We start from the raw sequence: 57,671 nt of genomic DNA, 5'->3' as shown, positions 1-57,671 counted from the left end.
AGGAATATACGGTAGACTTTTCAAACTATCAGGGTTCTGATACTTTCTTTGCTATTCGTATTAACAACGCAAGTGCTTATACTTATACCTATATCGAGAATGTAAGATGGGAAATGTCTCCAGCTTGTCCGGATGTACAAAATTTGGTTCTGGAGGCTGTTTCTCCAAGTTCGGCTACAATATCATGGGAAGAAAGCGGAACAGAATCTGCTTGGGAAATTGTTTACGGCGATCCTTCTACAATTGATCCTTCTGGTTTATTACCAATTGTATCTTCTGATTCATACATCAAAGAAATTACTGGTTTAGAAGCCTATACTTCCTATGCTGCTTGGGTTCGTTCGGACTGCGGAACAGATAAAGGAGCCTGGATCGGACCAATTTATTTTAAAACAGATTGTAATCCTGTAACATCTTTAAATGAGAATTTTGATGCTGTCGAAACAAATACTCTTCCGTCATGCTGGACCTCTATTGTTAGGGGAACAACGGGAACAGCTTTTGCAAAAGTAAATTCAAGCTATGCACACAGTCCGTTTAAATCGGTTGAGATGTATAATCAGAATCAAACAGATGATAATGACGTAATACTTGTATCGCCAAATCTTAGCAATATTGGAGCAGGAACACATCGTTTGCGTTTCTACAGTTCTTTCCATAATGCTTCTTCTATCGAGGTGGGAACTTTGGATTCGAATACTCCAAATGCTGTTTTCAACGTTAAACAAGAAATCAATCTTACTAATAATTTTGTTGAATATACTGTTGATTTCACACAATATGCCGGATTGACGGACAACTATATTGGAATCCGTTTGAGCCAAAATGGCACAAACAGCTATGCAAATATTGATGATGTTGTTTGGGAAGTGGCACCATTATGTCCAAGTGTAATAAATGTTGCCGTTACAGACATTACATCTGATACCGCATTCTCCACTTGGGAAATGGGTGAAGAATCTGCTGAGAATTGGGAAATTTCGTATGCAACCTCTAATGTTACAGATCCTAATGCTGGAACAGTAACTGAAACAGCTAACGCACAAGAATATTCTTTTGAAGAATTGACTCCTAATACAGAATATAATGTTTGGGTTCGCTCTACATGCGGTGCTACAAATGGAGAATGGGTTGGTCCAAAAGTGTTCAGAACAAAATGTATTGCCGGAACTACATTCAATGAAAATTTCGACTCAACACCAACAATGTCATTGCCTTCTTGTTGGTCGAAAATCATTAGAGGCGATTTCTATGCCCAAAACTTTGCTTCAGTAAACAATATTGAACTTGATGCTTATTCTGGACCAAATAATGTGTCATTGTTTAATAGCAGTTACAATTCTTCGAACGACATTATTTTAGTTTCGCCTCCGGTAAATAATCTAGATGCTGGAACTCATAAGCTAACCTTTTATTTAAGAGGCGGTAACACTACTGATATGCCTAATATTCAAATAGGAACTTTGAATGACAATTCAAGTACAGCTGTATTTACATCGTTTACTGCTGTAACTGCAACTCCAAACTACACACAGTACACCATTGATTTTTCGGAGTATTTTGGAACTGATCAATACATTGGTATCCGTCACTCGAGCAGTGTTGGAAATAGAGCTATTTATGTAGATAATATTGTATGGGAACCTATAGTTGCAGAAATTTGTCCTGCAATAGCAACTGTTGATGAAAACTTTGATACTACAGCAGTAGATATGCTTCCTGAATGTTGGACTGCTATTTTGAGAGGCCCTACTGAAAATGATATCGATTCTATTTTGGTTAAGGCCACTCCAGGAGTTAGTGCTCCAAATGCAGTAAACCTTTTCAAAGGTATGTCAGGTCCGCTTGACGAACAGATATTGGTTTTACCAAAACTATCCAACCTAAGTGCTGGAACTCACAAATTGACGTTCTCTCACGCAGGACCTCCTTGCCAGATAGAGGTTGGAACTTTGAGTGACAATACCAGTACGGCTGTATTTACGCTGAAAGAAAGTGTTACAGTTGGAACCAACTGGACAGAATCTGTTGTTGATTTTGCCAATTATTCTGGAACCGACACCTACATAGGTTTGCGTTTGAATGGCGGAGATGCACCGTTTGTGGGTATGTTTATCGATAATGTAATCTGGTCAACAGATTTGGGTTCTGGAGCATTCGATACTTCAAAATTTGTTTACTATCCAAACCCGGTTAAAAATATCTTGAACCTGGCTTATGAGCAAAACATCACCAATGTTGCGGTTTATAATTTATTAGGTCAGGAAATCATTACCAAGAATTTCAACGCACAACAGACACAAATTGACATGTCTCGATTGACAACGGGCACTTATATTGTGAAAGTGACTGCTGACAAGGTGAACAAAACATTCAAGATGATTAAAGAATAATTTGTTTTTGTTATTTCTAAAAAGGCTGAAGGTTTCATTACTTTCGGCCTTTTTTTATATATTTATAATTCTTTGGTGCTCTGATAATAGTCTAAAAGATATTATTTAATTACTAAAAGACATTAATTATAATCTAAAAGTCTATTATTTGAATCTAAAAGATATTATTTAATCACTAAAAGACATTAATTATAATCTAAAAGCCTATTATTTGAATCTAAAAGCTTTTAATTAATATCTTTTAGTAATTATCAGTAACTGCATTACCAATCCTTATAAATTATTATGCTAAAAGCCATAACCAATCTATTCTTCCCCAAAGCCTGTGTAGGTTGCGATGCTTTCCTGTTGGCCAATGAAGTAGTGATTTGTGTCAAATGCCGACACGAAATACCTCTGACGAACCATCATCTGCATAAAGAAAATGAAGCTACCGACAAATTCTACGGTCGCATGCCAATAGAATATGGTTCTTGCTTTATGTATTTTCATAAAAAAGGCATCGTCCAAGAAATCATCCACGGGTTGAAATACCACGGTCATGAGGAAATTGGAACGTTGATTGGCGATTGGTATGCCGATGATTTAAAAAAGAATGAAATTCTGAAAACCGTAGATTTCATTATCCCAGTGCCACTTCATCCGAGGAAATTAAAAGAAAGAGGTTACAATCAGGTTACCACTTTTGGAAAATCGCTTTCAGAAAACCTTTCGATTCCATTAGACGAAACCTTATTACAACGCAACGTCTATTCGAAAACCCAAACCTTCAAGAACCTCATCGGAAGAACGGAGAACAGCGAGGCAATATTTGGTGTAACGTACAACGAAAACCACCACAATAAGCACTATCTACTGATTGACGACGTACTGACTTCCGGAGCAACTCTCGAAGCCTGTGGCAGGGCAATTCTGCAAATTCCGGGTGCAAAACTCAGCATTGTCACTATGGCCTATTCGCATTCGTGAGGTATTGCTAATAAATCACTAAAACATTTCATTTACACTAAATATAATTGTTATTTTGTGTCCTACAAATTTCACTTTTATATGTTGAAGATTCCGTACAAGTATATTTTAATCCTTTTAGCGATTGCAATGGTGGGTTGTGCCAAAAGAGGCAACATTACCGGTGGTTTGACCGATACCATTCCGCCCGTTTTAAGGCAGAGCATCCCTAAAAACTTCAGTACTGAATTCAAAGGCAACGAAATAAAGCTAACATTTGATGAATATGTAAAACTAAAGGACGTCAACAAGCAATTGATTGTTTCTCCTCCTATGAACACGCCCCCAATCATTACGCCAACAAATGCCAGCAAATACATCACTATAAAGATAAAAGACACTTTACAGCCAAATACTACTTACAGTTTTAACTTCGGACAGAGTATCCAGGACAATAACGAAGGAAATCCATACCCTCAGTTCAAGTATATTTTTTCAACAGGAACCTATATCGATTCGTTATCGGTAAGCGGAAGCATCAGCGATGCATTGGAAAAAAATGTGGACAATTTTGTTACCGTAATGTTGTATGAAGTGAACGAAAAATTCACCGATTCAATTGTTTACAAGGAAAAACCAAGATATGTAACCAACACACTCGACAGTGCAAGAGTTTGGCAGATTGACAACATCAAGGCTGGAAAATACATGCTGGTAGCGATGAAAGACTACAATAACAATTATCTTTTTGATCCAAAAAAAGACAAGATTGGCTATTTAAAAGAACACATCACGGTTCCAAGTGAGTCAACAAATTATAATCTGCAACTGTTTAACGAAGTTCCCCCATTTAAAGGTTTAAAACCTTCTCAAGCATCCGGAAACCGTGCAACTGTTGGATATGAAGGAAAACCTGAAAAAGCGAAGTTCACGCTTAAAAATGGTGCCGAAGTGTTGCCAACCATCGTCACCAAATTACCCGAAAAAGATTCTGTTCAGATATGGTTCCAGCCGATTAAAGCCGATTCGCTTAACTTGGAAATCGTAAATGAAAATTTCAAGAAAGATTTCTATTTTAAAATAAAAGACCAAAAGAAAGACACGCTTAGTTTTACAGCAAAACCACTCGGAACACTTCATTTTAGGGAGCATTTCGAAATAACTTCTACAACGCCTTTAACCAAGTTTGACAGCACAAAGATCACGCTTAGAAATAAGGATTCCATTATTGTTCCTTATACAACGGAGTACGATGAATTCAACCAAAAATTAAAATTCAATTTCAAGAAAGAACCGCTTGAAAAATATACCATGCTTTTGATGCCGGGTGCTTTGACGGATTTTTATGAGAAGTCAAATGATACTTTAAGTTATAAATTCAGTACGAAAGACCCAGCTGATTATGCAAATCTGACACTGAAACTGGAGAATGTCAACAGATTTCCAATCATTGTTCAGTTGACCGATGATAAAGGAAAAATTCTGGATTCGGAATATTCAACCAACAGTTCAACTATTGTTTTTACTGCTTTTCAACCTAAGAAATTTTTCCTTCGCATTATTTATGATGATAACGGAAATGGAAAATGGGATCCGGGAAGCTATCTCGAAAAACGCCAAGGAGAAGAAGTCATTTATTTCCCGAGAGAACTCGAAGGCAGGTCGAATTGGGATGTTGAAGAAGGTTTGATACTCACACCTACTACTCAATAATTTTAAAATCATCCCGATCATTTAAGAAACCTAACTTTTTTCGGGTTTCCAAGAGTTGTTGCTTGTCCAATTCTGCAATTAGAATCACTTCCTTTTCGGATGATTCTATGATAGTACTTCCAAGAAAATCAATTGCTTGCGAATGCCCCGGATACGGATGATCGTTTCCATCTTCGCCAATTCTATTGACACCAATCGTGTAGCACATGTTTTCGATGGCGCGTGCCTTCAATAATGCGTCCCAAGCAGTAATTCTTGCAGTTGGCCAATTGGCAACATAGAGCAAAAGATCATACTCTTCGGTATTTCGGGAGAAAACAGGAAAACGCAAATCGTAGCAAATAAGCGGACAAATTTTCCAACTTTTATATTCGATGATTAGCTTTTTGGCTCCAGCCGAATACAATTCATCTTCACCCGCCAATGAGAACAGATGCCTCTTGTCGTAATGTTGGATTTCGCCTGACGGAAAAACAAAAAGCAATCGATTATAGAAGTTTTCATTCTCTTTGACGACAAGACTTCCCGTGATGGCTGTATTTCTTGATTTTGCGATGTTTTTAAGCCATGAAACCGAATTTCCTTCCATCGTTTCGGCAATTCCTGTTGGATGCATAGAAAAGCCTGTCGTAAACATTTCCGGCAACACAATCAAATCCACGTCCGAAGCAATGGTATTTATTTTTGCTGTAAAGTTTTGGAGATTCCTTACTGCATCTTCCCAAATAATGTCTGATTGAATTAAAGCTATTTTCATATTTTTTAGGCAATAGCCAATAGTAAATTAGTAATTAGTTCTTTGCTTTTGGCGATTCACTTTTGCCGGTTCACTCAACTGTAATTTCATCAATAAAAATAAAAGCATCACCACCAAAACCTTGATGCCCTTCGGGAAGCTTACCAAAATTATAGGCTTTCACTTTTATATATCTTGCGGTGATATTTTTAAAATCTGTTTTATAATCTACAATTTTAGTCTCATCGTATTTACAATCCAAACTGCTTTCAAATGTTTTAAGTAATTGAAAATTGATATTATCGTTTGAAACATAATATTCTACTTTCGAGGGAAGCAAAATCCAAGAACGCGAATCCTGCAAATACCTTGAATGGATTGCTTTTACTTTTTGAGATTTCTGCAAATCTACAACTGCTTCAAAATCCTGTGATTGATAACCTTGCCAATCACCTTTTCGCCAATTTGTTTCGCCTAGAATTCCATCAATTAAACCCTCATTTCCACCAGCCTGGTATTGCGGATTGTATTTTGATTTGATGTCGATGGTGTAATTGTTTGGTTTTTTGAAGAAAGTGGCTGAGATGGTGTTACTCTGAACAGGCTTTCCATCAATAATTTGTGTAAAATAAACTTCGACTGTTGACGTCTGGTTTATAATTATTTTTTCATCTCTAAACTGGAGAAAAGGTCCGTCATTATTTGACTTATTTAATACTCTATACCGAAAACCCCCAACGTTTGAATGCTTGAAATCTATTTCCAAAGAATCTTTGAAGGATTTACTTTTAGCTTCAATAACTGGAACTGGAATTATATCGTCATAAGCTAGAGTTTCATAAACATCAAAATTCTTCTCAAAGCCAAAATCAGAGTATGTTTCTAAAAATGGTTTATCTATTTGCCTTATTTTTTCTTCTTCTAAATGAACAATTACTTTTTTGAAGTAAGGGTTCGTTGTTGACCAATAGCCCGAATTTCCCGGCGTCACCGAATAAATTCCCATCGAACTCAACACATACCAAGCACTCATTTGTCCACAATCTTCATTTCCGATTAATCCGTCTGGAGTGTTTTTATAGAAATTGTTTAAGATATAATGTACTTTTTCTTTTGTCTTTTCTGGTTTTCCAATATAATTATAAAGATACGCCATGTGATGACTTGGTTCGTTTCCGTGAGCATATTGCCCCATTAAACCCGTAACATCTACTTGTTCTCTTCCAGTAGTTTTACTGTCAGCATTGAACATTTCATCGAGTTTTGCTTCAAATTTTTCAGGGCCTCCGTATGCTTCAATCATTCCAGGAATGTCCTGCGGAACGAAAAACGTATAATGCCACGCATTTCCTTCAGTAAAATTATTGTTGACTTCTCTTGGGTCGAAAGTTTTTTCCCAACCGCCATTCTTTTTTGGACGTATAAAACCCGTTTCCCCATCGAAGAGGTTTTTCCAGTTCTGGGAACGCTTCATAAAGTATTCGTAGTCTTCTTTTTTGTTTAGAATCTTTGCCATTTGTGCAATACACCAATCATCATAGGCATATTCAACGGTTTTGGAAACGGATTCGTGTTCATCATCAATACTGATAAAACCATTCTTTTTATACGCATCCAGACCCAAATGGTCTAGCATTGCAGAATATTTCGAGGCTTCAAATACCTTTTCATAATCAAATCCTTGAATGCCTTTTACCATTGCATCGGCCATAACCGAAACTGAGTGATAGCCAATCATACAATCGGTTTCGTTGGAAGCCAATTCCCAAACGGGTAATCGTCCGCCTTGTTCGTATTGCATCAAAAAGGTATTGATAAAATCGGAAGTTCGCTTTTTATCAATCAACGTATAAAGCGGATGGGCACCTCGGAACGTATCCCAAAGCGAAAAAACCGAATAATAATCGAAGCCTTTTGCGGTATGGATTTGATTGTCGCGACCGCGGTATTTTCCGTCCAAATCTTGCGCGATATTCGGTTGCATTATCGTGTGGTACAAAGCCGTATAAAAAATTGCCAATTTGTCTTTATCTGAAGAAGTGACTTCTATTTTGGATAATTCCTTGTTCCAAAGAGCTTCTGCATCTTTCTTTACTTTTTCAAAATCCCAATGTTTAATTTCGGACATGTTTAGTTTTGCACCTTCGTAACTTGTTGGCGAAAGCGAAACTTTTACTAGAATTTTTTCTCCTTTTTTGACTTGTTTTGACAAACTGATTGACAATAAACTTCCTGCAAAAAAGCTATCGGTAGTTTTTGCTGGAGCAAATGCATTGTTATTCACTTTCGTGATTTGCATCGGCTGATTGAACTCTATTCTGGCATAAACAAATTGATTTCTCGCCCAAGCTTCGCTTCTTCTTAAAACATGAATTGTTTTATCGTTGATGATTTTTACATCGCCTTGCAACAAGATATCGCGATGATTGAGATCGAGAATGATATTGGCTTGACCGGAATTATTAAAAGTATATTCATGAAAACCAACTCGTGTTGAAGTTGTCAAACGCACATCGATAATATCCTTATCTAATTTTACGGCATAAAATCCCGCTGATGCTTTTTCATTTGTATGCGAGAATTTCGAAGAATAGTCTTTTTTGTCAAGGCTTGGTTTTCCCATTGTTGGCATTAGCATAATATCTCCAAAATCGGAAACTCCAGTTCCATTTAAATGCGTATGTGAAAACCCATAAATCACATTATCGGAATAATGATAGCCCGAACATCCGTCCCAACTGCCGTCGATTCTGGTATCCGGCGAAAGTTGCACCATTCCGAACGGTACTGTAGCTCCTGGAAATGTGTGTCCGTGACCGCCTGTTCCGATAAATGGATTTACATATTGCTGATAGTTTTGGGAAAATGAAATCGTTGAAACAAGTAATAGCAGGGATAGGTATTTCATTATGGTTGTTTTGTCTTTCAAATATAAGGAAATATTTTCGAGGCAATTGAATCGTGGGCGATATGGACAAGTTCGCTCCTAGCCCCGATTACTTCACATTATATTATTTCAAGAGGAGTTCAGTGAATTTCATTTGTAGTGGAAACCTCGGAAACGAAAAAGCCAGTGTTTTTTGAGATAAAAAAGCGACCGAAGGAAGCTCTTTTTATCTTTTAAAAACACGGCTTTTTTGTTGAGGAGTTGAAACGGAAAGCGGGATTGGCTTCTAAAAAAAACGCACCTGAAATTTACAGATGCGCTTTTAGTTTTGCCTTTTGGCTATTTTCTTTTGGCTTATTTGATGCTTGCCACCAAATATTCTCTGTTCATACGAGCGATGTTTTCAAGCGAAATCCCTTTTGGGCATTCTACTTCGCATGCTCCTGTGTTGGTACAGTTACCGAAACCTTCGTGGTCCATTTGGTTCACCATATTCAATACACGGTCGTGTGCTTCCACTTTTCCTTGTGGCAATAATGCAAACTGCGATACTTTTGCAGAAACGAACAGCATCGCTGATGAGTTTTTACATGTTGCCACACAAGCTCCACATCCGATACACGTAGCGGCGTCGAATGAACGATCGGCATCGTGTTTGTTGATTGGAATTGCATTGGCATCGATCGTATTTCCTGAAGTATTCACGGAAATAAATCCTCCTGCATGCTGGATCCTGTCGAAAGAACTTCTGTCTACAACCAAATCTTTGATTACCGGGAATGCTTTTGCACGGAAAGGTTCGATAAAAATCGTATCGCCGTCCTTGAACATTCTCATGTGCAATTGACAAGTTGTAACGCCTCTATCTGGTCCGTGGGCCTCACCATTGATGAAAAGCGAGCACATTCCGCAGATTCCTTCGCGACAATCGTGGTCAAAAGCAACTGGATCTTCTCCTTTATCGATTAATTGCTCGTTTAGAACATCAAGCATCTCAAGGAAAGACATATCTGGAGAAACATCATCAATTTTATAGTCAACGATTTTCCCTGTTTCTTTAGCGTTTTTCTGACGCCATATTTTTAATGTAAGTTTCATCTTTTTTTAGTGTATTAGCCAAAAGGCAATAGGCAAAAGCTAGCTGTGTTATCTAAATTATTTGCTTAAAGACTTTATGAAGGCGTTTAACATTTTACTTTCTTCAGTAATTAATTCTATTATTTCATTAAATCTTGAATCGCTAATGAAATTCAATTCTTTCGCGATAATTATCTGTGTTTCTAACTCAAATAGTGAACCTCTTGAAATTCTTAAAAACTGAATGTAGCTTTGTGTTGAATCTCTGCCCCATCCTTCAGCTATATTAGAAGGAATTGATACTGAAGCTCTTTTTATTTGATTTTGTAATCCAAAAATTTCGTCTTTTGGAAAACCCTCTAAATTGTTGTAAACTAATTTTACTATTGCAATGCCTTTCTGCCAAATCAGCAAATCTTTATAGGTTTGTACACTCATTCTTTTTGGCTTTTACTTTTCGATTTACTGCTGTTAACTTTTGCCTATTGGCTAATGACTCTTGCCTATTTGTAACTACGTTGTACTAATTTCACGTTATCGAAAACCAATGGTTCTTTGTGCAAAATTGCCTCGCTCGGTTTTCCTTTGTATTCCCAAGCGGCAACGTATGCGAAATTCTCATCGTCACGCAATGCTTCTCCTTCTTCTGTTTGGTATTCTTCACGGAAGTGTCCTCCACAAGATTCATTTCTATGCAAGGCATCTTTTGCGAAAAGCTCTCCCAATTCAAGGAAATCGGCAACACGCATCGCTTTTTCCAACTCTTGGTTGAAACTATCCAATGTTCCAGGAACTTTTACATCTCTGTGAAACTCTTCACGTAAGGCAGCGATTTCAACGATTGCCTCGTTCAAACCTTTGGCATTACGAGCCATACCTACTTTGTCCCACATAATCTTACCTAATTTTTTGTGGAAATGGTCAACAGAGTGTGTTCCGTTATTGTTGATGAATTTGTTCAACTGCTCTCTAACGTTGTTTTCAGCTTCTACGAATTCTGGTAAATCTGTAGAAATTTTTCCAGTTTTGATGTCTGGAGCCAAATAATCTCCAATGGTGTAAGGCAATACGAAATATCCATCGGCCAAACCTTGCATCAAAGCAGAAGCTCCCAATCTGTTTGCTCCGTGGTCAGAGAAATTCGATTCTCCGATTGAGAAACAACCTGGGATTGTAGTTTGCAAATTATAATCAACCCACGTGCCGCCCATTGTGTAGTGAACTGCCGGATAGATCATCATAGGAGCCTCATACGGATTCTCATCTACGATTTTATAATACATTTGAAACAAGTTACCGTATTTATTTTTGATAACTTCTTTTCCTAATTTTTTCACCAAAGCTTCATCATTTCCATCTAAATGCTGGATCAATGCTTGCTCTTTTCCGTAACGTACAATCGCCGCTGCAAAATCCAGATAAACTGCCTCACCCGTTTTGTTTACACCAAAACCAGCATCACATCTTTCTTTTGCCGCACGAGAAGCAACGTCACGAGGAACCAAGTTACCAAAAGATGGGTATCTTCTTTCCAAGTAATAATCTCTTTCTTCTTCCGATAAATCGGTTGGTTTCTTTTTCCCTTCACGGATTGCTTTCGCATCTTCCAATGATTTAGGAACCCAAATTCTACCGTCATTTCTCAATGATTCCGACATCAACGTCAGTTTTGACTGGTGATCTCCCGAAACCGGAATACACGTTGGGTGAATTTGTGTATAACAAGGATTTGCAAAAAATGCTCCTTTTTTATGTATTTTCCAAGCTGCTGTCGCGTTACTTCCCATTGCATTCGTAGAAAGGAAAAATACGTTTCCGTATCCTCCAGAAGCAATTACAACTGCGTGAGCTGAGTGTCTTTCTATTTCTCCTGTAATCAAATTACGAGCGATGATTCCTCTTGCTTTTCCGTTAACGATAACTAAATCTAGCATTTCGTGACGGTTGTGCATTTTGATTTTTCCACGACCGATTTGACGGTTCATTGCAGAATAGGCTCCTAATAATAATTGCTGTCCAGTTTGTCCCGCTGCGTAGAACGTTCTAGAAACCAATGTTCCACCAAAAGAACGGTTGTCCAAAAGTCCGCCATATTCACGAGCCAACGGAACACCTTGTGCAACACATTGGTCGATGATATTTGCAGAAACTTCCGCTAGACGATGAACATTTGCTTCACGAGCACGGTAGTCACCACCTTTTACTGTATCGTAAAATAAACGGAAAGTTGAATCTCCATCTCCTTGATAGTTCTTTGCAGCGTTGATACCACCTTGAGCTGCAATTGAGTGTGCTCTACGAGGTGAATCTTGAAAGCAAAATGCTTTTACGTTATATCCTAATTCAGCTAAAGTTGCGGCGGCAGAACCACCAGCAAGTCCCGTTCCAACTACGATAATATCAATATTTCGCTTATTGGCTGGGTTCACTAAATTAATATGATTTTTATAATCTGTCCATTTGTCCGAAATTGGACCTGCAGGAATTTTTGAATCTAAACTCATGATTTGTATATTCTATTATTTAGCAAAGAAGTGAATGTATATTGGAATAATTGCGAATAAAAGTGGTACTATGATCGCAAAACCTTTTCCGAAGCCTCTGATTAATCCATTGTATTTTGGATTGTTCAACCCTAAAGATTGGAAGGCGCTTGCAAAACCGTGTAGTAAATGGAAAGCTAAAACAGCCATTGCAATTACATAAAGAATTGTAGCAATCAATCCGAATTTTGCATCTTGAAAAAAGGCAAACGTAATTTTATGCAAATCCTTGTAACCTTCTTTGATTTTTACATCGGCACCTGTATCATAAAACTCAGTCCTGTTTTTAATAGTAACTAATTTTTGCTCTACTCGTACTTTTGGCAGATAATCTCCATCCGTAGTCAAATAAAGTTCTTGCTTCATTCCGCCACCTGTGTCAACCATTATCGTCTGTAAAGGCATGTTTTCATCAAAATGCATCTTTGCCCAGAAATTTACCATGTGCGTTACAATGAAAACCAAAATCAAGGTTCCCAAAACCGCCATATTTCTTGATGCCCAAGCCGAATTAGCCGAAGCATTTTCTTTTGCATAACGAATTGGTCTTGCTCTTCTGTTTTGTACAGTTAGCAAAATACCGTCAATTGCGTGGAAAAGAATTGAAATGTAGGTAACGTAGGACAACAATTTAACCGCCGGATTGGTGGTCATAAACAATGCATATTGGTTGAACTGTAATGCATCTCCGAAAATAAGCTGTAAGTTTCCAGCCAAGTGACCTGCTAAAAACGTGCATAAAAATAAACCTGTTAGAGCCATCCAGTACTTTTTCGCTAGCGATGACTTTAAGATTGCAGATTTTGCCATAATGTTATTTGTGTGTTTAAAAAAATCACACAAAAATAAGGCATATTCAAATTAACTACAACCTTTTCGACCTATTTATAATCAGTATAAAGTGATGCTATTTTACAGCAAATCAAGGATAAAATTTCGCTCTAAATAATTTTACACCTTAAATAACCGCAAAAACCTAATTTTAAAGTTAAAATCAAGCTTTAAAATGCTGAAAATGAATTTGAAAATTAATAGGTTTTCGTCACGTCTTCATCCACAACAATTATAAAATCCGCAAGCTTTAGGTTTTCTTTTTCCAATTTCGAGATGTCTTTTTGAGAAACTGTTGCGATTGTCATAATCTTGATGGCTGGTTTTCCTTGTTTCAAATACCAATTAATTCCGTCGAAATTATCACTGTGATAGGTTCCGTTGTAATGCACGAAAACAGAATTTGGTTTTAAGTTTTGTAAGATGAAATGGCCCATTGTTGCATCTTTAATGGCTTGTGCTTTTGGCATAGTTTCACTTGCATGATCACCCATCATTTCAAGCATTTTCACATATCCCGGAAGATTTTTATCATAAGCTATTGGCAACGGAGCGATCCACGTTTTTTCTTCTGCCGATAATTTATCCAACGCTTGAAAATCTTGCTTGTAAACCAAACTTGCGTACCTTCTTGGCACATTCGTAGCAATGAAATTGATTTTTTTCTCTTTCGCAAAATCCACCAAAGGTTTGTAATCGGTTTTATGATTGTTCCAAAGTCGGGCCAATGTATCAAATGCTTTCTGGTTGATTTCGTCTTTTAGATATTGATCCAATTGTTTTTGGTTGTCGGCTTCAATCATTTCGGCACCTAAAACCAATTGCTTTTTTTCGGCTAAATCTTTTGTAAATTCCAATTGTAACCAATGGATGATCGAATTATCATGATGCTCTCCAAACAAAACAACCTCGGCACTTTCAGCCTGTTTGAGCATTTTTGCATAAGACGTTTTCTTTCCATTAACATCAAAAATCTGATAAGGAAGTTTGTCTTGGGCAATTGTATTTAAAGAAAGAACGAATGCGAGTATTGCGAAAATATATTTCATTTCAAATATTTTAAAGTCGTGCTAAATTAACCATAAATAGAAAGGTTGCCAAACTAAAATTGCCGAATTCATAATTTAAAATATCCTTTTTTCTAAATTCAATAAAAATGAAAAACATGCGTTAATTCAACCATAAAACGAACGCTTTTATTAAGAGAGAATCCTAATTTTAGCATTTCAAAAGTTACCCTAAAAATGAGAACAGGAATTGATGCCATTGCATTTGATGTGGCCAAAATACATTTATCCATTCAGACTTTGGCGAAAGCCCGAAACATCGAACCCGAAAAACTTGAAAAAGGTTTGGGATTGATTAATATGACGTTGCCGGATGTGCATCAGGACACTGTAGTTTTAGGTGCAAATGCGCTTACGAAACTCATTCTTCAAAACGATATCGACCTGAGCGAGATTTCTAGAATCTATGTCGGAACCGAAAGTGGCATCGACAATTCCAAACCCATTGCATCGTTCCTGATCGCTTTGATGGAACAAAAATTTGGCGAAAACAGCCTTGCAGAATGCGATGCCGTCGATTTTACATTTGCCTGTATTGGTGGTGTTGATGCCTTGCAAAATTGCCTGGATTTCGTTCGATTGAACACTAATAAAAAAGCGATTGTCGTAACCACCGATATTGCAAAATACGATTTGAATTCTACCGGAGAATATACGCAAGGTGCCGGTGCTTTGGCGATGCTTGTCACTTCAAGTCCTCGTATAATTGCTTTTGACAACAATTGGACGGTGAGCACAAAAGGTGTTTTTGATTTCTTCAAACCCTACCATCACCTTTCGAAAGAAGCAATCACAGGAAATAAAAACAACGATTCTTGGTTCGGAAATTTGGAAAGCGAAATTGAAATCCACAAGGACCAACCTGTTTTTGATGGACAATATTCCAACCAATGTTATACCGATAGGACACGTGATGCTTATTTCGCCTTAAAGGATCTTAAAAATACCGAAGAATCGCTTTACACTACTTGGGAAAAAATCATCATGCATCTTCCGTATGCGTTTCAAGGTAGGAGAATGCTTCCTGAGATTTATGCCTTGGATGCTCCTAAAAAAATACTTTCAGGCGATGAGGATGCTTCAGAATTTCAAAATAAATTAAAAGACCTTAGCAAAACAGAAGCCTACAAATCATTTGTTTCTAAAAAATTACAACCTGCCGAACGCGCTTCTTCGCTGATCGGAAATTTATACACCGGTTCTATTTTTATGGGATTGCTTTCTACTTTGGCAAATGCTTCCGAAAAAAACTTAGAGCTTGAAGGCAAAAAGATTGGCTTCCTTGCTTATGGTTCTGGGTCAAAATCAAAAGTTTTTGAAGGTGTTATGCAGCTTGACTGGAAATCGGCTATTGCCAATGTAAAACTATTCGAAACCTTGGCTGAAAGTTTTGAGATTGATTTTGAAACCTATGAAAAGCTTCATAAAAAAGAGCTTAAAAATGCTGTTCGCACACCAAAACAAGAATGGGTTTTAGACCGAATTGAAAAAGAAATCCCGAATCTGATGGGTGCGAGGTATTATAAATGGGTGGAGTAACAACGCTTCCGTTTGCTTTTTTTAGGTAATTTTGTCGTTATGAAAGCAGTGGCAAAACCTACGAATTTTTTAGACTATCTGACAGAATTTGCCAATCCTGTGGACGATTCGTTTATTGAACTTCTCGAAAAATCAAAAGATTCATTTAGATTATTATCCCTTAAAAAGAATGATTTCTTTGTGAAAGAAGGAGCAATTTGCGAATATTTCTGCTATGTGGAAAGTGGCATTTTGCAACATTCGATTATGGTTGAAGACGAAGAGAAAACAACTTATCTCGCCTTGCGAAATTCCGTTACCAGTTCGCTCAGCAGTTTTCTGTTCAACAAACCTTCGCGAAAGAACATCAAAGCCATTTCCGATTGCAAGCTTTGGATTGTCGATTTGAAAACCTTTAAAAACCTCATCGAAAATAACGAAGCCTTTCATCAATTTTATTATAATCTAATTGAAAAACAACTTTGCCTTATAGACGATTACCGCATTGATTTGCTAACACTTTCTCCAGAAGAACGGTACCATAAATTATTGGCTACTGAACCTAAATTGCTTCAAGAAGTGCCTCTTCATTACCTTTCCTCCTTTCTCGGAATTTCTTCCAGGCACATGAGCCGTATCCGAAAAAACATAAAATAACGCCATTTGGCTAGTTTTTACAATGAATCTTTCCCTAATTTTGATACACATAATTATCAAAGCATTTAGATATGAAATACCATCAAATTGATCGCAATTTATTTATAAAAAACCGCGCAAAATTTACGGCTCAAATGAAGCCAAACAGCGTTGCGATTTTTAATTCCAATGATATCTATCCGGTTTCGGCCGACAGCACCTTGCCGTTTGCACAACACCGCGACATCTTTTATTTAAGCGGAGTGGACCAAGAGGAAAGCATCTTGTTGCTTTTTCCAGATGCTCCATACGAACATTTGAAGCAGATTCTTTTCTTGAAAGAAACCAGCGAGCACATCGCAATTTGGGAAGGTGAAAAGCTGACAAAAGAACGTGCTTTTGAAGTTTCGGGTATCAAAACCGTAATCTGGCTGCAGGATTTCCATAAGACGTTGAAGGAAATTATGGCGTATTCCGATACGATGTATATTAATACCAACGAGCATTATCGTGCTTCGATTGATACGCAAACACGTGAAGACCGCTTTATAAAATGGTGGAAGGAAAATTATCCAGCCCACAAGGTGGAGAAATCAAACCCGATCTTGCAACGTTTACGTTCGGTTAAGGAAACAGAAGAGTTGGATTTGATTCAAAATGCCTGCAACATCACCGAAAAAGGTTTCAGAAGATTATTATCGTTTGTAAAACCAAATGTAACCGAATATGAAATCGAAGCCGAATTGATTCACGAATTTGTTCGCAACCGTTCAAAAGGATTTGCTTATACGCCCATCATCGCTTCGGGAAATAACGCCAACGTTTTGCATTACATCGAAAACAACCAGCAATGTAAAGCGGGGGATTTGATTCTGTTGGATGTTGCCGCAGAATATGCTAATTATTCAAGCGATTTGTCGAGAACAATTCCCGTTTCTGGAAGATATTCTGAAAGACAAAAAGCGGTTTACAATGCGGTTTTAAGAGTGAAAAACGAAGCTACAAAAATACTTACACCGGGAACGCTTTGGAAACAATATCATGTGGAAGTGGGCAAATTAATGACTTCTGAACTGTTAGGTCTAGGTCTTATTGACAAGGCAGATGTGCAGAACGAAAATCCTGATTGGCCGGCCTACAAGAAATATTTCATGCACGGAACTTCCCACCACATGGGACTTGACACTCATGATTATGGATTGTTGCACGAACCAATGCAAGCCAATATGGTCTTTACCGTAGAGCCTGGAATCTATATTCCTGCTGAAGGCTTCGGAATCCGTTTGGAGGATAATGTTGTGGTCCAGGAATCAGGCGAACCATTCAACTTAATGCGCAATATTCCGATTGAAGTGGAGGAAATTGAAGGATTGATGAATAATTAGTAGTCGGTCACAGTTTACAGATATAAAAAAACGGTTTGCAATTGCAAGCCGTTTTTTTATATCTGTTTTGTTTTATGAATCGAAGATTCAACTCAACCAATAACAAGCCATAACAGCCGGAATAAAATAAATTACAATCGTTCTGGCTCCATCATAATCCTTTGCCATTCGTTGTCCAACCAGTAAAAAGATTAAGGTGATACACGAAAAAATAGCACCATAAAGTCCGAAGGTTCTTCCGTTACTGATGAGTAATTCGATACAGCCTGAGATACACAAAATTCCCGAAACCAATTCTAAAACCAAAATCAGAAACAACGAAAAAGGAACCATATTTCGAATAGGAGTTTTTGCGAAATGACCTTTCAACCAATCCAAATTATCTTTCCAATACATCGTTTTGTCGTAGGCCGATTGGATGAACGTTACAGCTAAAAGAACCAATACTAAAATCGTGGCAATGTTGAACATAGTTTTATTTTTTATGAATTAAACGTGTGAGTTTTATAGACAAATCGGTCAGGATGATCTTCGCATTTCCGTTTCGTTCGATGTGGTAGATAGCATCCGAAAGTTCCTTGAAGATATCGTTGATGTTGTTCCCGTTTACAAACGGAGCAAAATTTTCGAGCTTGAATTTCTCCACCTTTGGCTCCATATATACCAAGCTTGTCGTCTGGTAATTCAACAGCAAGGCCTGACGAAACATATCGATACAAAACTGCAAAAACTTTTTCTGTGTTTCCCTTCCCAAGGTTGCAATCTGCTCACTCCATTGAATCAAGTCGTTGATGGCCGCCGCATTCCCCTTAGCCCTAAAAGCCGCACGAACCCACAATACAAACCATTCTTCAAACGGCAATTCCTCACCGTCTTCGTGCAAGAGGTGCATCGCCTTGTTGAAATTTCCCTGAGCCTGATGCGCCACTTTCTTGGCCGTTCTTGGGTCGATGTTTTCTCTCGTAACCAACGCCTGGGCAATCACATTTTCGTTCAAACCATTAAAATGCAACACCTGACAACGCGAACGAATCGTTTGGATGATGTCTTCTTCGTTTTCAGAAATCAAGAGGAATAACGTCTTGTCAGTTGGTTCTTCTAGCAATTTCAAAAGTTTGTTCGAGGAAGCAATGTTCATCTTGTCGGCCATCCAAATAATGATCACTTTATAACCGCCTTCGTAGGACTTCAATGCCAATGATTTAAGGATCGATTCTGCATCTTCCACTCGGATTTCCCCTTGCTTGTTCTGGACTCCCAGCGTCCTATACCAATCAAACAAGCCTCCATACGGATGTTCCTGAATAAAAGCCCTCCATTCTGTGAGGAAGTCGATACTTTTGGGTTTGGTTTTTACGCTGTCGGTCGTTACCGTTGGGTATATAAAATGCAGATCAGGATGTGAAATGCTTTCAAATTTCAAGTTACAGCTCTCGTTGCCACCTTCATTCTCACTGCCTTGATTGTTGCACAAAATATATTGCGCATAGGCAATCGCCATCGGCAAAGTACCGCTCCCTTCCGGGCCAATAAAAAGCTGTGCATGCGGAATCCTTCCCGAAGCCGCACTCTTGGTCAGATGGCTCTTGATGTATTCTTGTCCTAATATTTCTGAAAACTGCATAGGGCAAAGATATTTAATTTTATGGAGATATAGTCGCTTAGTTACTGAGGCACTTAGTTGCTAAGTTACTGCTCGTTGAGCTTCCTAATCACCTTCGCAGGATTGCCCACAGCCAATGAATTCGCCGGAATATCCTTCGTAACCACCGAACCAGCACCAATCACACAGCCATTGCCTATGGTCACACCCGGACAAATAACCGAGTTCCCGCCAATCCAGCAATCATCGCCGATAACGACCGGCTTTGAAAGTTCCAAGACACGACGGGTTTCAATGTCCAACGGATGCGAAGCTGTATAGATATGAGCTCCCGGACCAAACATTACATTCGTACCGATGCTGATTTTCATCGTATCGAGCACCACGCAGTTCACATTGAAATACACGTTTTCGCCACACTCAATGTTGTAGCCATAATCACAATGAAAAGGCGGTTCAAGATGCACCACTCCTTTGCTGTTCGGAATCAATTCGGCAATGAGCTTGCGGGTGTTTTTGTTCATCCAGTATTCCGTCACGTTTATTTTATGGAGCAATTTCTTGGCACGGATTCTTTCTGCAGATAGTTCTTTATCATTAGCGAGGTACAATTCTCCTGCCAGCATTTTTTCTTTTTCGGTTTTCATGAGATGATTTTTAAGGCTTCCTCAAATATAATTGAAATGATTTAGGGTGCGGAAATTATTTTAGTAGATTTGTTTTTCATAGAATATTCTTTTGAATAAAAAGCACAATACAATGTTGGTACAATATAGGAATTTTGATAAGAAGATTATAACTGAACATCAAGCTTTAGGATCACATTATAAAGATTTTATTGACCTAAATGGTTTATTAAAAATAAGAGAGTCAAAATTAGATTCGAAGGTTGAGAGTGTTCTTTACTATAAAGAAAAAGATGAAGACGAAATCGAAATCGTGTCAGTCTATGACAACATAAATTCTATTGATTCGCTTTACATAAGAGAAAGAGAAATTTATGGAGCATATTTAATAGAAAAAGAATGTGCATATTTTAAAAATTTAGAGTTAGGAAAATTAGAACTTCAATCATCCATTATTAAATGGCTTTATAATTCAAATGTCGATAATATTTCTTATGAAATGATTGATCCAACGCTTCCTATCAAGGATCCTCATCATAGAGTTGTTAATAAAACTTACTATTTAAATGGACCCGAATGTAACGACGAACAAAGATCTTACATAACGACTGGATATAGAGGGTATAATGAAACTTTCGATTATATGGCTTATGTAAAAGTTGGGCAAAGTTTTGATGACCAAGATATCGAATATATGGATTTAGAAGCAACAACAAAGTTTATGTCAGCTTTAGGAATTTCGCAAAAAATGCAGAATTGGTTTCTTAATGACGATCTGTTGCCTCCAGAATAGTTTTTCAAATGCCACTGATTCGTACTCTGTATCCACAAAAAAATTTACAAATCACCTATCTTTACTCCATCAATCACCCTTACACAATGAACAAAATCATTTTTCTAGCCCTGTTCGCCACCTTTGCCACTTTCGCACAAACAAAAGCAATACAGCTACACATCGAAATCAAAAACCCAAATTCAGATTCGATCGTCATTCACAACAAGGAATTTAAAACCACGCTCAAAGGCAAAAACGGGAAATTCTCGGGCAACTTCGAGGCACCAAAAGGGTTTTATCAGCTTTTTGATGGTGCAAAATTTGCCCAACTGTATTGTAGCGAAGGCTTCGACCTGAAGATCACGGCTGATGGAAAACAATTCGAATCCACACTTGCCTTTTCGGGAAATGGCGCCGCCGAAAACAACTATCTGTTGCAGAAAAAAGTCAACGACGGCAAAATCAGGCAAAGCTTTGGCAGCCAACTTCCAGACGAGAATACACTGCAAAACATCTTGAACAAACGTCTTTCGGATGCAAAATCCCTTTTGGCTTCCGGCCAATATGAAAAAGATTTTACGCCCCTGATGATTGCCGAATACGAAAAAGAAAACCAACGCATCATGGCCGATTTGATAGCCGTCAAGGCAAAAGAAAACGGTCTCTCGGTATTAAAAAATACCCAGGCACCAGAATTCGATTTTGAAAACCACAAAGGCGGAAAGACAAAATTGAGTGACCTCAAAGGAAAAATACTCTACATCGACATCTGGGCGACTTGGTGCGGACCGTGCAGAACCGAAATTCCGCATCTGAAAAAACTCGAAGAAGAGTTTAAAAACCACAACATCGAGTTCGTGAGCATCTCCATAGACGAATTGAAAAACCACGACAAGTGGGCGAAATTTGTTTCAGAAAAAGAACTCAAAGGCATCCAGCTGCTCGCCGACAGCGATTGGAAATCGGCATGGATCAGGCATTTCAAAATAGAAGGTATTCCACGCTTTATACTCATCGGAAGGAACGGCGAAATTCTAGATGCAGATGCTCCAAGACCGTCTTCGCCTGAAACAGCAAAAATATTAACGGAGCTACTCGCCAAGAAATAACATAGAAAAAAGCCATGAAAATCCATGGCTTTTTTCTATTCAAATTCCATCTTCCATCTTCAACCCTCAACCTTCTACACTCAACCCTCTACATCACAACCCCCATCTCCGATTTCGGCCTCACAGGCATGTTGACATCCCCATACATTTCCTTTACATTTTCCTCAATCGTCAAGCTGATGGAACTCAGTGGCGCGTCGTCCATACGGTTTTCAAACGGGTCTTCGGTTCTTTCGCCCACATAATCCAAGGCCAGGAATACAAAATTAATCACAATCGAAAGCGGGATATTCAGCCAGCCCAGCTCCTGTATAAACGCAAACGGAATCAACGTTCCGTGAATCGTCACGAAAACCCTTGAGAAAAAGCTGTAAGGCCTTGGCAATGGTGTATTCTTGATGCGTTCGCTCATGCCTTGGTGGTTGTTGAATTCCGTCAAGGTTTCGCTCAGTTTTACAAACCTGAAATCCGTCAGCCAGCCGTTTTCAAAGGCTGTTTTCAAATCGTCGCCTTGCAATTTCAGTAAATGGTTCGGCGGGTTTTTCTTGGTCAGCATTTCATAGAACTCGGCATCGTCAAGAAACTTCTTCACCTCGCCATAGCCGTTCTTCGCCTCCACTATCTCCTTGATGTTCGTGTCGTTGTAGTCGTATTTCTGACGCAGAAACACCCGCAAGGCATTCACAAAAGCAATATGACGGTATAATAATCGCGCCTGGAGCGACTCCCTTTCTTCATTCTTTTCGCCATTCGACAAAATCATCGTCAGCACCTCCCTTGCCCATGCCCGGCTGTAATTGACAATCAACCCCCATATCTTACGGGCTTCCCACCAGCGTTCGTAGGCATTGTTGTTTTTAAAACCCAGATAGATCGCCAAGGCCGTGCTCAGCGTAGCCACCGCATTAAACGGAATACTGAGCTCCCGGATGTCAAAAATTTCATGAAGGACAAAAACCGATACCGAAAGCGCCACAAAGTACAGCAGTTTGAATCGGGTATAATAAATAATGTGTCGCCACTTGAGGTTTCTAGAAATAATCATAGCGTGATTTTGTTTTAGAAACTAAATTTAATCAATAAAATCCAGCCTTTACCGTCATTATTATTTTCTTAAGATACTTTTAGGGAGTGTTCAATTTCGGGGAATCATTTTTTTATAATCCCTAATTATTCCCTTCAAAATTGAAGTATCTCCAATGATACGCACTATTCCCGAAGCGTAACCGCAGGACCGAAGCACAGTTCTACTATCCCTTCACCCACTCCTTTATGTTATTCTCTAGATGTTTAGTATCATTCTCTAGAGTACTTACTACATTCTCTAGATGCTTATAGTCATTCTCTATATCTTTAACTACAATCTCTATATGTCTATATTCATTCTCTAGATGTTTATATACAATCTCTAGATGCCGAGCATCATTCTCTAGAGGTTGAGCGTCATTCTCTAGAGTGAAACAGCCACTCGGGTCAACGAAACTCACTTTGGGTTATAAGAAACGTGCAATAGTCCAATAGTTTCAAAAGAAAAGTAATCCGTGAAGCTCTATCAACTTCCATAAAACAAATCAATACATTCCCAACGTTTCTGCCGCTTTCGCGAAAAGCACGCACCCATCCTCAAAACACCCTCAACCCTCAACCGACAACTGACAACCGACAACCGACAACCCAATTATATCGTTTTCGTAAAAACAAAAACACTTTTTTGCACTTTCCGTAATTTATCACTGCCCTAAAAAAGCTATATTTGTTTTTCCTTAATACAATTAACTAAAAAACAATAGAATGAAAACACTTCAGGACTTCAACTTCAAGGATAAAAAAGCAGTAATTCGTGTAGATTTCAACGTGCCTTTGGACGAAAATTTCAAAGTAACCGATGCCACCCGCATCGAAGCCGCAAAACCAACGATTGACAAGATCATTGCCGATGGCGGAAGCGTAATCTTGATGTCGCACCTTGGAAGACCAAAAGGAAAAGAAGACAAATATTCATTGAAACATATTGTAAAGAAAGCCTCAGAAATCCTAGGCGTTGAGGTGAAATTCGCCGAAGATTGCAGAGGAGAAGTGGCCAAAAAAGCTTCGGAAGAATTAAAAGCAGGAGAAGTTTTATTGTTGGAAAACCTTCGTTTCTACAAAGAAGAAGAAGCAGGAGATGTTGATTTTGCAAAAGAATTGGCTTCACTTGGAGACATCTATGTAAACGATGCCTTCGGAACGGCCCACAGAGCTCACGCTTCTACTACTATAATCGCTCAATTTTTCCCGAACGACAAATGCTTCGGAACCCTATTGGCAAAAGAAATCGAAAGCTTGAACAAGGTTTTGAAAGATTCTGAAAAACCGGTAACGGCAGTTTTGGGAGGATCAAAAGTATCGTCTAAAATCACCGTGATCGAGAACATCCTAGATAAGGTGGATCACATGATCATCGGTGGTGGAATGACGTTTACTTTCGTGAAAGCACAAGGCGGTAAAATTGGAGATTCCATCTGCGAAGACGACAAGCAGGATCTTGCCCTTGAAATCCTGAGATTGGCAAAAGAAAAGAATGTACAAATTCATATCCCGGTTGATGTTGTGGCGGCAAACGCTTTCTCTAACGATGCCGAAACACAGGTTGTGGATGTAAATAAAATTCCTGACGGATGGCAAGGTTTGGATGCAGGCCCAAAATCGTTGGAGAACTTTAAAAAGGTAATCTTGGAATCAAAAACCATCCTTTGGAACGGTCCTCTAGGTGTTTTCGAAATGGAAAATTTTGCAAAAGGCACGATTGAATTAGGTAATTACATTGCCGAGTCAACGGAAAAAGGTGCTTTTTCACTTGTTGGCGGTGGAGATTCTGTTGCGGCCGTAAAACAGTTCGGTTTAGAAGACAAAATGAGCTACGTTTCCACTGGTGGCGGGGCAATGCTGGAAATGCTGGAAGGAAAAACATTGCCAGGAATTGCTGCTATTTTGGACTAGTCAAATCACAATTAACAATATTTACGAAATTTTTAAGTTATAACATTAGTAGTTTTTGTTATAAGATTGTTATGTTTGCATTATGATGCAATTGATTGAATGATAGTGAATTGAAAAAACACACCCCCAATCTGCACTCTTTTTAACTTAAAAATAATAACGAATTAGAATTTCCTTTTTGGCACGATTATCGTCCTGAGGAAACAAAAAACGTAAAGTATGATTATAAGAAAAAGACTTTTACCGCTTCTTTTAATGTGTTCTGGAGCAGCTTTTGCACAAGACACGATCAAAACAGAAGCAAGCCTTATTCCTGAAATAAAACTTTCCTATCTGGATTCCATTAAAGCAACCTTCGTTCACGACGAAATTGCGGCTTGTGTTGACAGCCTTTGGATGAAGGAGCTTACCGATCAAGACATTTATGCCGATTTATCGACTTTTATTAAAGGTGTAAACCTGGACGAAAAAGTAGATTATCCTGAATTGTCAACTGAATTGCTGAAAGAGCGTTTGAAAGAAATGGATGCTCGCTCTCCTTTCAACATCGAGTACAATCCTGGATTGGAAAACCTCATCAAATCGTTCCTGAAAAACAGAAAGACGGCTTTTGCTAGACAAATGGCATTGTCAGAATACTACTTTCCAGTTTTTGAAGAGGCTTTGGCTAGAAAAAATGTGCCATTGGAAATCAAATACCTTGCTATCGTTGAATCGGCTTTGAACCCGAAAGCGGTTTCAAGAGTAGGTGCTACCGGACTTTGGCAATTTATGTTGCAAACTGGAAAAGAGTACAATTTGAATGTGGATTCGTATGTGGATGAAAGAAGCGATATCTTGAAATCGAGCGAAGCCGCGGCACAATATATGGTAAACATGCACCGTATTTTTGGTGACTGGGAATTGGTTTTGGCCTCCTACAATTCGGGTGCCGGAAACGTTGCAAAAGCCATCAGAAGATCGGGCGGAAAGCAGAATTTCTGGAACATCAAGAATTATCTTCCAAAGGAAACTCAAGCGTATGTACCGGCTTTCTTGGCCACGATGTATATTTATGAATACCATAAAGAACACGGAATTGTACCGAACAGGGCCATCGTAAAGCATTTTGAAACGGATACGATCATGATTAAAAAACAAATGTCTTTCAAGCAGATTTCTGACTTGGTAGATATCCCTGTTTCGCAATTGCAGCTTTTGAATCCTTCGTATAAAATGAATGTGGTTCCGGTTTATTCAAATAAGCCTCATTTCTTGAGACTTCCGAAGGATAAAGTGGGGATTTTTACTTCAAACGAAGACAAGATTTATGCTTATGTGGACTATCAATCACAAAAAAGAGAACTTCCTGAAGTGAGCAGATGGGCTTCTAGAAAAGACACTACTACTTCCAAAGCTATAGCTTCTAATGGTTACAAGAGCAAGACAAAATTCCATACGGTAAGAAGAGGAGAAAGCCTTGGTGTGATTTCAAACAAATATGGTGTTACTGTTGCGGAACTAAAAAGCTGGAACAATTTGAGAGGAAACAGCATTGGGTATGGAAAGAAACTAAAGATTGTTACTTCTGAAAAGATAAAAACGCTTCCTACAGAAGTGAAACCTTTGGCCGATAAAGAAGAAAATACGGCGATTGCTTCGAATAATGAAAAACCAGAGCCAACCGTTCCTACAGAATACTATACGGTTCAGAAAGGCGATAACCTGAACAGCATTGCCAAAAGATTTGGTGTTACCGTTGCGGAGTTGAAGGAGCTGAACAATATGGAGGACACCAACGTCATGTTGGATACGAAACTTAAAATAATCAAAGGTGAAAATGTTGAAATCGCGGACTTGAAAGAGAAATCACCAGCAAAGGTTTCTAATTATTATATCGTTCAAAAAGGAGACAACCTTGGAAATATTGCCAAGAAGCAAAACGTTACAATTGCTGAAATCCAAGAATGGAATGATTTGAAAGACAATAATGTGCAACTGGGTGCAAAACTTTTGATCCTAAAAGAAAGCAACAAACCATCTAATGAAGAAGTAATTGCATCTGCTAAATCATCTACAAAGAACTCGCTTTACTTGGTTCAAAAAGGTGACTCGTTGTTCAAGATTGCTCAAAAATATCCGGGCATCACGGTTTCTGATATTAAAAAATGGAACGGTATTAGCGGTAACGAATTGAAACCGGGAATGAAATTAAAAATCAGCGGAAAAACCCAAGATTTATAGTAGGCTTATTTTAAAATAAGTACTTTTATCAACACAATTGAATTCCTTATATGGTTCTTGGATCATATAAGGAATTTAAGTTTTATTCCGTCCTACTTTAAAGATGATACAAAAAATCAAAGCACGTTTGGCCTTTCTCAACCTAAGAAAATTAGGTGCTCTGACATTGTTTTTTATGTGCATCAATCTTTTTTCCTGCAAGGATGACAAACCTAAAACTGCCACGCCTTCTACTGGAAAAATCAATTCCTTGTCTATCGTAATCAGCGATCAGTTATGGAATGGAGAAGTGGGCGACAGCCTCCGAAAAAAGTTTGCGGCACCTGTTGACGGACTTACTCAGGAGGAACCTTTGTTTACGATTACACAGCTTCCGGTGAAAATTCTGGACGGTTATAAAACCATAAGCCGAAACGTAATCATCATCAAAAAAGAGGAGAGGAATTTTTTTAAGTTTGAGAAAGATCAGTTTGCAAAACCTCAAAATGTAGTGCATATTTCAGGAAACAATGTAGCCGAAATTATTGCACATATCGAGAAACATGGTGACTCTATTGCAGATAAATTCAAGGAAACGGAGATCCTGAAAAATCAGGAAATCATCAATCAATCTTTGCTGGATGATAAAAAAATCCGCGACAAATTTAAAGTTTCTTTGAAAATCCCTTCTACTTACAAATATGTGATGTCAAGGCGGAACTTTGTCTGGGTGAAAAGGGAAATCCTCAGTGGAAACACGAGTTTGGTGATTTATAAAGTGCCTTTTAAGACGATTTTGAAAGATGATGATGTTGTAACGAACATCATTGAAATGCGTGATTCTTTTGGCGGAAAACACATCAAAGGAAAAAACCCAAATACCCGAATGATCACGGAGGAATCGTATTCACCTTATTTCTTCAGTACAATCCTTGACGGAAAAAGGACTTATGAAACCAAAGGAACGTGGGAAATGAAAGGCGATTATATGTCGGGATCCTTTATCAATTATGCAATTTTAAACAGAAACAAAAGAGAGTTCATCATCATTGAAGGTTTCTGTTATGCTCCATCAACCGACAAACGCGATTTGATGCACGAACTCGAATCAATTATCAAATCAGTAAAGTTTTTAAAATAACAAATGGGAATACAATTTAAAACACGCACGTTTAAAGAACTTTCTGTAGAAGAGCTATACCAAATATTGCAATTAAGGAGTGAAGTGTTTGTAGTGGAGCAAAACTGCGTTTATCAGGACATTGATGGCAAGGATCAAAAAGCAATTCATATAATTGGAGAATACGACAATAAGGTTGTTGCTTATACACGAATCTTCAAACCTGGAGACTATTTCGAAAATGCTTCCATAGGAAGAGTCGTGATTGACGCCAATTACCGCGACAGAAAATGGGGACACGATTTGATCCGGGAATCAGTTACCGCCATTGCGCGTCATTTTGGCGAAAGCCCAATCACTATTTCGGCGCAATTGTATTTGCAGAAGTTCTACGAAAGCCACGGTTTTGTTGTAGTTGGCGAAACCTATCTGGAAGATGGGATTCCGCATATTGAGATGTTGCGAAATTAAATCTTTGTAATCAAGAGCTCAACCCTTCTATCATATTCTGGACCTTTTCCTAGCGGAACGGTATTTCCGTAGCCTTTAAAAGTCATTCTTTTTTCAGGTATCTTTTTTACTTTCAGGTATTTAAAAACAGCTTCCGCTCTATTGTGGGATAATTTTCTTTTTCTGGTATGGCGGTCAATCGCTTCTCTTTGAAAATTTGGCGTACAGCAAACATGTCCTTGAATCTCAAACTCAACGTTCTTGTGTTTCAATAAAAGTCTGGCCATTTTGTCTAGTTCTTTCTTCGATTTCAATGTAAGCACACTGCTTCCTCTTTCAAAAAGCAAATTATCCAGATAAATACGATCGCCAACGACAGGATTTTTGCCGATTGTATTATGAAAATAGCCGGGAATCTGAATTTTTGGCAATTCCTTTAAATTCAATACAACATCCACTCTTCGGTTTTTAGAACGCACTTCTGGAAGATTCTCTACGATGTCATCATCAATCAAAATACGACCTTTCCCTTCTATTGTAACGATAACTTTATTCTTGATGCCATTCTTGATAAATTCCTGCTGAATGGTATTGGCCCTGTTTTGAGACAGCTTGAAGTTATAGGCATCCTTGCCACGATCATCGCAATAGCCAAATATCTCTATTGATTCAATTCTGGCGGAATCGGCAGTTTTTATAAAGGCTACAACATCTGACAATTGTTTTGGTTTTAAATTGAATTTATCAAATTCAAAATAAACCGAATGCACCACTTCTTCCTGTGCACTCATAAACCCAAAAATAAGCAAGGGTAGGAATTTTAAAATCTTCAACATTATTTTGCTAGTATTTTATTGTATTGCGCAGGATTGTTCAGAATCCCGACTGCTTTTTTAATTTCGGAATTGTTCTTGAGGTAATAATTATACAATCCTTCCTTGTATTGGTAGCGAAGTATAATTTCGTCCACAATCAAGTTCTTGATTTCTTTTTGATATTTATTCAATTGCGATTCCTCGCTTTTTTGAAGCGCCGTCAATAATTGCTGATATTCGGCTGTAATGGCTTCGTCTAATTTTTCTTTTTTGGCTATTTCCAAAGTCTTTTTCAAGGCTACTTCCGTTTCGGTATCAAACGAGAATTTCTCTGCTTTTAAGAATTGTTTGAAAGCCGAATAATCAGCATCTGTAAGCGTTGGAATCTTGTCGCCCAGATTTGGATTCTTGTAATAATAGCTCGTTACAAAATTAAAAATACCGTCGTTTTTTTGAAGTGATTCGGAGATGGCACTTAATTTTGTTTCCTCCAACTCTACGTCTGGCAGAATTCCGCCGCCGTCATAAACAGTTCTTCCTTTTCGGGTTTTGAAAGCGGTATAGTTTTTCTGATCGGTTCTTGTAGCTTTTCCGTTTGCATCTTTTTTAGAATAATCCAAAGCCTGGATGCATCTGCCGGAAGGTGTGTAATATCTTGAAATAGTTACTTTCACTTGGGTTCCGTATGTCAAATCAATCGGTCGTTGTACTAAGCCTTTTCCGAAACTTCTGCTTCCAACTACTACCGCACGGTCCAAATCTTGCAAGGCACCCGCCACAATTTCTGATGCTGACGCACTTTTCCCATCGACCAAAACTATCAATGGAATCTCCAAATCAATTGGTTCTCTTGTAGTCTTATAGGTATTGTTGTGCTTGTCGATTTTTGATTTTGTGGTTACGATAACTTCGTTTTTCGGAACAAAGAGATTACAGATGTTGACGGCTTCGTTCAAAAGTCCGCCCGGATTTCCTCTTAAATCAAGTATGATTCTTTGCGCACCGTCTTTTTTCAATTTCTCCAAAGCGTCTTTGGTTTCCGTTGAAGCTTTTTGATTGAATTGCGAAAGCACAATGTAGCCTGTAGTTTCATCTACTTTCCCAAAAAATGGAACGGCTTTTACATCTACTTCTTCCAAGATAAGTTGTGTTGCATTTACCTTTCCTTGTCGCATGTATTTGATATCGATCTTTGCATTCTTGGCACCTTTCAAAAGCTGTGAAGCATCTTCTTTAAAATCGCTAAGATTCACATCGCCAATCTGGATAATTTCGTCACCGGCTTTTAGTCCAGCTTTGTCCGCAGGATAATTTTTATAAGGTTCCTTAATGATTAGTTTCCCTTCCTTTCGGGTGATGATGGCGCCAATTCCGGTATATTCTCCTGTGCTGTTGATCTTAAATTTCACAACATCCTGCTCGTTGAAATAGGTTGTGTAAGGATCCAAATCGGTCAGCATGCTCTTAATGGCCTTGTCCATCATTTCGCCGGGATTGGTCTGGTCCACATAGTTCATATTGACAGTCTTGAACAATTCCGTAAAGATTTCAATCTGTTTGGCAATCTCGAAAAAGTCGTCCTTGAAACTGGTTCCCACAAATAGAAAGCCAGTTGCAACAACGGGAAGTATATATTTCTTTTTAAAATGAATAAGCATAAGTAAGGGTTGTATTCTTTAAACGTCTGTATAAAAGCGCAAAATCAATCGTTAAGGATAAATTGCTCCAGTTTTGTCATTTCTCCTTCGTCGAAATGACATAATCTGAATCAAGTTTATAGAGCTTCTTTATGTGATTCCTCCTTCGTCGGAATGACAACTAAACAGCTTAACGTAATGACATTGTAAAAGCGCACTAAAATAACTATAAATAATCAATACTCATTCAAACGAGTTCATAAACTTGATTATTGTTTAGATTCCTGTTCTTGATTCTTTATTTGAAGCAAGAATTTCTCAAATAATTGAATGGTTTTGGTATTAATTTCGTCGTAGGGCAAACGATCTTTTGTTTGGTAAAAAAACATAAAAACATAAGGCTCCGGCAGGTTATCCATCAGCAAATGTTTGTTAAGGCGGTAGGTTTCGCGCAAAACTCTTTTAAAATAATTCCGGTCAACGGCTTTCTTGAAATACTTCTTGGAAACCGAAACACCCATTTTGCTGTTGACATGATAATTCAAATCCGCCTTTCTATACACCAACCGCAACGGATATTTGGATACCGATTTCCCTTCGGAAAAAAGTAGATTTATCGTAGTACGGCTTTTTAGCTTTTCAGCTTTTGGATAGTTAAAATTCATGGCTCAATGAAGCTTCGGGCAAAGTTACAAAGGTTGGGGTTCAGATTAAAACTAAAAGCACAATAACTTTTTCAGGGCGAGTGAAAGTTATGCAACAATTTCTTAACTTTAACAATCAATTTTCAAAACACCTATGGTTCGAAAATTACTTTTATGTTGTTTTTTGGTTAGCTCCTGTTTGATTTTCTCTCAAGAAAAAAAACAAAATATTGCATTGGGTTTTGGTTATGGAATTGGAAATGAAATCAAAAACTCGGATTACACCTATACCAATCGATATGTAAAAGGTCAGTTCTTTTATACATTCAAGACCACTCAAAACTTTCGGTTTGAATTATTGCTTCAGCCGGAAATCAATTTTGCTACGCACCAGCTTTTGAATCTTTATTTTGTGACTCCAGACGAACCTGATTTCGAAGCGAAAAGAGCAGCTTATACAAAACTGAAAAACATCCGAGAATATGTGTTGAATGTTGGCTTGGTGGTTAGAAAACCTATTACCGATAATTTCAGCATCTATGCTTTACTAAGCGTTGGGCCAATGTTTACCGATACTGAAACGGAGAGGCTTTCGAAAGGTTTTGCTTTTTCGGATGTATTTGGTATTGGATTTTCCTTGAAGACAAAAAATATTATCTTGGATCTTAGGCCCAATGTTCGGCATACTTCAAATGCGGGTTTACAAAACTCAAATGCAGGTTTTAATACTTTGAATATCGAAGCATCCGTTATTTTTCAGCTTTAATTATCATAAACGTTATAGACAATCTTAACGTCTTGATAATTGATATAGAATTGCTTGCGGTTATCCTGGTTTTTACGGGTAACGATCAAGATGGTGCAAAGATTTCCGTTTAGGTCGGCGCATTTTAGGGGAACTGTTTCATCGTCTTGGGTGATTACTTTTTCGCCGTAGGCCAATATCTTGTAATACTGCACTTCTTGTGAATTTATAGTAATCTTGTCGTTTTTTCCGTCAAGGGTAATGATGACTGCTGTTTCTTGAAACTTGCTCCATTCGCCCCAATTTCCATTGTCTTTCTTTTCTACAACACCGTAGCTTTCGGCTTTAAAACGATAGATCTGGGCGGAGGCTTCTGTTATGGAAAAACTTAAAAAACAGAATACGATAAGGGTTTTGAAGAGTTTCATAGGTTTTGATTTATGAAGGCAAAACTACAAATTCTATTCCATAAATTCGAAATAGAATTTTAGGCGTGCTTGATGAGTTTTTTCGCGATATCGTTCAATTCGTTTCGGTGTTGATCTACATAAGCTAAACCGGCCTGAATGAGTTCGTAGATGTTTTTTGATGAAACATCGTCCATTTCTGGGGAAGCATTTTTTAGCGAAGGCATCAAACGGTGATAATTCTTGGCATTTCTTGAACCTAAAGTTTCGTACATTTTTCTGATGTGATAATCCGTTGTTTCGACATTTGCTGAAAGCAGAATATCTATCAATGGTTGAATCCATTTTACTTTTCCGGCCTTTTCGAATTGTCGGAAAGTATAGGGTTTTAGTACTTCGCCTGTTCCTATGGAGATGATGACCATATCAGAAATTTTTGGAAAATCTCTTTTCAATGGATCGTTGAGTACTTTTGAAAACTCAATTTTTCGCGCTTCTGCGTAAGCACATAAAGTAGGGTTATTAGCATAGACACCGCCATCGATAAGAGTAAATTCCTGGCCGTAGAGTGATTTTATCTTGGCTGGTTCAAAATACGTGGGAGCCGCAGAAGTAGCTCTGCAAACATCCTTTACATAAAAATCTTCAAGGCTTGAATGGGCCTCGTGGCTGGTAAAGAATTTTGCCTTCCGGTGAAAGATATCATAGGAGGTGATGAGGCTTGGCTTTATAAAATTCTTGAGCTGCAGGTTGCCGAATACTTCGTTTAGTTGCTTCTCCAGGCCGTGCTGTGAAATCTTTTCGCTGAAAAGTCCGAACGGATTGATGATGTGCTGCCAAAAGGAAACATTAAAGATGGTCTCGCCATGCTTGGCATAGAGGTCGAGGGCGGTTTCTACGGAGTATTTCGCTTTTTTGTCGTTATCGGGGAACAATAATACAGAGGTTAGGATACCCCCTGTACTGGTTCCGGCAACGAGATCAAAGTAGTCGCCAATCTTTGCGTTAGGATGATCCAGTTTCTGGAGCTGTTCTTCGATGTATTTAAGGATGACGCAGGTGATGATGCCTCGGATACCTCCGCCATCAAGGCTGAGGATTCTGATTTTTTTGGTCATGGCTTTGGGAATTTTAGGCTTTGGGGTCATTTTAATTGTATTAGGATAAGATTACATATCCGTTTTTGTCTTTTTTAAGTTTTGATAATTTTTTCCAACTGTTATGGATTCTTTTCTCGAAGTGGGGCATGTCCTTGAAGGTTTTCCAGTTTCCTCCCCATTCCCATCCGTGGAGTGCGAAAATTTTCACACACTCGTACCAGTCGGCTATTTGATCATTGTCCCAATCTTTTGCAGTGTCCCACGAGGCTTTTCCCTCGATAATAAGGCAAATATCTACAGCGAAACCATAATTGTGGATGGATTGTCCGCCTTTGGCATTGGTGATTTTTTTGCCAGGAGTTGTTCTGCCTTGAGCGTACAAGTTGTCTTGTTCGGCATTGGTTCTTAGGCCATGGGTGATTCTAACTTTTGCTTTTCCGGTTAGGGCTTTATCGCATTGGGCTATTATTTTAGTTACTTCTTCCCGTATGGTGGGGTGGAGTTTTGCTATTCGTTGTTTTGTAGGTTTGTCCATGAGATAGTGGGTATTAAATTGTTATACAAATATAAGTGAAAATAATCTATTAATAAAATAATTAGAAGAAAATATTACCACACTAATTGTAGCGTCGTTAGATTGGGGTTTACAGTTGTTTTCTTGAATTATGCAGTAGTGGGTTTGAATTTTCAAGTTGGGAGTTTGAGGGTTATGGTTGTGATTTTTGATTTTGAAGTTTGACTTTTGAACATTCAAGTTTGAATTTTGAAATCTATAGTTTTGATTTTTGACTTTTGGAGTTAGGGGTTTGAAAATTATAGTTTGATTTTTGGATCTTCAAGTTAGGGATTTGAGATTTCAAGTTGGTGGTTTGAAGGCTATAGTTGTCGTTTTGGATTCTTAGGTTTGAAATTTAGAGGGTCGGGTTTTTGGTTTGAAAGCTGTAGTTGCTGGATTGTAAAAAACCCGACAGTGTTTTGGCTGTCGGGTTTATTGTTTTGGACTGCTTCTAGGGAATTATGGTTGTGAACTTGAGTTTTACGGCGGCTTTGTAATAGTCTTTTGCGTCTTCGACGGATTTGAGGTAGTTTTTTACTGTATCTGCTAGGTCTATGACGTTTACAGGATCGTTGTAGAGGAGCTTGTTTCTTTGGATCCTGATGGTGATGAGTTTGACGGTCATTTGTGAAGCCAGCTTGTTGGTTGCTTTTAGGGCTTCGAGGTATTGTCTTAGTGAGGCGATGGTTAGCTCGGTTTCGTTTGGGGTGTATTGTGGCTGTGTTGCCAGGAATGCAATGATGTCCTCGAAATGTGAGATCTGGCTGTCGTAGCTGAGTTGGGCTACGGAGATGTGTTTGTTTTTTTCTGTTTCGGTTTTGTCTTCCTTGATTGGTTTTATCCTTTCGCCTTTTAATTTTTTGACAAGATTGATGAGGATCTGCTCGATGTTATCGGAGGGCTGGAATGCTTTGAAGGAGTTTAGGACTTTGGTGTTTAGCTTGAACAATGGTTTGAACAGGTCTTCGCGTGCGGCTATGGCATTTTGGTAGGGTTTGATTTGGGCGGAGAATTGGGCGGCGTTTTCTGTTACCTTCTGTGTGAAGGTATTGAGTGCGGCGGGCTGGATGTTGGTATTGGCCGGCTGGTAGAGCGGGCCCATCTCTACGGTTATTTCTTGCAGTTTTACTAAGTTGGCCGCATTTTTGGCGTGCCCTACTTCGGAATTTGATTTCCCCATAATTATTCTATTTTAGTTAATAATACTTTACTATTTCTAATACAGAAGGGGGTATTCCAGAACAGGAACAACTGTTTGATAAATGTAGGGAAAATATTTTTTGGTTGGTTGGGATTTTGATTTTTTTTTAATAACAAAAGCCATGGGGTTCATGGCTTTTTGTTTTTGACTTTTTTTGTAGGCATGGGACTTTCTATAAAAAGTCCTCCGCTTTTTTAATTGGCCTATCCTCGGTTAAAAGTTCATATTCCTCACTTTCCATAAACTGCTTAAAATTCATAAGATATTTAAATATTTCTTTATTCGAGAATTTTAATTTATGCGTAACAGGTGCTTCTTTCATTATTCCTTTGAAGTCAAAACTTGGATTTTCTTTTGCCCACAATAGAGCCTGCCCTATATTTTGTCTTTCGTTTAGGGTGTAAAAATTCTTTAAATATTCTGCATCATCTAATTTGAGCTCTATATTTTTTATTGATTCAAAATTGTATAGAGCAAACATTGGTATCATTAAATTATTTATATCCATTTTTTTGTTTTTTTAAATTTAAAAGCCATCACTGATGATAATATTTTTTACATCAATTTTCTCTTTTTCTAGCATTCTAATAAATTGATGATTAATCTTTTCTGTCGGTCGATAATGGCCACTTTTACGCGTTATTTCAATTATTACACCCGATAGCGCGTATTTGCAATCCGTGCCCGTAAAGTTTTTTAAACAAAGCTAGCAAAACAATATTCAATTCATTTTCTAAACCTTCTTTAAAATATAAAAAGCCATGGATGTTCATGGCTTTTGTTTTTTTGATATTGTTGTGGGCACGAGCAAGATGCTCGCGCTAGCGGGGGGAGCGGGCTTGACATTATATATTTTTATAGACTTTTATAAAGTTATCATAATCAAAAATTTCTTCAATATCTTTCTTTTTTAAAGTTTTTAAATGGTCTTTCATAATTTTAATAACCTCTCTTTTCTTTATAGATTGAATCTCTTCGCCCGAATCCATCCATAGCAAAGAAACCATACTACTAAGAGAATGGATGTGAAACTTGTTATAATTTTGTTTAGCATAATCCAATGCCGTGTCTTCGTCGTAAAAATATAAAGTGCTTAATGCTGATGAAACAAAATATTCATCAAATCCTAAATCTCTATTCAATGCTTCCAAACAAAGCTCTTTTGTTTTTGGATGATTTCTTTTCCCTAATTCTGATAGTACAAAAAACATTTCTTCATCCAAATCCAAACCTTCATTCATAATTTTGATTAAATTCTCATCTGTATAATTACTATAATCTTCTTTCATTTTTTAAAATATTTTAATTGTTTTTAGGTATAATTTTCCATTATCTAACTTCTGCCATTGGGTCATTATTGTTGCTTTTCCTTTTGGACCTTTGATTGTTGTAACAAACCATTCTCCTTGTTTAATTTTCGAAACATTTTTATTGGCTACAGCCAAAACATAATCGAAAACATTTTTATTTCCATGAATGTCGTCAATAAAACCTGCTTTTTCGAGACCTTTTTTATTATTTAATGATTTTAAGATATTTTCAATTCTTTTATCTAACAACTTTATTTTGTCAGCATTTAGAGGGGTTTTGTCAAAGACTTTTCTGGCTGTTTGACGAAGGTTTTTTAAATCTGCTAATTCTTTCTGTAAAGTTACTAAATTGTCGGCATCAATTACTTTTCCTCTTGCGTACATCAATATTTTATCGACGGGGACTAAGGCTTTATTAAAGCTAAAACAGAGGATTTCTGTACCATTGGTAGCTTTAATTATTTTTTCTGTTTTGAAAAATTTTGCTAAAGACTTCCAGCCTTCTAATACAGCTCTGTTGTAAACTGATATTAATAATTCTTTATTTTTCTTAAACCACTCCACAATAGCTTTCTTTATTCTTTGAAAAAAAGCCATTATTTCATCCGTTCCTTTGGCTAAAACCTCACTCATTTCTCTGAACAAGGCCAGCATGGACTTTATTCCGTTAATGGTTTTTCCTTTTACTTGGGAAAGACTGGTTAGGAATTCCTCCGGAATGAGCTTGCTGATCTTGGTGATGCCTGAAATTTTAACGAGCTGTGTGAAGGGGATGAATGCAGTGGCTACAAAGGCCAAGCCAAATCCGATGAAATAGGCAATCTTATCAAAATTGTATTCTTCACTTCGATTTTTTGAGGTGAAAAACTTGTTGATTTCGGCTAATATTTGAAAATAGGTAACGACAGCAGGAATAAGAACATCCGTAAATTTAATTTTTTTTAGGTTATCATACAACTCATCTACTTCTTCAATGATGTCGTTCAGGTTTGTAGTTATATCGAATTGCAAAGAAAGCGCCATTGCCAAAAACTTGAAAGTCCCTGCAACAAAGTCGACAACACCATTCCAAAGACCGCATAAAAAGGCTATTACTTCGGTTATGGGACGGGAATATAAGTGGCTGTATTTCTTGTTGCCGTCTTTATTGTAAATTGAATCGAGAATTTCATTTATTTCGTTATTGTAGCGATTGACAAAATCCTGTAAGGTATTTATGGGTTTTTCTAAAAAATCCGTTGCCTTTACGGGTGATAGAAAATAATTGAACCAACTGTATTCTTCTTGGCTTTTCATTGAATTTGCAAGTGCATCAATTAATGAAGTATCTATTTGCAAACCTTTCAATACATTTTCTTTGCTCAAGAAATAGTCTTCTCCTTTTGAATCCCAAATGCTTTCTGGGATGCTCAAATATTTGCTTATTGCATCGCCTACTTCGTTGCATAACCAACCGATGGCTTTACCTGGAATACCTATTAGAGAAGCCATATACATTAGTCCCTTTGCTACAGCGCTTATAAAAGTGTTTTTTGCTTTTACTTGACCCGTTTGAATAAGTTCTTTTAGCATTTCAGCATTAAAATCGGGCACCAATTTTAGCAGATTATCCTGTTGTTCTGCAGAGAGTAAATGTTCTTTCTTTACTGCTTTTCCAAATCGCGCATAGAGGTATTGCTCACTTAAATCTTCAATGTTGTCTTCTAGAAACAACAATATTTCATTGTCTGCAACTCTATCTTCTGATTTCAGATATAAATCTTTTAGCTTTGTTTGGCTTTTTGAAATGTAGGCTAGCACTTTGTATAGCAAAACATCTCCTTCTTGCTGGAATCCTTTCGTTGTGTCGTTGTCTCGATAAATATTTATTTCCTTAAGAATTACATCTGTCTTTGTTTCAGGTTCTTGATAGACTGTTATGTTGCTTTTTTGGACAGGCTTAATATTGTTGAAATAATTTTCAGCAATTTCTTTGGAAGTAAGACTCTTGAACTCGAATTGTTTGGCAAATGGACTCAAATAGTCGAGACTTAAACTGTTATTTGGCGATTTGAAAAAATCTTGTTGACGGTTGCCTATAACCCTATCAAAGCTCAAGGGTTTTATGCCGTGGAGCAACGCCTGACTTTCCTGATCGGATTGGTCATAATTGTTCATATTTTTTTATTTATAGGGAATAGCGGTCCGGGCCAGGGTTTTCAGGCTCTGGCCGGGAGGTTGCTATTCGGGGTTTGTAAAATTGTTTAGTATAGGCCTGTCCAGTGGGCTCCATCGCAATAGAGACCGTACGTTGCTCCTGGTATTAAGGGCATTGCGTTGAGCGGGGCGCCATCAAAAAGCTCTAGGTTTCCTTCATGTGTATTGATGTAAATGTTTTCTGACCCTTTGTTTACGATGATGACGTGTTTTCCAGTATTGCCACTAACGGGTGGCAGTGTCCAGATTGTTGCTCCGCCGGTGTTGGCGAAGTAATTGACGGTTTTGTCGGCGGTTAGAACTAGGGTTGCTTCTGAGGACAGGACGGTATGGAAACTATTAGTCTCTGAAACTGCATTTGCAATCTGATTGTTGAGATAGCCAACATCTGGGATGCTTCTGTCATTGTAATGTTCTGAGTAATCATTATCATAGGTCATTCCGACAAAATTTGGGTTGCTTGATGAACCGATTGAAAATTGTCCGATTACATCAACATTTACAACAGCAGTATCTATAGCTAAAACAGGGGTTTTGATCTTGACGGTACTATCAGCTACTAAATCTAGATTGGTACCTTTTAATTTTGTACTAGCTTCAGCATAAGAATCCTTATATCCTATTTTTAAGTAGTTGTAATGCGTGTTATTATTGTTTCCGTCACCTATAATAAGATATTGAGCAGTATTCCCTGGAATATTAGACGCTTTGGTTGCCATTGTATGTCCATAACCTCCAATATCAAAAAAGCCATACAGTTTTATAGGTTCACTTTGGCCATTGATGGTTATTCCCTCTCCACTATTATTGTTCAATATAATCCTGTCGGTTATTTGTATTTCCCCTACATTTCCAACTCCTTCTTGATCTGAAATTTTTCGTAATAAAAGATCGGTTGAAAAATTGGCTTCACTTCCTTTGTTAAGTGTTTGCTGTAAATCACCTCCCGCTAACGCATCAACATAAGCTTTGTCAACCAAACTTCTATCTGTAAAATTAGCAGCATAGTCATTTGCATAATGAATGCCTGTTTCGTTTGAGGATTGAAAAGTAAGATTGCCATCGGTAAGATTAATAGACCCTACGGGCTGATGCGAATCTTCTTCATAATTGTATTGCTGGAAAAAAACTGAAGTATTGTAATACGGGGGAGCATTGAAGCTAGAAGGAGAATTTAATTCTATTTTTGACCCGCCTAATTTTACACCGTCGCTATCACCATTAATTATTACTCCTTTTCCTTGACCCCCAATTACAACGCCCTGTTCATCATTAATCTGGATACTCCCGTTTCCTTGGCTTCGTTGGATAAAAATGTCCGTTTCTGAAGTTGCGAAGCTGTTATTGTTTAAAACTTCCTGCAAACCATGAGCCGAGATGTCCTCCAGAACAGCCAATGTTCCTGATTTTTTGGGCATTTCTATTGCTGTGTTCAAAAGTTCGCCATCTCCCGTAGTGGTCCATTTCAGGGTTAGGTTATCAAAATTATCACCGTAATTGGCAAATTCCAATCCGTCTGCAGAAATGGCCAAATCATTGGTTTCGGATGGCTTTTCGAGAATCATGTTTTTTACTGACGTATTTCCCGAATGCAGTACGGTATCGAGTGTGGTTGCGGATACAGCACTGGTCATTTCGGCTCTCATTTGTTCCAGGTTTATGACTGCTGAAGGCGTTTCTGTATGTGCAACGCGTGGATTGGTGGTGAATGTTTTCTTTCCGTCAATCGTCTGGTCGCCCGTTTTCTGGACAGCATAGTCCTCTATCTGTCCTTTTTTTATTTTTATGTTTGATTTCATTGTGTTTTTATTTTTGAGCATTATCCCTTAAAAGCAGGATTTATGCGATTACTAATTAATTAGTGTTTAAAGGAATTTAACTAAAGGGTTGAGACGTAGTTTCCGTTGTCATCGTAGAATTCTACTATTGCGTTTCTGTTGTTTTTTGCATATGTCAAATTGGCGTCTGGACTTCCAGCATTAGAAGTGGCTAAAAAAATATGCACTTTTAAAATTGTTCCCAATCTTAAGGCATTTAAAAACACGCTTGTACCTAAGACCTTACATGCTCGAATATCTACTAAATTTAAATCCGTATTATTCCTAAAAGCACTATTGCCAATTGATACAACTTTTGGGCCTATAAACTCTTTCAACCAATTGTATTGACCTTCCGTATTGCTATTCTTATATAAAACACTTTCTCCGATTTGAATACAATTATTGACAACTATTTTTTGGAAACGGCTATTTTGACGCATCGAATAGTCGGATAAAATTTCTACAAATTCATTTTCAAAATCAATAATACCAACATTGGTGAGTGTATCGGAACCATAAAATTTCGATTTCATAACTACCGTTTCCAAACTTGTACACTTGTTAAAACAATTGACAAAATTATTACTGGTGAAATTCCCCAAATTGGCTGTTTTCAATTTAGAACAATTTTGGAACCATCCATGAGGTTCCCCTAAAGTAGTCGCTGGTAATGTGTAAAGATTGGCATGGACTACTCCGGTATTAAAAAACGCTCTATTATCTAATCTATTCAATCCTAAGAATTTAAAATCTGAGAAATTAATGCAATTTGCAAAGCAGTAAGTTCCAATTGCTTTTACTAAATTGTCATTGTCAAAATAATGAGTTATGTTTAGATTGGCTGCAATTGGGTCTGCAAAATTTCCAAAAAGCAAGTTGGCTAGATTATAATTCCCTTGAATACAAGCCTGTACCTCATCATTGACAATCCTAAAACTTTTTATCCTGGTTGGAGCAATTCCAAGCTTGGCCGCCAGCAGGTTTTTTGTGGACAAAGTACTGCCTACCCCCCCAATGAATGTATTAGGCGGGACGGGACGTTTTCCGTAGATGTGTTTCTTTGCTATCATCGTTATGAAAATTCTCCGGTTACTAAAAAGCTCTTGCTGCCCATTATCTGCTCGATCATGCCACGCTTGCGATGCTCCAGTATTGCACCGTCTGGAGCAACTATCGTGGTGAGTCCTGAACCAATGACATTTACGACGGCCGTATTCTGATTGAAAACGAAACAGACAAAATCTGGACGGAGATTGTCCGGAACTGTAATGTTGATTGTTGAGGTGGATGAGTTGCAAAAGATCGTCACTTTGTGATGCGAATCACTAAGGGTAAAATTGGCCGTTTTTGCAATTTGTTTATTTAAATCAATCTCAATTTTAAAGGCCTCCATAGTTTGATTTAAGGGAAGGAACTTTAGCGAGATTTCCTCTCTAGTCTGTTCTAAATTAACCGCAGAACCCAGATCAGCCGCATGAGGGACACGGGGGCTTGTGGTGAAGTTTTTTTGACCATCAATTGTCTGATCTCCTGTTTTTTGGACCGCATAGTCTTCTATCTGTCCTTTCTTTATTTTTATGTTTGATTTCATTGTAGTTTTTTAAAGTTTTAAAATAACTGCAACAGGAGTGATCGCCGATCATTGTTCCTGCTGCAGTATCAGTATTCCTAATCTGTTTCTTGCCTAGCTGTAATAGTAGATGATATTGATTACATCTCCAGCGGTTAAGCTATCTACTATTTCTAGTTGGTTATCGGTTGTGATACGGTATTGAACATCTGCACTAATCTTATTTAATTTTTGACCGTTTACAGTAACCAGTAAAACATCTTTAGCCGTTTTTGCCAAATCAAATTTTTGATTTGCTGTGAAAACAAATGTTTCTTCTGTTGTCTTATTTGTCTGATTTAGCAAGACAAAAGAGGCTTCTTGAGCTTGCCTATCGAACATACCGTAAGAACCACCTTGTCCAATAAACAAGTATGTTTTTGGTTCGTCATTATCTTTTACTTTGACAATCACATATCCATCTTCCTGATCCAGTAATGCAATAGACTCTTGCAGGTTGTTAATGAAGGAAGAAATTGTAGTTCCTGTAATGTCCCAACCTAAATCAACCAATTGTGTACTAGGATTATCTAAGAAATCGTTTACAGCGGCTTCATTGGAATAAATGAGTTCCAAATTGTCGGCCGTTAATTGGATGCCTTCAAAGCCATAATGTTCTCCTGTTTTATTTTTTCCAAGATTGACCAATTTATATTTAAAAATTGGTGCCACATAGCCTTCTACTGACGGAGAAAATTGAGGATTTGCTGTGATAATGTAATCCTCATCTTCTAAAACAGTAAACCTTACTGGATAGGGAACTCCGATGTTTATAGCATTTAACACCTTTCCGAGAATAGGTCCCTCCTGGGTTGAATCATACGCTACTCTCACTACCCTAGTGATGTTGTTCTGTGCTTTGGCAGAAGGCGCTCCGGCTAGCGTTTGTCCTACTTCGGGCTTAATTTCACTTGAGCACAATGCATCTTCTGGATTTTCATAGGTTTCTTCATTGATAATGTCATCACAGTTGCAAGGAAGTGCTTTTCCTACTTTTAGTCCGATGCTGTCTGCTTGTAGGATTGTAAGTGCAGTTGGCAGACGTGTAATCCATGCCTTTCCTTCCTGCTTTCCTTCCTGATCGTCTAATTCTTCAACAATTGACATATACAATTCATCATGAATCAACGGCACTTCACCTCCGTTCCAGATTTTTCCCGTTTGAAGGAAATAGCGAACAGCATCTTCAAAACCAGGACGAACAGTTGCAATGACTCTTGCCATACCGCTTTGCATGAAGTTACGGAACAATGGATCATTCGATTCGTCGTATTGGTATAGTGAAGCCCAATCGGTTTTACCACCCCAGTAGAAAGGATATAGATTATAGGACATCAAATCCCATTCAAAAGCTTGCTCCATGAATTTTACAAAGGCTGCATAATTGTCCAAATCTTGATTTAGATTTACTTCATAATCCATAAAAGATTTACGATTGCTCATCTCCAATCCATAGGTTTTTTTGGCACCTTCTCTTCTGTCGATCATGTAGGAAATACAGTTTTTACGTAAGATGGTGTTTTCAATCTGACGGTAAAAACCCGGATTGGTTCCTTTGATGGTAATCGCTTTTTGCTTTTCAGCTTCTAGCTTTTCTTTATAAATTGCCAAGGCATCTTCATAGCCATCAATTATGGCTTTGAATGTTTCTTGTTGCCATTTTTGTTCGGCTTCAAGGGTTAACAAGCACTTTATCTCTACGTTAATACTTCCTGAATGATGTCCTAGTGCAGAATATGATACAGGGATTGATCCGATATATCCTTTTGCTTCTTCAGAAGTAGGCCCGGTAACTATTCCACTAGGATTTACCCAATATTTATTTTTACCAACAATAACCGATGATCCATTATTACCTTCTATGCTATGATGCCATGAAGCAGTAGCACTTTCCGTTACATATCCTTCGGGAATTTTAACTTCTTCACTTCCAGAAGCAGTTTCCTCCCATTCTTCAGTCATCGTTTCAGGAGCGGTATAAGAAAATGCTTTTCCAATAATAATTTCCTTTTTTGGACATGGAGAAATTTCAACATTATACTTTGAAGCCCAATATTTCAAAGTAGTATTGTTAACCCTAGAATAATCCTTTAAATTTAAACTACCTGCAAATAGATTTGAATTTTTTAAATTCAGACCTGTTGCAATTGAAGTCAAATCTTTTTGAAATGTCCTAGGATCTTGTGGCACTTCAAATTCTGTAGATTCATTTTCAATACCTTCCTTCATTCCTAGCACATGAAGCTTTCCTGGTTGCGGAATCATAAACTCAAACATCAATCGTTTTCCGTAGTTGACAACTTTATTCTTATAAATTTTGTCTACCCAACGGTACACACCAACCACATGCTTGTCGCCCTGGGTATTGTCAAAACCATGCTTGTTGTTCTCTTCATATTCTTCAACGATTTTCTCGATACGCTCTTCTTTGACCTTGTTCACGATTCTGTCCAAGGCTTTTTCTGTTATTTCTTTAGCCTGGGTAACCGATTGTCGCGAACTTTCTTCTTTTGAATTATGTGTTGCAAAATTAGCAAAACCTCCAAAATCATATCCTGTACCCTTTACTGAAAACTGAGTGCCAGCAGAAAGATCACTAGACTGTTGAATAACCTTTGCTACTTCACTTTGCATGTCATAACGTTCTGTAGAAGTCGTATCTGTCAATTTTTCTCTTTCAGACTCTGATGATGAGGTTGTGGTATTTTCGCTTTTGCGAAGTCTTCGGGTAGATTTTTCCTTGTATTCACGGGCCATAATATTCTCAATGTGGGCCACTTCGCCTTCGACATAGCAATGAACAGATTGTTCTACTCTCTTATAATCAGCAATTCCTAATTGCTTCATCCCAAATCCGGCAGGAACAAATCCGTCATTCCCATCTTCTACATCAATTTCAACATCATTTGTCAGCTGGCCAATTAACACATTGTTTAAGGTTAGATTTTCAATTACAAGATCTTTTTTTATACCGTTCGAAAATCGAATTTGTGCATTAAATGCTCCTGTAATTTCTTCACCTACTTTTACACTTCCAAGCGGAAGGGAACTTAAAACAATATGATTTCCTACTCTTCTTGATTGGGAAATCAAGTTTGAATACGTATTTGAACCTTTATCAAACGTATAAGAAAAACTTTCTATATCCCATGAACTGTCTGGTACTTCAAACGACAACATCGCTTTTTGTTCACCATCTATAAGTGTATTCGTAGATAATTCATATTCAAAAGGGTTGATAACGACATTATGATTAGACATTGGAATCAGAACACCTCCAAGACTTGTTTTCTTATTGCCTCCAATTTCAGTATTCTCTACAATAAGATTATTGTTGTTTGCAATAAGATTGTCGATACCCGCAATTGTCTTACTAACCGTATCCGTATCCTCCAAGAAGCTTTTTCTGTTTAATCGTGGATTCGAAATACCGATTCCTCTTGCTTGAAAAGTTTCTTCATCTGTAAGAATGTTGAACAACTCCAGATTCTTTTGAGACAGATTGCTTTTTAGGTACTCTATATCACTACCTTGCTCAAATTGAAAAACAGGTAAAGTAGGAGCTGGAATAACTGGAGGGCTATTACATGGATCTTTTGGATCATATACATCCTGTGGCCCTCTAATAGAACACCATGTTTGCAAAGATTGTTTTACTGCCAGTGCATGAGCATCTAAAACAGGTTTTATTTCATCCTCATAATGTGCCTTTTCAGCCAATTTAAAAAGGTTATTGTATTCTTTTTGAACTTTTTGAACTTCCCATTTCAAATTTTCGAGCTGCTGGTTTTCATCTTCTGCATAGGCAATTGCTTGCTGTTTTTGCATAATACGGTTGGGTAACAATGCAACTCTTGGCTCGGTTGAAAGCCTTGAAGATGTTGTATTTGTTCCTTCAGGAACTTCATCCACAAAAAATGCTTTAGGCAAAACCACACGAGCTTTCATTAACAAAGCATTTTTTGAGGGCTTGCCTTCCTCATAGTTTTGAATAACATGAAGGGCATGCAACAATTGCATTGCAAGTTCTTTAGCATAGAAATCCTTATGCAGAACAACTTGATAGAAAATATTGTCCCATAAGATTGTTTTTGCGTCTAAAACAACTTCGTTAGTCAACGGAGTTGATTTCGCTTCTACAATTTTCGTGACCAATTCTGCTTTCTTATAACCTATTTTATTCTTTGCCAGCCAGATTGAAAAATTATAAACGTTCTGATTTAAAATCGTTTTAAGATTCTCACTTGTTTTTGGCTCAAATCGATCATTTTCTGGCAATGTTGGATCAAGAGCTAAGTTAATCGCTTCCTTTAAAGCCTTCATTTTTTCAGAAGCACTTTCAACATCTTTAAACTTACTTTGCAAAGTGTTTTCTCTAAAAATAAAGCGTAAACTTTGGTCAATATCATTAGACAATTCTGGTGCCCTCATGGAAACAAATCGGAAGAGCGTATTTTTAATTTCTGTACTCATTTTTATTTTTTTACTATTAGATTAATTTCTTGTAATTAGCGTAAAAACTATTTCTTAAAAGTTCACTTTCCGGATTAGTTCGCTTAAATTCGATTTTTTCAACCTTAATTACAGGGCAAAACTATTAGAAATAAATCTAATATAAAAATAAATTAAAGTATTTTTTTCAAATAAGTTATAACGTGTTGAAAGTCTTTGTTTTGAATATTTTTATTGATTAATATGCTTATTAATACAACATAAGACATTACTAAATAAGTAATTACCCCTGTAATATATTAGAATATAAACTAATAACATTCCATAATTGGTTCTAAAATAATCACATATATTGTATATTCAGATTTTATTCCTATTTTTGCATGTATTTTATTTTATTAAATTATGGTTTCAGAAAGAGTAGGACAGTATATTGAACGAAAAAGCATAAGTTATTACGCTTTCGAAAATAGTCTTGGAGCTAGCAGGGGAAGCATCTCAAAAGCAGTCAAGGAAGGAAAAAGCATCGGCTCCAATGTTCTGGAAAACATCATGAAAGTTTATGCAGACATCAATCCAAACTGGTTACTGACTGGACAGGGAGAAATGTTGTTAAATTCAGAAGATCTACCACACAGCAGAAACATCGAGACTTTTAGGCTAAAAACCGATAATGCAATTGAGAGCCAACACATTCCTTTGTATGACATTGAAGCCGTAGCCGGATTAGTACCTTTGTTTCAGGATTCGAAAGCGCAGCAACCTATAGACCATATTTCCATTCCGCATCTGCCAAAATGTGATGGTGCCGTCTATGTAACCGGTGACAGCATGTATCCTTTGCTTAAAAGTGGCGACATTGTACTCTACAAAGAAATCAACGACATAAGAAACGAGATTTTCTGGGGCGAAATGTACCTCTTAAGCATAGACATGAGCGGAGAAGAATACATCACCGTAAAGTACATCCAGAAAGCAGAAAAGGAAGGCTTCGTAAGGCTGGTAAGCCAAAACAAGCACCATCAGGATAAGGATGTCGAGCTCTCTAAAATAAAAGCCTTGGCGCTGGTAAAAGCCAGCATCAGGATCAATGCAATGCACTAAGAAGTGTCTTGAATAAAAAAAGACCTTTAGAAAAATATTCTAAAGGTCTTTTAAGTTTTGTGAGTTTGGAAAGAAACTATTCCTTCTCCTCTTTTTCAACAGCATCCTTATAATCCGGATACAGGAACTTGTTATATGGAAATCGGGTGATGTGTATTTCCCTCACGGCTTCATAAACACGCTCCCTGAATTCTTCAAAATTTTCTTTTTGTACTGCCGAAATAAACAAGGCATTTTCCTGCCCTACGTTGTTCATCCAGGTATCCTTCCATTCCTCAAGCGTATAATGCTTGGTAGTTTTCTCGGTAATCAGATCATCCTCTTCTATGGTCAGGTGCTTGAAGGCATCAATCTTGTTGAAGACCATGATGGTGGGTTTATCATCGCTCTTGATGTCTTTCAAAGTCTGGTTTACAGATTCGATATGGTCCTCAAAATCGGGGTGGGAAATATCCACCACGTGAAGCAACAAATCGGCCTCGCGTACTTCATCCAAGGTACTCTTGAAGGAATCGACCAATTGGGTTGGTAGTTTTCTGATGAAACCAACCGTGTCGGACAACAAAAAGGGTAGGTTTTTGATGACTACTTTTCGGACAGTTGTATCAAGCGTTGCAAACAATTTGTTTTCTACAAATACTTCACTCTTGCTGATGACGTTCATAAGGGTTGATTTTCCGACATTGGTATAACCTACCAAAGCAACTCGAACCATCGCACCACGGTTGCTTCGCTGAACAGACATTTGCTTGTCAATTACCTTTATTTTATCTTTCAACAAAGCAATTCGATCACGAACAATACGTCTATCAGTTTCAATCTCGGTTTCTCCGGGACCGCGCATCCCGATACCTCCTTTTTGGCGTTCAAGGTGGGTCCACATTCCGGAAAGTCTCGGCAAAAGGTATTGACATTGCGCCAGTTCTACCTGGGTTCTTGCGTATGAAGTTTCAGCTCTTTGCGCAAAAATATCCAAGATAAGATTGGTTCTATCCAAAACTTTACAGTTTAGGATTCTTGTAATGTTCTTTTGTTGAGATGGCGAGAGTTCATCATCAAAAATAACAGTGGAAACATCGTTTTCCCTGATGTATAGATGAATCTCATCCATCTTTCCTGTTCCTAGAAAAGTTTTAGGATTAGGACGTTCCATCTTTTGTGAAAAACGTTTTATGACTTCTCCTCCTGCAGTGAAGGTAAGGAACTCAAGTTCATCAAGATACTCATTTAACTTCTCTTCATGCTGCTTCTGAGTAATTATTCCTACGATTACGGTTTTCTCAAAATTTATATTTTCTTTTTCTAGCATAGTATTGATTGTACTGCAAAATTAATGATTTAGAGTGGATTAAAGTTGGTCTAAAATTCAAATCTTTTAAAAAAGTTAAAAGTAAATTTAGTTAAAAATTAAATTTTCGTTAGACTATTCTTAAATTTTGTTAAATTTGGTTTCCGAAAATACTCGGAAACTATATAAACAACCTAAAATTTTCATTTTATGAAAAAAATTACTTTATTATTATTAACGGTCTTTTATTCGCTGGCCGGTTTCGGCCAAGAGAATTTTGAGAATGTTACGGTTCCGAACCTACCGGCTGGTTGGCTGGCTACGGACAACGGAGTCGGAAACCTGCAAAATTGGCGAACATTTAGTGCCGTTCAGACACCTCCACTTGTGAGAGACACTAAAGCAGTGTTCATACAACAAGAGGATATTGGCGTTGGAAATACTTCCCGCGAATTTTTAATTACCAATGTGATTACTGTTCCAGTCAATGGACAGTTACGCTTCTGGGCAAGACAGGGTCTAACCGGAAACCAGGGAAGCATCTATGAGGTTAGATATTCTACGAACATCGCCAACCAAGGTGATATTTCGCAGTATCAGCTGGTTGAAGACTGGACTGAAACCGAAATGAATGCTGTGTTTAGCATTTATGAGGAGAAAGTTTTGGATCTTCCTGCTTCTACTGTGGGCCAACAGATTTACATTGCTTTTGTAAAAGTTTTTACACAAACTGCTATTGGAAATACTGGTGACAGATGGTATCTAGATGATATAAACATTGTTTCTAAGTGTACCAATCCTAACAACTTAGAAGCTGCTCCAGTAGCTTCAACAACGGCTACTTTAACTTGGCAGAATCCAAATGCTGCCAATACCATTAATTACGAATATGAACTTATTCCTGCTACTGCCACTCAAACTGAGGTAGCTAACGGCGAAACAGGAAACGGAAATCTTTTTGCAAATATTACTACAGAATCTGGTTTATTGCAACCGGATGCTGGTTACAAATATTTTCTAAGAGCTGAATGTCAGCCAGGTGTATTTAGTGATTGGGTTGGTCCATTCTACTTCAATACCATTCCTTTGGGAACTTCCTGTACAGATCCGATTGTTATTACAACAATACCTCATGAAGTGGATGGAAATACAGGTGATTATGGAAATCTTATAACGGCTACTCAAGGAACATTTCCTTCCTGTGGTGCGGTACCTGCGGGAACCAACTATTTTGGAGGAAATGATGTTGTTTATAGAGTAGTGGCTCCTCAAACAGGATTCATAAGCATTACGCTAACTCCTGGGGCTGCACGTAGCTCTGTTTTTGTTTACGCTGATTGTGCTTCTATCGGAACGGCTTGTTTGGCGGGTGTAGCGAAAGCGGATGCAACCACAAGAGTAATCAATAATTTTCAGGTGCAACAATATGAAGACTACTACATAGTACTTTCATCTGCTGCAGCAACTCCAACTTATGCTTACAATCTTATTATTCAGTATGAATTTTGTGATAAGCCAACTGCTTTGGCGGCGGCAAATCCAACTACAACTGGAGCAGATTTAAGTTGGGCAGATACTAATATTCTTCCAGATACTTCTTGGAATATTGCGGTTCAACCTGCAGGAGCTTCAATTCCTTCAGGAGCGGGACAATATACTACTCTTGCAAATGGAGTTCCTTCATTTCAAGTAAACAACTTAATTGACCCAAACGTTTCTCAATATCAATATTGGGTTAGACGTTTGTGTCCGGATGGAGAATTCAGTGCTTGGGCAGGACCGTTCTTGTTCAATACACTAATATGTGCTCCTGCAGACCAGTGTACTTTTATTTTCCGTATCAATGATTCTGCCAACAATGGATGGAATGGTGCCAAAATGCAAGTTAAGCAAAATGGAATTGTTCTTCCGGTAACGCTTGGAGGTGTATCAATTGCAAATGGATTGATTGGTAATAATAATCAAGTAACGACCCCTCAAGATTATGAGGTTAAGCTTTGTCCTGGAATTCCTTTTGAACTCGTTTGGGAAAACCAAGGTTCTTTGCCTCAGCAATGTATCGTTAGAATCATCAATTCTTTCGGTCAGACTATCTACACCCACTCAATGCCTAGTACGCCAACTCCTCCTGCAGGAAGTTTAACGGGTACAACAGCATATCTTTCTGAACCTGTTAACTGTACGACGCCTCAATGTAATATAGCACCAACAAATGTTAGTGTAGTTGCAGGATCGTTGAGCACTACAACTGTTGCTATTGATTGGGAAGCACCGGCTACTGAAACTTATGGATGGGATGTTTATATCGTTCCTTCTGTGGGTGCTGCTACTCCAACTGCAGCTACAGTACCAACATATTCAGACATAATGCCTGATAACAAACCATTGACAATACCTAATGGGCTATCTGATTTTGTACTTATTCCAGATACTGCATACAATGTATATGTTAGAGTGGTTTGTGCTACAGGAGATTCTGCTTGGTCTAGTGTAATGACATTTACTACTTTGCCAACATGCCCTAAGCCTTTAAATTTAGATGTTCCTACAGCAACCATAACTCAAACTGGTGCTTTATTGACATGGAATAACGGATCGGCTACTGATAATTCTTGGGAAATCCTTTTAGTTCCTGGAACTTCAATGACACCTCCAACAGGAACACCACCATTGGTTCCAACTCCAGCGGATGGATTGTTTTATGCTGTTTCAGGTTCAGTAAATCAAACTTCACATCCAGTAGACAACTTAACAGCTGCAACAATCTACTACTATTATATCAGAACTGTATGTCCTGGTGATGATAAGAGTACATGGGCAGGTCCTTTCGTTTTTCATACGGTAACTTGTGATGAAGCAACTAAATGTGAATACAAGTTTTATCCAACAAATACTACTGGTAACAACTGGAGCACAGGAAAAATGCAAGTGAGACAAAATGGTATTATTGTAGCGGAAATCGGTGCAAACAATACGATCAACAATACAAATCCTGTAATCGTTAAATTATGTCCTGATGTGCCTTTTGACTTGTTTTGGAACATTGCCGGAAATGCACCAGAAAACATCGGTATTACAATTCAAAATCCTTTCTTGGATGTAATTTATACTAAACTTCCTGGACAAGGAACTGCTGGTACTGTATTATATGCTGACGTAACAAATTGTACGGATGCACCATGTGCCAAGCCAACAGATATTACAGTTTCAAATATTGGAGCAACATCAGCTCAGATTACTTGGACAGATAATTCTATTCCAAACTCTCAGTCTTTTGATTTATATGTTGTGGAAACAGGAGGAGCTGCTCCAGTGAACAACCCTGCCACTACTCCAACTCATACAGGAGTTCAAAGTGGATATATCTTATCGACCTTAAATAATGCACCATTAAACCCATCGACTTCTTACACTTTCTATGTTAGAGCTGCTTGTGGTGAAGGTGCAACAAGTACTTGGACCATTCAAACTCCTGTTACTTTCATCACTACTCCAGTGAATGACTTGTGTATCAATGCAACTCCGGTTACAATCAATGCAGGACAGGTTTGTTTAGCTGAAAATACTGCAACAGGTAATACTTATGGTTCTACTTTTTCAGATATCAATAGCGACCCAATAACTGGTAATGGTTGTAATCCTACTAACCAAGATGTATGGTATAGCTTCGTAGCAACTCATACTTCTCATACCATAATGATTTCTAATGTTGTTACTACTCCTACAACGGCAAATGTGATCTTGAATCATGCTGTTTTCTCTGGCAGTTGTACTGACATGGATTTGATGTATTGCAGTACTACATTAATCAGTGGCGCACCAAACTTAGTTATAGGCAACACTTATTATGTTAGAGTATATAAATCAACAAACGTTGCATCTCAGTCTGCTACGTTTGATTTATGCATCGTTTCGCCTCCGGCTAATGACGAATGTGCTACTCCAATAACAGTAACAACAAACCCTGGACAGGAAAGCCTTCCTGCAAATATGGTTTCTTCTGGAACATTGGCTTCAACAAATTCAGCTATTGGATTAGTACCAGGATCAGATCCTTTGACTCCTCCGGCTTTGTGTGCACCAGGTAATGACGATGTTTGGTTTAATTTTACAGCAACATCGCCTAATCATACAATTATAGTTTCGAATGTTGTTCCTACACCAGCTAATGCAAATGTGAAGTTGAATTACGCATTGTTCTCAGGAACTTGTGGTAATCTTGACCTAATATTCTGTAGTAATACATATATTACTCCTACTGCTGGATTGGTTCCGGGGCAAGTATATTATTTAAGAGTTTATAAAGCGACTGCAATTGCTACACAATCTGCAACATTTGATTTGTCGATTATTTCACCTCCTGTTAATGATGAGTGTATTAATGCCACTCCTGTTACTGTTAACGCAGAGCAGTTTTGCATCGATGCAAACACTATCAGCGGAAACACTCTTGGAGCAACAGCTTCAAATCCAGTTTTAGATCCTGTTCTTTCAGGTGCTGGTTGTGGTGTTGCAAATAGAGATATGTGGTACAGTTTTGTTGCTACCGCTACATCAAACATGATTAACTTTAGCAATGTGGTTACTTCTCCAAGCACTGTAACAAGTTTAAGACTTAACCACTCCGTTTTTTCTGGAACTTGTGATGGTTTGGTAAAATTATATTGTAGTACTGCAGAAGTAAGCCAGGCAACTGGATTGATTCCTGGAAACACATACTACATTAGAGTTTATACATCAACAGTTACTAATGATCACTCATTAACTTTTGACTTGTGTATTACTTCTCCACCAGCAAACGATGAGTGTGTGAACTCGAAAGCAGTTGTGCCAAATACAGGACAGATTTGTGCACCAGAAAACGTAGTTGAAGGTAGTACTTTAGGAGCAAGTCCATCTTTGCCTCTATTGACGCCGCCTTTAACTGGAGCAGGTTGTTTGCCTAACAATAATGATATTTGGTATCATTTTGTAGCAACTCAAACATCTCATGCTATTCTATTATCAAATATTTTCACTAATCCTTCTGATGCAAATATTACCTTGAATCATGGTGTATTTTCAGGACCATGTGATAATTTGACTAAAATGTATTGCAGTACATCTAACTATTCTAACGCTACAGGTTTAATACCTGGTGAGACGTATTATATTAGAATTTATACTACCAATACAAATGTGCAGCAATCCATAACATTTGACTTATGTATTACTTCACCACCTGTTAATGACGAATGTGCTAATGCAACTGTTGCGCCAGTAAACCTAGATTTTTCATGTAATGATAGAATCTTTGGTAGCACAATTGGAGCAACCCAATCATTACCAACTATTACTGGAGCTGGTTGTACGGGTACTAATGATGATGTTTGGTATAAGTTTACAGCAACTGGACCTATCCATTTCATAAACATCAACTCTTTAGCAGCCAATAACAATAATGTTGTAATCAGCCATGCTGTATTTGCAGGTAATTGTGATGCTTTAGGTACTCCTTTGTATTGTACTAGTAATTCTAACAGTACTGCACTGAATTTAACTCCTGGTCAAGTTTACTACATTCGTATTTATACGGCTGGAGTTCTTGCTGGAGACTGGGTTAACTTTAATCTATGTATCAAATCGCCACCACCTCCAGCAGAAAACGAGGACTGTGCCACAGCAATGCCTATAGAGGCAAACGTTGGAGGCCAGTGCATCACTTTTGGATCAGGAAATCTAATTGAAGCCGGTCCATCAGGAGTAGCAAACAGTTGTACTGGTGATGCTAATGATGATGTATGGTTTTCTTTTGTAGCCACTTCAACGCAGCATTTTGTAAACATCTTTAATGTTGAAGGAACAACTGAAAATCTGACTCATGCCGTTTATAATACTGACTGTACAACTGCGAATTTACTTTACTGTGGAGCAGCAAACTCATTGGCAAGTACTAATAACGGTTTTGTTGTTGGAAACACTTACTTTGTGAGAGTATGGTCAACTGCATCAACTCCTCAGATAGTAGCTTTTGATATTTGTATCAAATCTAAATCTACTTGTGAAACTGCTGAGCCATTCTGTGTTACAGAAACCACTCCGCTTATTTTCCCTAACTCTCTACAAGTTCCATCTGCAGGACATGTGGCTTGTTTGAATACTACTCCAAATCCAACCTACTACTATCTGCAAGTGCAGAATTCAGGTAATTTGGTGTTTAACATCAGACAAAGTACGGATCAAAACAATTTCCCTGCTCAAGGTGCTCCTGGAATCGACGTAGATTTCGTTGCTTGGGGTCCATTTGACTCTCCAGAAGCTTGTGACGAAATTGTTTTAGGCCCTTGTACTCCAGCCTGTCCAAACAATACAGGAAATCCAGATTTCTATTTTAATAATTTGGATAACAGTAACGTTGTAGATTGTAGTTATGATGCCGCAGTTACGGAAAACTTTACCATTCAAAATGCGGTTGCAGGACAATACTATATTTTATTGTTAACCAACTTTAATGGACAACCAGGTTATATCCGTTTATCTCAAACTAATTCAGGACAGCCAAACTCTGGAACTTCTACAAACTTATGTTGTGAAGTAGATTTAGGAGATGATATCGTTACATGTCAACCATCTGTAACTTTAGATGCTGTGGGCGAACCAACGGCAGCTCCTCAAGAAAACTCTTATGTTTGGTACTTTAATAATGGTATCATACCAAATGCTACTTCATCAACTTATGTAGCAACACAAACAGGTGTCTACAGAGCAGAAGGTAGCTGTGGATTGAACAGTGCTTCAGATGAAATTTTTGTGGAATTCTTACCAGGAATAGTTTCTACAACACCTGCTGATTACCAAGTGTGTGATGATGCAACTAATGACGGTGAAGCATCATTTGATTTGCAAACGATTACTCAAGCATCTGTTGGAGTAGATCCTCTGCTATATTCAATTACAATCCATGCAACACAAGAAGATGCTCTTGAGCCAATTGCTCCTATTGATGTGACTGTTCCTTATGTAACTGTTTCAACAATATTACATATCAGAATCCAATCTAACTCAATAACAGATTGTTATACTGTTCAACCGATAAACTTAGTGGTTAACACTTTGGAGAGTGGTGAATTTGAGTATGAATTCACTCAATACTGTCAATCAGCTGTTAATCCTATACCAACGTTCTTGAATGGTGGAATTGCAGGAGCTTTTACAGCTACACCTGCTGGATTGTCAATTGATCCTGCAACAGGAGAAATTAATTTGGGTGCTAGTGCTGCTGGAACATATACTGTTACAAATACATTACCAAGTAATGGGGCTTGTAACCCTGTACCTTCAACATTTGTCATAACAGTTGAAGCTCAAAAAACTGCTTCATTCTCTTATGGTTCAAATGAATATTGTAATGACGGTACGGCTACACCTTCCTTTAATGGTGCTAGTGAAGCGGGTATATTTACTGTAGAACCTCCTACTGGACTTGATATCAATCCTTCAACAGGTGTAATCAACCTTTCTAACAGTACTTTAGGAAATTATGTTATTACTAACACAATTGCCGCAACTGGCGGATGTATTGAGGATATAGCAACATTTAATATTACTGTTACAGAATCAACATCAGCTACAATAGCTTACAATGATCCGTTCTGTCTTTCATCAAATGAAATTCAAAATGTCATTTTAACAGGAAATGCAACTGGAACATTTAGTGCTACACCAGCTGGTTTAGAACTAAACACAACAACAGGAGCTGTAAATCCTAGCTTGAGTGAACCAGGAACTTACAATGTGAAATACTTTGTTCCTGCTCAAGGTTCTTGTGATGAGATTAATGCAACTGCTGAAGTAATCATTCTTGGAGGTATAGCCTATGAGTTTGTTCACGGATGTGAAGGAAGTATATATAAATTAACTGTTCAACCTATAAATAATTCTTTCGATATTGCAACTTCAACATTTGTATGGACTCCAGGAAACTGGTCTCCAGTACCAAATGAGCCAAATGCAATCTATGTTAGAAATGCAGGAGATTACAGTGTTTCTATCACTACTGTTGATGGATGTAGTACCCTTACGGAAGCAATCAATCTATCGTCAATAGGTTGTAAAATCCAAAAAGGTATCTCTCCAGACGGCAACGACAAGAACGACAGTTTTGACCTGACAGGATACAATGTAAGGGAGATCAGCATCTTCAACCGCTA

At 37.9% G+C, this 57,671-nt stretch carries 41 protein-coding genes (1 of these 41 running past the window's edge); 15 read left to right on the top strand and 26 right to left on the bottom strand.

Translation table 11 applies throughout. The features are described 5' to 3' along the window. The 3 genes from ACI6PS_RS10900 to ACI6PS_RS10890 form a co-directional block, all read left to right on the top strand. Positions 1-2,393 carry the 3' portion of a choice-of-anchor J domain-containing protein gene (locus ACI6PS_RS10900; protein WP_421012600.1) on the top strand. It extends 1,993 nt beyond the left edge of the window, so only the last 2,393 of its 4,386 coding nucleotides appear in the window; its start codon lies beyond the left edge, outside the window; it ends in the stop codon at positions 2,391-2,393. Between the two features lie 285 nt (positions 2,394-2,678). Continuing rightward, positions 2,679-3,362 carry a ComF family protein gene (locus tag ACI6PS_RS10895; protein WP_421012599.1) on the top strand — a complete coding sequence of 228 codons (684 nt, stop codon included), beginning with the start codon at positions 2,679-2,681 and terminating at the stop codon, positions 3,360-3,362. 81 nt (positions 3,363-3,443) lie between these two features. Further along, entirely contained in the window at positions 3,444-5,054 is a 1,611-nt protein-coding gene (locus ACI6PS_RS10890) for an Ig-like domain-containing protein (RefSeq protein WP_421012598.1), read from the top strand. On the opposite strand, the gene ACI6PS_RS10885 is transcribed toward ACI6PS_RS10890, so the two are convergent. From ACI6PS_RS10885 to ACI6PS_RS10855, 7 genes are all read right to left on the bottom strand, one after another. Beyond that, positions 5,044-5,811 carry an amidohydrolase gene (locus ACI6PS_RS10885; protein ID WP_421012597.1) on the bottom strand — a complete coding sequence of 256 codons (768 nt, stop codon included), beginning with the start codon at positions 5,809-5,811 and terminating at the stop codon, positions 5,044-5,046. The genes ACI6PS_RS10890 and ACI6PS_RS10885 overlap by 11 nt on opposite strands. A gap of 70 nt (positions 5,812-5,881) precedes the next feature. Next, entirely contained in the window at positions 5,882-8,698 is a 2,817-nt protein-coding gene (locus ACI6PS_RS10880; protein ID WP_421012596.1) for a GH92 family glycosyl hydrolase, read from the bottom strand. Positions 8,699-9,031: 333 nt separating this feature from the next. Continuing rightward, positions 9,032-9,775 carry a succinate dehydrogenase/fumarate reductase iron-sulfur subunit gene (locus ACI6PS_RS10875; RefSeq protein ID WP_421012595.1) on the bottom strand — a complete coding sequence of 248 codons (744 nt, stop codon included), beginning with the start codon at positions 9,773-9,775 and terminating at the stop codon, positions 9,032-9,034. 57 nt (positions 9,776-9,832) lie between these two features. Then, positions 9,833-10,192, bottom strand: a complete 360-nt coding sequence (locus tag ACI6PS_RS10870) for a four helix bundle protein (RefSeq protein WP_421012594.1) — start codon at positions 10,190-10,192, stop codon at positions 9,833-9,835. A 65-nt stretch (positions 10,193-10,257) separates the two neighbouring features. After that, complete coding sequence (locus ACI6PS_RS10865) at positions 10,258-12,258, bottom strand: fumarate reductase/succinate dehydrogenase flavoprotein subunit (protein WP_421012593.1); 2,001 nt, start codon at positions 12,256-12,258, stop codon at positions 10,258-10,260. Positions 12,259-12,273: 15 nt separating this feature from the next. Continuing rightward, on the bottom strand, positions 12,274-13,107 hold the full coding sequence (locus ACI6PS_RS10860; protein ID WP_421012592.1) for a succinate dehydrogenase cytochrome b subunit: 834 nt from the start codon (positions 13,105-13,107) through the stop codon (positions 12,274-12,276). A 218-nt stretch (positions 13,108-13,325) separates the two neighbouring features. Continuing rightward, on the bottom strand, positions 13,326-14,177 hold the full coding sequence (locus tag ACI6PS_RS10855) for a ChaN family lipoprotein (protein WP_421012591.1): 852 nt from the start codon (positions 14,175-14,177) through the stop codon (positions 13,326-13,328). A gap of 195 nt (positions 14,178-14,372) precedes the next feature. On the opposite strand from ACI6PS_RS10855, the gene ACI6PS_RS10850 reads away from it, so the two are divergent. The 3 genes from ACI6PS_RS10850 (at position 14,373) to ACI6PS_RS10840 (ending at position 17,734) form a co-directional block, all read left to right on the top strand. Further along, positions 14,373-15,734, top strand: a complete 1,362-nt coding sequence (locus tag ACI6PS_RS10850) for a hydroxymethylglutaryl-CoA synthase family protein (protein WP_421012590.1) — start codon at positions 14,373-14,375, stop codon at positions 15,732-15,734. A gap of 39 nt (positions 15,735-15,773) precedes the next feature. After that, a complete protein-coding gene (locus ACI6PS_RS10845) occupies positions 15,774-16,370 on the top strand; it encodes a Crp/Fnr family transcriptional regulator (protein WP_421012589.1) in 597 nt (198 codons plus the stop codon). A gap of 71 nt (positions 16,371-16,441) precedes the next feature. Beyond that, positions 16,442-17,734 (top strand): aminopeptidase P family protein, encoded by a 1,293-nt coding sequence (locus tag ACI6PS_RS10840; RefSeq protein WP_421012588.1) that lies wholly within the window; start codon positions 16,442-16,444, stop codon positions 17,732-17,734. Positions 17,735-17,821: 87 nt separating this feature from the next. On the opposite strand, the gene ACI6PS_RS10835 is transcribed toward ACI6PS_RS10840, so the two are convergent. The 3 genes from ACI6PS_RS10835 to ACI6PS_RS10825 all read right to left on the bottom strand — a co-directional run bounded on the left by ACI6PS_RS10835 (position 17,822) and on the right by ACI6PS_RS10825 (position 19,984). After that, a complete protein-coding gene (locus ACI6PS_RS10835) occupies positions 17,822-18,205 on the bottom strand; it encodes a DoxX family protein (RefSeq protein ID WP_421012587.1) in 384 nt (127 codons plus the stop codon). Positions 18,206-18,209: 4 nt separating this feature from the next. Continuing rightward, positions 18,210-19,358, bottom strand: a complete 1,149-nt coding sequence (locus ACI6PS_RS10830) for an ATP-binding protein (protein WP_421012586.1) — start codon at positions 19,356-19,358, stop codon at positions 18,210-18,212. 65 nt (positions 19,359-19,423) lie between these two features. Further along, positions 19,424-19,984, bottom strand: coding sequence for a sugar O-acetyltransferase (locus ACI6PS_RS10825; RefSeq protein WP_421012585.1), 561 nt, complete (start codon positions 19,982-19,984; stop codon positions 19,424-19,426). Positions 19,985-20,096: 112 nt separating this feature from the next. On the opposite strand from ACI6PS_RS10825, the gene ACI6PS_RS10820 reads away from it, so the two are divergent. Continuing rightward, positions 20,097-20,756, top strand: a complete 660-nt coding sequence (locus ACI6PS_RS10820; RefSeq protein ID WP_421012584.1) for a hypothetical protein — start codon at positions 20,097-20,099, stop codon at positions 20,754-20,756. An 86-nt stretch (positions 20,757-20,842) separates the two neighbouring features. After that, positions 20,843-21,847, top strand: coding sequence for a TlpA family protein disulfide reductase (locus tag ACI6PS_RS10815; RefSeq protein WP_421012583.1), 1,005 nt, complete (start codon positions 20,843-20,845; stop codon positions 21,845-21,847). Positions 21,848-21,935: 88 nt separating this feature from the next. Here the strand turns inward: ACI6PS_RS10815 and ACI6PS_RS10810 are convergent, their stop codons facing one another. Further along, a complete protein-coding gene (locus ACI6PS_RS10810; RefSeq protein WP_421012582.1) occupies positions 21,936-22,892 on the bottom strand; it encodes a bestrophin family protein in 957 nt (318 codons plus the stop codon). A 746-nt stretch (positions 22,893-23,638) separates the two neighbouring features. Here ACI6PS_RS10810 and ACI6PS_RS10805 point away from each other — a divergent pair. The 4 genes from ACI6PS_RS10805 to ACI6PS_RS10790 all read left to right on the top strand — a co-directional run bounded on the left by ACI6PS_RS10805 (position 23,639) and on the right by ACI6PS_RS10790 (position 28,619). Beyond that, on the top strand, positions 23,639-24,826 hold the full coding sequence (locus ACI6PS_RS10805; protein ID WP_421012581.1) for a phosphoglycerate kinase: 1,188 nt from the start codon (positions 23,639-23,641) through the stop codon (positions 24,824-24,826). A gap of 219 nt (positions 24,827-25,045) precedes the next feature. Further along, the gene (locus tag ACI6PS_RS10800; RefSeq protein ID WP_421012580.1) at positions 25,046-27,049 is read left to right on the top strand and encodes a LysM peptidoglycan-binding domain-containing protein; all 2,004 of its coding nucleotides are present in this window, start codon (positions 25,046-25,048) and stop codon (positions 27,047-27,049) included. Positions 27,050-27,152: 103 nt separating this feature from the next. Next, positions 27,153-28,169: a DUF4837 family protein gene (locus tag ACI6PS_RS10795; protein ID WP_421012579.1), complete on the top strand. Its 1,017-nt coding sequence runs from the start codon at positions 27,153-27,155 to the stop codon at positions 28,167-28,169. Between the two features lie 3 nt (positions 28,170-28,172). Further along, positions 28,173-28,619 (top strand): GNAT family N-acetyltransferase, encoded by a 447-nt coding sequence (locus ACI6PS_RS10790; protein WP_421012578.1) that lies wholly within the window; start codon positions 28,173-28,175, stop codon positions 28,617-28,619. Here the strand turns inward: ACI6PS_RS10790 and ACI6PS_RS10785 are convergent. The 3 genes from ACI6PS_RS10785 to rnpA all read right to left on the bottom strand — a co-directional run bounded on the left by ACI6PS_RS10785 (position 28,616) and on the right by rnpA (position 31,715). Beyond that, entirely contained in the window at positions 28,616-29,434 is an 819-nt protein-coding gene (locus ACI6PS_RS10785) for an OmpA family protein (RefSeq protein WP_421012577.1), read from the bottom strand. The two genes, ACI6PS_RS10790 and ACI6PS_RS10785, sit on opposite strands and share 4 nt — an antisense overlap. Further along, on the bottom strand, positions 29,434-31,071 hold the full coding sequence (locus tag ACI6PS_RS10780) for a S41 family peptidase (RefSeq protein WP_421012576.1): 1,638 nt from the start codon (positions 31,069-31,071) through the stop codon (positions 29,434-29,436). Before ACI6PS_RS10780 ends, ACI6PS_RS10785 begins: the two co-directional genes overlap by 1 nt. Before the next feature lie 248 nt (positions 31,072-31,319). After that, positions 31,320-31,715, bottom strand: a complete 396-nt coding sequence (gene rnpA, locus ACI6PS_RS10775) for a ribonuclease P protein component (RefSeq protein ID WP_421012575.1) — start codon at positions 31,713-31,715, stop codon at positions 31,320-31,322. Positions 31,716-31,848: 133 nt separating this feature from the next. On the opposite strand from rnpA, the gene ACI6PS_RS10770 reads away from it, so the two are divergent. After that, positions 31,849-32,460, top strand: a complete 612-nt coding sequence (locus tag ACI6PS_RS10770) for an acyloxyacyl hydrolase (RefSeq protein ID WP_421012574.1) — start codon at positions 31,849-31,851, stop codon at positions 32,458-32,460. On the opposite strand, the gene ACI6PS_RS10765 is transcribed toward ACI6PS_RS10770, so the two are convergent. The 11 genes from ACI6PS_RS10765 to ACI6PS_RS10715 form a co-directional block, all read right to left on the bottom strand. After that, on the bottom strand, positions 32,457-32,867 hold the full coding sequence (locus ACI6PS_RS10765; RefSeq protein WP_421012573.1) for a hypothetical protein: 411 nt from the start codon (positions 32,865-32,867) through the stop codon (positions 32,457-32,459). The two genes, ACI6PS_RS10770 and ACI6PS_RS10765, sit on opposite strands and share 4 nt — an antisense overlap. A gap of 59 nt (positions 32,868-32,926) precedes the next feature. After that, the gene (locus ACI6PS_RS10760) at positions 32,927-33,964 is read right to left on the bottom strand and encodes a patatin-like phospholipase family protein (RefSeq protein ID WP_421012572.1); all 1,038 of its coding nucleotides are present in this window, start codon (positions 33,962-33,964) and stop codon (positions 32,927-32,929) included. Between the two features lie 40 nt (positions 33,965-34,004). Beyond that, positions 34,005-34,481, bottom strand: coding sequence for a M15 family metallopeptidase (locus ACI6PS_RS10755; RefSeq protein WP_421012571.1), 477 nt, complete (start codon positions 34,479-34,481; stop codon positions 34,005-34,007). A 472-nt stretch (positions 34,482-34,953) separates the two neighbouring features. Continuing rightward, positions 34,954-35,682 (bottom strand): hypothetical protein, encoded by a 729-nt coding sequence (locus ACI6PS_RS10750; RefSeq protein ID WP_421012570.1) that lies wholly within the window; start codon positions 35,680-35,682, stop codon positions 34,954-34,956. 193 nt (positions 35,683-35,875) lie between these two features. After that, positions 35,876-36,211, bottom strand: coding sequence for a hypothetical protein (locus ACI6PS_RS10745; RefSeq protein WP_421012569.1), 336 nt, complete (start codon positions 36,209-36,211; stop codon positions 35,876-35,878). Positions 36,212-36,548: 337 nt separating this feature from the next. Next, entirely contained in the window at positions 36,549-36,992 is a 444-nt protein-coding gene (locus tag ACI6PS_RS10740) for a hypothetical protein (protein WP_421012568.1), read from the bottom strand. A gap of 3 nt (positions 36,993-36,995) precedes the next feature. Then, positions 36,996-39,170, bottom strand: coding sequence for a hypothetical protein (locus ACI6PS_RS10735; protein WP_421012567.1), 2,175 nt, complete (start codon positions 39,168-39,170; stop codon positions 36,996-36,998). Between the two features lie 86 nt (positions 39,171-39,256). Beyond that, entirely contained in the window at positions 39,257-41,008 is a 1,752-nt protein-coding gene (locus tag ACI6PS_RS10730; protein WP_421012566.1) for a hypothetical protein, read from the bottom strand. Between the two features lie 80 nt (positions 41,009-41,088). After that, entirely contained in the window at positions 41,089-42,099 is a 1,011-nt protein-coding gene (locus tag ACI6PS_RS10725; RefSeq protein ID WP_421012565.1) for a leucine-rich repeat protein, read from the bottom strand. A gap of 2 nt (positions 42,100-42,101) precedes the next feature. Then, entirely contained in the window at positions 42,102-42,620 is a 519-nt protein-coding gene (locus ACI6PS_RS10720) for a hypothetical protein (protein ID WP_421012564.1), read from the bottom strand. Positions 42,621-42,713: 93 nt separating this feature from the next. After that, on the bottom strand, positions 42,714-47,111 hold the full coding sequence (locus ACI6PS_RS10715; RefSeq protein WP_421012563.1) for a hypothetical protein: 4,398 nt from the start codon (positions 47,109-47,111) through the stop codon (positions 42,714-42,716). Between the two features lie 384 nt (positions 47,112-47,495). On the opposite strand from ACI6PS_RS10715, the gene ACI6PS_RS10710 reads away from it, so the two are divergent. Next, on the top strand, positions 47,496-48,194 hold the full coding sequence (locus tag ACI6PS_RS10710) for a S24 family peptidase (RefSeq protein ID WP_421012562.1): 699 nt from the start codon (positions 47,496-47,498) through the stop codon (positions 48,192-48,194). 76 nt (positions 48,195-48,270) lie between these two features. Here the strand turns inward: ACI6PS_RS10710 and hflX are convergent, their stop codons facing one another. Then, a complete protein-coding gene (gene hflX / locus ACI6PS_RS10705; protein ID WP_421012561.1) occupies positions 48,271-49,503 on the bottom strand; it encodes a GTPase HflX in 1,233 nt (410 codons plus the stop codon). A 189-nt stretch (positions 49,504-49,692) separates the two neighbouring features. Between hflX and ACI6PS_RS10700 the strand changes: the two genes are divergently transcribed. Next, a partial coding sequence (locus ACI6PS_RS10700) for a fibronectin type III domain-containing protein (RefSeq protein WP_421012560.1) occupies positions 49,693-57,671 on the top strand: 7,979 nt, incomplete at its 3' end.

The organism is Flavobacterium sp. PLA-1-15 (genome assembly GCF_049060005.1).
Taxonomy (GTDB): domain Bacteria; phylum Bacteroidota; class Bacteroidia; order Flavobacteriales; family Flavobacteriaceae; genus Flavobacterium.
This window is presented reverse-complemented; position numbering and strand designations above follow the sequence as displayed.

Excerpts from the sequence above, each read along its gene's own strand:
- ACI6PS_RS10750 (WP_421012570.1), bottom strand. The coding sequence starts at position 35,682 with ATGGGGAAATCAAATTCCGAAGTAGGGCACGCCAAAAATGCGGCCAAC.
- ACI6PS_RS10850 (WP_421012590.1), top strand. The coding sequence starts at position 14,373 with ATGAGAACAGGAATTGATGCCATTGCATTTGATGTGGCCAAAATACAT.
- ACI6PS_RS10890 (WP_421012598.1), top strand. The coding sequence starts at position 3,444 with ATGTTGAAGATTCCGTACAAGTATATTTTAATCCTTTTAGCGATTGCA.
- ACI6PS_RS10835 (WP_421012587.1), bottom strand. The coding sequence starts at position 18,205 with ATGTTCAACATTGCCACGATTTTAGTATTGGTTCTTTTAGCTGTAACG.
- ACI6PS_RS10820 (WP_421012584.1), top strand. The coding sequence starts at position 20,097 with ATGTTGGTACAATATAGGAATTTTGATAAGAAGATTATAACTGAACAT.
- ACI6PS_RS10895 (WP_421012599.1), top strand. The coding sequence starts at position 2,679 with ATGCTAAAAGCCATAACCAATCTATTCTTCCCCAAAGCCTGTGTAGGT.
- ACI6PS_RS10885 (WP_421012597.1), bottom strand. The coding sequence starts at position 5,811 with ATGAAAATAGCTTTAATTCAATCAGACATTATTTGGGAAGATGCAGTA.
- ACI6PS_RS10800 (WP_421012580.1), top strand. The coding sequence starts at position 25,046 with ATGATTATAAGAAAAAGACTTTTACCGCTTCTTTTAATGTGTTCTGGA.
- hflX (WP_421012561.1), bottom strand. The coding sequence starts at position 49,503 with ATGCTAGAAAAAGAAAATATAAATTTTGAGAAAACCGTAATCGTAGGA.
- ACI6PS_RS10815 (WP_421012583.1), top strand. The coding sequence starts at position 20,843 with ATGAACAAAATCATTTTTCTAGCCCTGTTCGCCACCTTTGCCACTTTC.
- ACI6PS_RS10740 (WP_421012568.1), bottom strand. The coding sequence starts at position 36,992 with ATGAAAGAAGATTATAGTAATTATACAGATGAGAATTTAATCAAAATT.
- ACI6PS_RS10725 (WP_421012565.1), bottom strand. The coding sequence starts at position 42,099 with ATGATAGCAAAGAAACACATCTACGGAAAACGTCCCGTCCCGCCTAAT.
- ACI6PS_RS10855 (WP_421012591.1), bottom strand. The coding sequence starts at position 14,177 with ATGAAATATATTTTCGCAATACTCGCATTCGTTCTTTCTTTAAATACA.
- ACI6PS_RS10715 (WP_421012563.1), bottom strand. The coding sequence starts at position 47,111 with ATGAGTACAGAAATTAAAAATACGCTCTTCCGATTTGTTTCCATGAGG.
- ACI6PS_RS10805 (WP_421012581.1), top strand. The coding sequence starts at position 23,639 with ATGAAAACACTTCAGGACTTCAACTTCAAGGATAAAAAAGCAGTAATT.
- rnpA (WP_421012575.1), bottom strand. The coding sequence starts at position 31,715 with ATGAATTTTAACTATCCAAAAGCTGAAAAGCTAAAAAGCCGTACTACG.
- ACI6PS_RS10880 (WP_421012596.1), bottom strand. The coding sequence starts at position 8,698 with ATGAAATACCTATCCCTGCTATTACTTGTTTCAACGATTTCATTTTCC.
- ACI6PS_RS10790 (WP_421012578.1), top strand. The coding sequence starts at position 28,173 with ATGGGAATACAATTTAAAACACGCACGTTTAAAGAACTTTCTGTAGAA.
- ACI6PS_RS10720 (WP_421012564.1), bottom strand. The coding sequence starts at position 42,620 with ATGAAATCAAACATAAAAATAAAGAAAGGACAGATAGAAGACTATGCG.
- ACI6PS_RS10745 (WP_421012569.1), bottom strand. The coding sequence starts at position 36,211 with ATGGATATAAATAATTTAATGATACCAATGTTTGCTCTATACAATTTT.
- ACI6PS_RS10795 (WP_421012579.1), top strand. The coding sequence starts at position 27,153 with ATGATACAAAAAATCAAAGCACGTTTGGCCTTTCTCAACCTAAGAAAA.
- ACI6PS_RS10870 (WP_421012594.1), bottom strand. The coding sequence starts at position 10,192 with ATGAGTGTACAAACCTATAAAGATTTGCTGATTTGGCAGAAAGGCATT.
- ACI6PS_RS10865 (WP_421012593.1), bottom strand. The coding sequence starts at position 12,258 with ATGAGTTTAGATTCAAAAATTCCTGCAGGTCCAATTTCGGACAAATGG.
- ACI6PS_RS10730 (WP_421012566.1), bottom strand. The coding sequence starts at position 41,008 with ATGAAATCAAACATAAAAATAAAAAAAGGACAGATAGAGGACTATGCT.
- ACI6PS_RS10860 (WP_421012592.1), bottom strand. The coding sequence starts at position 13,107 with ATGGCAAAATCTGCAATCTTAAAGTCATCGCTAGCGAAAAAGTACTGG.
- ACI6PS_RS10735 (WP_421012567.1), bottom strand. The coding sequence starts at position 39,170 with ATGAACAATTATGACCAATCCGATCAGGAAAGTCAGGCGTTGCTCCAC.
- ACI6PS_RS10785 (WP_421012577.1), bottom strand. The coding sequence starts at position 29,434 with ATGTTGAAGATTTTAAAATTCCTACCCTTGCTTATTTTTGGGTTTATG.
- ACI6PS_RS10825 (WP_421012585.1), bottom strand. The coding sequence starts at position 19,984 with ATGAAAACCGAAAAAGAAAAAATGCTGGCAGGAGAATTGTACCTCGCT.
- ACI6PS_RS10780 (WP_421012576.1), bottom strand. The coding sequence starts at position 31,071 with ATGCTTATTCATTTTAAAAAGAAATATATACTTCCCGTTGTTGCAACT.
- ACI6PS_RS10770 (WP_421012574.1), top strand. The coding sequence starts at position 31,849 with ATGGTTCGAAAATTACTTTTATGTTGTTTTTTGGTTAGCTCCTGTTTG.
- ACI6PS_RS10765 (WP_421012573.1), bottom strand. The coding sequence starts at position 32,867 with ATGAAACTCTTCAAAACCCTTATCGTATTCTGTTTTTTAAGTTTTTCC.
- ACI6PS_RS10755 (WP_421012571.1), bottom strand. The coding sequence starts at position 34,481 with ATGGACAAACCTACAAAACAACGAATAGCAAAACTCCACCCCACCATA.
- ACI6PS_RS10840 (WP_421012588.1), top strand. The coding sequence starts at position 16,442 with ATGAAATACCATCAAATTGATCGCAATTTATTTATAAAAAACCGCGCA.
- ACI6PS_RS10710 (WP_421012562.1), top strand. The coding sequence starts at position 47,496 with ATGGTTTCAGAAAGAGTAGGACAGTATATTGAACGAAAAAGCATAAGT.
- ACI6PS_RS10810 (WP_421012582.1), bottom strand. The coding sequence starts at position 22,892 with ATGATTATTTCTAGAAACCTCAAGTGGCGACACATTATTTATTATACC.
- ACI6PS_RS10760 (WP_421012572.1), bottom strand. The coding sequence starts at position 33,964 with ATGACCAAAAAAATCAGAATCCTCAGCCTTGATGGCGGAGGTATCCGA.
- ACI6PS_RS10875 (WP_421012595.1), bottom strand. The coding sequence starts at position 9,775 with ATGAAACTTACATTAAAAATATGGCGTCAGAAAAACGCTAAAGAAACA.
- ACI6PS_RS10830 (WP_421012586.1), bottom strand. The coding sequence starts at position 19,358 with ATGCAGTTTTCAGAAATATTAGGACAAGAATACATCAAGAGCCATCTG.
- ACI6PS_RS10845 (WP_421012589.1), top strand. The coding sequence starts at position 15,774 with ATGAAAGCAGTGGCAAAACCTACGAATTTTTTAGACTATCTGACAGAA.